At 59.1% G+C, this 41,882-nt stretch carries 32 protein-coding genes (1 of these 32 only partly in view); 13 read left to right on the forward strand and 19 right to left on the reverse strand.

Translation table 11 applies throughout. The annotated features are described in order from the left end of the window. Nucleotides 1-692 carry the 3' portion of a glycoside hydrolase family 88/105 protein gene (locus H3T93_RS08315; protein WP_144178592.1) on the forward strand. 400 nt of this gene lie to the left of the window's left edge, so the window shows 692 of its 1,092 coding nt (coding positions 401-1,092); its start codon lies off the left edge, out of view; it ends in the stop codon at nucleotides 690-692. Here H3T93_RS08315 and H3T93_RS08320 read toward each other — a convergent pair. Then, nucleotides 689-2,053, reverse strand: a complete 1,365-nt coding sequence (locus H3T93_RS08320) for a dicarboxylate/amino acid:cation symporter (RefSeq protein ID WP_144178593.1) — start codon at nucleotides 2,051-2,053, stop codon at nucleotides 689-691. The two genes, H3T93_RS08315 and H3T93_RS08320, sit on opposite strands and share 4 nt — an antisense overlap. Nucleotides 2,054-2,217: 164 nt before the next feature. Further along, entirely contained in the window at nucleotides 2,218-2,499 is a 282-nt protein-coding gene (locus tag H3T93_RS08325) for a metal-sensitive transcriptional regulator (RefSeq protein WP_024627554.1), read from the reverse strand. A 115-nt stretch (nucleotides 2,500-2,614) separates the two neighbouring features. Here H3T93_RS08325 and H3T93_RS08330 point away from each other — a divergent pair, with 115 nt between their 5' ends. After that, on the forward strand, nucleotides 2,615-5,473 hold the full coding sequence (locus H3T93_RS08330; protein ID WP_144178594.1) for a heavy metal translocating P-type ATPase: 2,859 nt from the start codon (nucleotides 2,615-2,617) through the stop codon (nucleotides 5,471-5,473). A 161-nt stretch (nucleotides 5,474-5,634) separates the two neighbouring features. Here H3T93_RS08330 and H3T93_RS08335 read toward each other — a convergent pair whose 3' ends face one another. The 12 genes from H3T93_RS08335 to H3T93_RS08390 all read right to left on the reverse strand — a co-directional run bounded on the left by H3T93_RS08335 (nucleotide 5,635) and on the right by H3T93_RS08390 (nucleotide 24,168). Further along, the gene (locus tag H3T93_RS08335; RefSeq protein ID WP_144178595.1) at nucleotides 5,635-7,380 is read right to left on the reverse strand and encodes a glycoside hydrolase family 32 protein; all 1,746 of its coding nucleotides are present in this window, start codon (nucleotides 7,378-7,380) and stop codon (nucleotides 5,635-5,637) included. A 48-nt stretch (nucleotides 7,381-7,428) separates the two neighbouring features. Then, complete coding sequence (locus H3T93_RS08340) at nucleotides 7,429-8,466, reverse strand: LacI family DNA-binding transcriptional regulator (RefSeq protein WP_121913210.1); 1,038 nt, start codon at nucleotides 8,464-8,466, stop codon at nucleotides 7,429-7,431. 45 nt (nucleotides 8,467-8,511) lie between these two features. After that, nucleotides 8,512-9,462 (reverse strand): carbohydrate ABC transporter permease, encoded by a 951-nt coding sequence (locus H3T93_RS08345; protein WP_144178662.1) that lies wholly within the window; start codon nucleotides 9,460-9,462, stop codon nucleotides 8,512-8,514. Nucleotides 9,463-9,507: 45 nt separating this feature from the next. Continuing rightward, entirely contained in the window at nucleotides 9,508-10,398 is an 891-nt protein-coding gene (locus tag H3T93_RS08350) for an ABC transporter permease (RefSeq protein WP_232348782.1), read from the reverse strand. A 185-nt stretch (nucleotides 10,399-10,583) separates the two neighbouring features. Beyond that, complete coding sequence (locus H3T93_RS08355; RefSeq protein ID WP_144178597.1) at nucleotides 10,584-12,200, reverse strand: extracellular solute-binding protein; 1,617 nt, start codon at nucleotides 12,198-12,200, stop codon at nucleotides 10,584-10,586. A gap of 285 nt (nucleotides 12,201-12,485) precedes the next feature. Next, the gene (locus tag H3T93_RS08360) at nucleotides 12,486-13,157 is read right to left on the reverse strand and encodes a YesL family protein (RefSeq protein ID WP_144178599.1); all 672 of its coding nucleotides are present in this window, start codon (nucleotides 13,155-13,157) and stop codon (nucleotides 12,486-12,488) included. A 32-nt stretch (nucleotides 13,158-13,189) separates the two neighbouring features. Beyond that, the gene (locus tag H3T93_RS08365) at nucleotides 13,190-14,317 is read right to left on the reverse strand and encodes an alpha/beta fold hydrolase (RefSeq protein WP_144178600.1); all 1,128 of its coding nucleotides are present in this window, start codon (nucleotides 14,315-14,317) and stop codon (nucleotides 13,190-13,192) included. Nucleotides 14,318-14,460: 143 nt separating this feature from the next. Next, the gene (locus H3T93_RS08370) at nucleotides 14,461-16,794 is read right to left on the reverse strand and encodes a YhgE/Pip domain-containing protein (protein ID WP_144178601.1); all 2,334 of its coding nucleotides are present in this window, start codon (nucleotides 16,792-16,794) and stop codon (nucleotides 14,461-14,463) included. Further along, on the reverse strand, nucleotides 16,791-19,388 hold the full coding sequence (locus H3T93_RS08375; protein WP_144178603.1) for a YhgE/Pip domain-containing protein: 2,598 nt from the start codon (nucleotides 19,386-19,388) through the stop codon (nucleotides 16,791-16,793). The genes H3T93_RS08370 and H3T93_RS08375 overlap by 4 nt, the downstream gene beginning before the upstream one ends. A 333-nt stretch (nucleotides 19,389-19,721) precedes the next feature. Next, nucleotides 19,722-21,128, reverse strand: a complete 1,407-nt coding sequence (locus H3T93_RS08380) for a chloride channel protein (RefSeq protein WP_144178605.1) — start codon at nucleotides 21,126-21,128, stop codon at nucleotides 19,722-19,724. Nucleotides 21,129-21,182: 54 nt separating this feature from the next. Then, nucleotides 21,183-21,488: a hypothetical protein gene (locus H3T93_RS09330; RefSeq protein WP_144178607.1), complete on the reverse strand. Its 306-nt coding sequence runs from the start codon at nucleotides 21,486-21,488 to the stop codon at nucleotides 21,183-21,185. A 265-nt stretch (nucleotides 21,489-21,753) separates the two neighbouring features. Continuing rightward, entirely contained in the window at nucleotides 21,754-24,168 is a 2,415-nt protein-coding gene (locus tag H3T93_RS08390) for a S9 family peptidase (RefSeq protein ID WP_144178610.1), read from the reverse strand. Nucleotides 24,169-24,398: 230 nt separating this feature from the next. Here H3T93_RS08390 and H3T93_RS08395 point away from each other — a divergent pair, with 230 nt between their 5' ends. From H3T93_RS08395 to pknB, 7 genes are read left to right on the forward strand one after another with little or no spacing between them, the layout of a single operon-like run. Beyond that, complete coding sequence (locus tag H3T93_RS08395; RefSeq protein WP_015021121.1) at nucleotides 24,399-25,103, forward strand: FhaA domain-containing protein; 705 nt, start codon at nucleotides 24,399-24,401, stop codon at nucleotides 25,101-25,103. Between the two features lie 36 nt (nucleotides 25,104-25,139). Then, nucleotides 25,140-25,655: an FHA domain-containing protein FhaB/FipA gene (locus tag H3T93_RS08400; RefSeq protein WP_390895326.1), complete on the forward strand. Its 516-nt coding sequence runs from the start codon at nucleotides 25,140-25,142 to the stop codon at nucleotides 25,653-25,655. A gap of 6 nt (nucleotides 25,656-25,661) precedes the next feature. Next, on the forward strand, nucleotides 25,662-27,236 hold the full coding sequence (locus H3T93_RS08405) for a BofC C-terminal domain-containing protein (protein ID WP_144178611.1): 1,575 nt from the start codon (nucleotides 25,662-25,664) through the stop codon (nucleotides 27,234-27,236). Continuing rightward, entirely contained in the window at nucleotides 27,233-28,774 is a 1,542-nt protein-coding gene (locus tag H3T93_RS08410; protein ID WP_046322154.1) for an FtsW/RodA/SpoVE family cell cycle protein, read from the forward strand. The genes H3T93_RS08405 and H3T93_RS08410 overlap by 4 nt, the downstream gene beginning before the upstream one ends. After that, nucleotides 28,771-30,234, forward strand: coding sequence for a peptidoglycan D,D-transpeptidase FtsI family protein (locus tag H3T93_RS08415; RefSeq protein ID WP_121913223.1), 1,464 nt, complete (start codon nucleotides 28,771-28,773; stop codon nucleotides 30,232-30,234). Before H3T93_RS08410 ends, H3T93_RS08415 begins: the two co-directional genes overlap by 4 nt. Further along, complete coding sequence (locus H3T93_RS08420; RefSeq protein ID WP_046322149.1) at nucleotides 30,231-31,223, forward strand: serine/threonine-protein kinase; 993 nt, start codon at nucleotides 30,231-30,233, stop codon at nucleotides 31,221-31,223. Before H3T93_RS08415 ends, H3T93_RS08420 begins: the two co-directional genes overlap by 4 nt. After that, nucleotides 31,220-33,379, forward strand: a complete 2,160-nt coding sequence (gene pknB / locus H3T93_RS08425) for a Stk1 family PASTA domain-containing Ser/Thr kinase (protein ID WP_121913224.1) — start codon at nucleotides 31,220-31,222, stop codon at nucleotides 33,377-33,379. The genes H3T93_RS08420 and pknB overlap by 4 nt, the downstream gene beginning before the upstream one ends. 466 nt (nucleotides 33,380-33,845) lie before the next feature. On the opposite strand, the gene H3T93_RS08430 is transcribed toward pknB, so the two are convergent. Next, nucleotides 33,846-34,961 carry a class E sortase gene (locus H3T93_RS08430; protein WP_144178613.1) on the reverse strand — a complete coding sequence of 372 codons (1,116 nt, stop codon included), beginning with the start codon at nucleotides 34,959-34,961 and terminating at the stop codon, nucleotides 33,846-33,848. Beyond that, a complete protein-coding gene (locus H3T93_RS08435; RefSeq protein WP_046322142.1) occupies nucleotides 34,962-35,717 on the reverse strand; it encodes a DUF881 domain-containing protein in 756 nt (251 codons plus the stop codon). A gap of 90 nt (nucleotides 35,718-35,807) precedes the next feature. On the opposite strand from H3T93_RS08435, the gene crgA reads away from it, so the two are divergent. Continuing rightward, complete coding sequence (gene crgA, locus H3T93_RS08440) at nucleotides 35,808-36,254, forward strand: cell division protein CrgA (protein WP_046322141.1); 447 nt, start codon at nucleotides 35,808-35,810, stop codon at nucleotides 36,252-36,254. Between the two features lie 360 nt (nucleotides 36,255-36,614). Here crgA and H3T93_RS08445 read toward each other — a convergent pair whose 3' ends face one another. Further along, on the reverse strand, nucleotides 36,615-37,376 hold the full coding sequence (locus H3T93_RS08445; RefSeq protein WP_186364000.1) for a rhomboid family intramembrane serine protease: 762 nt from the start codon (nucleotides 37,374-37,376) through the stop codon (nucleotides 36,615-36,617). Nucleotides 37,377-37,530: 154 nt separating this feature from the next. On the opposite strand from H3T93_RS08445, the gene H3T93_RS08450 reads away from it, so the two are divergent. Together H3T93_RS08450 and H3T93_RS08455 are read left to right on the forward strand one after the other, a co-directional pair. Next, entirely contained in the window at nucleotides 37,531-37,761 is a 231-nt protein-coding gene (locus H3T93_RS08450) for a hypothetical protein (protein ID WP_046322139.1), read from the forward strand. A gap of 133 nt (nucleotides 37,762-37,894) precedes the next feature. Further along, nucleotides 37,895-38,314, forward strand: coding sequence for a sterol carrier family protein (locus tag H3T93_RS08455; RefSeq protein WP_121913226.1), 420 nt, complete (start codon nucleotides 37,895-37,897; stop codon nucleotides 38,312-38,314). Nucleotides 38,315-38,341: 27 nt separating this feature from the next. Here H3T93_RS08455 and H3T93_RS08460 read toward each other — a convergent pair whose 3' ends face one another. Then, nucleotides 38,342-38,725, reverse strand: a complete 384-nt coding sequence (locus H3T93_RS08460; RefSeq protein ID WP_046322133.1) for a DUF3073 domain-containing protein — start codon at nucleotides 38,723-38,725, stop codon at nucleotides 38,342-38,344. A 153-nt stretch (nucleotides 38,726-38,878) separates the two neighbouring features. Between H3T93_RS08460 and trpS the strand changes: the two genes are divergently transcribed. Further along, nucleotides 38,879-39,964 carry a tryptophan--tRNA ligase gene (trpS, locus tag H3T93_RS08465; RefSeq protein ID WP_046322131.1) on the forward strand — a complete coding sequence of 362 codons (1,086 nt, stop codon included), beginning with the start codon at nucleotides 38,879-38,881 and terminating at the stop codon, nucleotides 39,962-39,964. On the opposite strand, the gene H3T93_RS09185 is transcribed toward trpS, so the two are convergent. Next, the coding region (locus H3T93_RS09185) for a threonine/serine ThrE exporter family protein (RefSeq protein WP_232348778.1) at nucleotides 39,961-41,882 on the reverse strand (1,922 nt) is incomplete at its 5' end. The two genes, trpS and H3T93_RS09185, sit on opposite strands and share 4 nt — an antisense overlap.

Consider the following 41,882-nt stretch of genomic DNA (forward strand, 5'->3'; position numbering starts at 1 on the left):
CGCGGCAGATGTGGCTGGATGGGCTCTATATGGGCGGCCCCATGATGGTGGAATACGGTACCCGCTTCGGACGCAGGAATCTGGTGGACGAGGCCGTCAGACAGGCCCTCCTGATGCAGAGGAAAACCCGCGTACCTGAAACCGGGCTCTGGCGGCACGCCTATGATCCCGATCGTAAGGAACCCTGGGCCGACCCTGTAACAGGTCTCTCGCCCGAATATTGGGGGCGGTCCATCGGCTGGGTGCCCATGGCAGTAGTCAATGAACTGGAACTGCTGCCGCAGAGCCACCCGGGGCGCGAGGATCTGCGAAACCTGGTCCGCGACCTGCTGACCGCAGTCTGCCGCTATCAGGGCCCCGACGGCCGATGGTGGCAGGTTCTCGACAAGGTCGGCCAGGCGGGCAACTGGCCCGAGAACTCTTGCACCTGTCTCTTCGTGGCCGCCATCTGCAAGGCCGTAGACCAAGGCATTCTGGACAAGGCCTATCTGGAAGCGGCCAACAAGGGATATGAGGGGGTCGTAAAAAGCCTTGAGTGGCAGGGAGATGACCTCCTCATCGGCGACATCTGCATAGGAACCGGCCCCGGCAGCTATGAGGAATACTGCCAGCGACCCACCAGCATCAACGACATGCACGGGGTGGGCGCCTTCCTGCTCATGTGCGCAGGAATGGAACGCGTACAGGCCTAGTCTGCTGACTGTTGTATCTCCTCGTCCGCTTCAATGTCCTGGTCGTCGAAGACCTTGCGGCCCTGGTAAAGGTCCAAATCCAGCTCGTTTTCGGTCCTGGCCACGATGACTGCCGTATTGGCGGCACCAGCCACGTTCACCAGCGTGCGGCCCATATCCACAATCTGGGAAATAGGCTGCATGATAGCGATGAAGGGTACCGGCAGACCAGCCGCCGTGAAGAGGGAAGTGGCAGTAATCGTGGCTGTACCGGGCACGCCCACCGTCCCCACGGAAACCACCAGAGCAAAGACGATCAGCAGGGCGAAGCGCAGGGGGGTGTAAGGAATCCCCTGAGCATTGATAGCGAAGACCGCCAGGAGAACTGGCCAGAGCCCGGCGCATCCGGGCATGCCCAGATTGGCTCCCAGACTGGCCACGAAGGAAGCCGTCTCTTCAGGAACACCGGCAGAACGCAGCTGACGGACCGTAACAGGAATGGTCCCGATGCTGCTCTCGGAGGTGAAGGCCACTACGCCCGCCGGCCAAAGGGAGCGGAAGAAGGGCAGAGGATTGACCCGGCCGACCAGGGCCAGGATCAGGGGTTGGACCAGGAAGAGCTGAATCGCCAGGCCCAGGTAGGCCACCAAGAGAACTGCCAGCAGGGGCAGAAGGCTCTTCAGGTTGCTGCGACCAATGGCGGCTGCGATTAGGGAGAGGACCGCATAGGGGGTGAAGCCGACCACGATTTGGGTGGCCTTGGACAAGACCACATTGCCGGCTTCCACGAAAGCCTTGAAGGGGGCCACGCTCTGCTCGCCGCGCGGGGTTGAGGCAGCCTTGTTCAGAGAGACGGCCAGGAGGATGGCGAAGATCACGACAGGGATGACCTGGTTCTGGGCCCAGTTTGCCGCCAGATTCGAGGGGAAGAGACCGACCAGGGTATCGAGCACCCCTGGCACCTCGTGAGGCTTGGCCTCCTTGGGCAGGGCCTGGTTGAACCCCTTGCCGACCTGGAAGAGCAGCCCCAAAACCAGGGCTATCACGGCGGCTGTGAAGGTGTTGACCAGCAGTAGAACGATGGTCTTCACACTGATGCTTTTCAGCCGACCAGACCCTCCGATACGGCTGATGCTGGCAATGATGCTGAAGAGCAGAAGGGGCACCACCAGGGCCGAAATGACCTCGGACCAGACGTTGCCGAATGCCCCCACATAGGTCGTGTGACCGGAGAAGCCCACACCCACCAGGATTCCCAACACCGTCGCTATAATGACCCGCCAACTGAAGTTGACCTTGGTCTTCCTGCTCAGCAGGGCCAGCCCCGCAAAGAGAATGACGACCACTATCAGGGCCGCCCAATCCCAACTTGTTTCCGACATCGCCTCTCCCCTTCAACCTCTTCTTCCCAGGACCGAACGGTCTGGGGTTGGGGTTCAATCTAACAGGAAAGAAGCGAAAGTTCAGCAATTCCCGGAAGAATGCCTATACCCGTTGCTTATGGACTGCTATTCAAGGGCGGATTGGACCTGTCTGACAAGGGTTGCTAGGAACGAACCAGGCGGGCGATGGCCTCGGAAGCCTCCTGCATCTTCTCGTCGGCCTCCTCGCCCCCCTTTTCGGCAGCCTCACGGACGCAGTGGTTCATGTGGTCGTCCAGCAGGGTCAGAGCCACCGACTTCAGTGCGCTGGTCGAGGCGGCAATCTGGGTGAGGATGTCGATGCAGTAGGTGTCTGACTCGACCATCTGCTCGATGGCTCTGACCTGGCCCTCGACACGCCGGAGTCTGGTGATGGTCCGCTTTTTATCGTTGGCATATCCGGGCAAGATTTACTCCATTCCTAGTCAATGGCCTTCATGGCGGAGCCGGGACTAACTCGAATTCATGAAACCCATCTCGAAATTCACTATCAGTATACCCCTGGGGGGTATAGTGGGCCACATGAGCAGCATACTGGTCCTTATCGCAGCCCTGGTCATCACGGCGGGCATCATCTGGTACTTCTTCGCGCCCAGAAAGGCCACCCAGGCCAAGGATGAGGGCGGCGTCCAGACCGTCCACATCACAGTCAAGGGCGGATACAGCCCTCAGCTGATCCAGGTTCAGGCCGGGCGGCCGGTCAAGCTGGTCTTCGACCGCCAGGAGAGCGGGGAATGCTCCTCACACGTGGTCTTCAATGACTTCAATATCGACAAGACCTTGCCCGCCTTCCAGACCTCGACCGTCCAGCTGACCCCGCCCAAGGCCGGCGACTATCCCTTCGCCTGCGGAATGAACATGCTCCACGGGATGCTCCGGGCCACCAATGGACCGGCGACAGGCGGTGCCGAGGCACAATCCGAACAAGCACAAAGCAGCCAGTCACAAAGCGAGCGCCCACAGACCGAACCCGCCGAGGCTGCCGAATCCGCCCAGCCCAATGACGGCAACGACCAGGACGAGGCCGACCAGGAGCGCACAGCAGAAATCCGTGACCTGACCAGGCGATTCATCGTAGCCCTGGTCTTCACGCTCCCGGTTTTCATACCAGCCATGTTCGGCATGTTCCTGCCCATGCCCCACATTCTGATGAACCCTTGGGTCCAGCTGGTCCTGATATTGCCGGTCATGTTCTACTCGGGCTGGCCCATCCATCGCACCGGGTGGCTGGCCCTGGCACACCGGGCCCCGGAGATGAACTCCCTGGTCGCCCTGGGCACTGCCACAGCCTTCCTGTATTCACTGGTGGTCACCGTGGCCCCGCAACTCCTGCCTGAGGGAAGCCGCGAACCATATTACGAGGCCGTGGGCACCATCATTACCCTGATGATCCTCGGCCAAATCCTGGAGGCACGAGCCCGGCGCGGCACCGGCGATGCCATCCGCGCCCTTATCGGACTAAGGCCCAAGACTGCCACCGTGGTGAGGACCGGCCAGGACGGCAGGGAGGCCACCCAGGAGATCGCCGTCGACGATGTGGCCGTCGGAGACGTGATTCAGGTCCATCCGGGCGAGAAGCTGCCTGTGGACGGCCAGGTCATCTCCGGATCATCCTCAGTGGACGAATCCATGGTGACCGGCGAGCCCATGCCCGTCCTCAAGCAGGAGGGTGATTCCCTGGTCGGAGCCACCGTCAACGGCACGGGCTCCCTGCGCTACAAGGCCACCCAGGTAGGGCAGGACACGGTCCTGGCACAAATCATCCGGCTGGTCAAGACGGCTCAAACCTCCAAAGCGCCCATTCAGAAACTGGCCGACCGAATATCGTCAATCTTCATCCCCGGAGTCATCCTGGTAGCGCTCTGGACCTTCGTGGCCTGGTGGGCGTTCGGCCCCATGCCCCGCGGAGTATACGGAATCGTGGCGGCGGTCTCCGTCCTGGTCATCGCCTGCCCCTGCGCCCTCGGCCTGGCCACTCCCCTATCCGTGACAATCGGCACCGGACGCGGTGCCCGTGCCGGTGTACTCTACCGGTCGGCAGACGCCCTGCAGGGAGCGCATGACATCGACACCATCGTCCTTGACAAGACCGGCACCATCACCCAGGGCCGGCCTGAACTGGCTGATGCCCTGAGCGTACAGGGGATGAATGATGACCTGCTGATCAGGGCGGCCGCGAGCGCCGAGAGCAATTCCGAGCACCCCCTGGCCCAGGCCATCGTCCAGGCTGCCAAGGACCGCAACCTGGAGCTGGTCCCGGCCAAGGACTTCGACTCGGTTACCGGCGCCGGCATCGATGCGACCTTCCCCTCCGGCTCCTTCGAGGCAGGCAAAGGAACCCCGCATGTTCTTGTCGGCAACCGCAGACTGCTCGAGAGCAAGGGAATCGAACTTGAGAACGAAATAGCGGACCAAGCTGGCGCGCAATCCCTCTTGGGTACTGCCCGCAGCTGGGAGGATCAGGGCCGCACGACCATCTTCGTGGCCATTGGCGGCAAGCTTGCCGGGGTCCTGGCAGTGACCGACCAGGTCAAGTCCGGCTCCAAGCAGGCCATCCACGACATGAACGAGCGTGGCATCCAGACCATCATGCTGACCGGCGACAACCAGGGCACCGCAGAGCAGGTCGGGGGCCAGGTGGGAGTCACCCGGGTGGTGGCGCAAATCCATCCCGAGGACAAGGCGAGCATCGTCAAGGCCCTTCAGGCCCAAGGACACAAGGTGGCCATGATCGGCGACGGCATCAATGACGCCCCGGCCCTGGCCCAGGCCGACCTGGGCATGGCCATCGGCACCGGAACGGACGTAGCCATCGAGTCCGCCGACGTGACCTTGGTCTCGGGCGACCTGAATGCGGCCGTCAAGGCCATCGACCTCTCTGCTGCGACCATGCGCAACATCCATCAGAACCTCTGGTTTGCCTTCGGATACAACGGCCTGGGCATCCCCATCGCCGCCGGCGTGCTCTACCCCTTCATCGGCCTCTTGCTCAACCCCATGATCGCCGGCGCGGCCATGGCCTTCTCTTCACTGTCGGTGGTGCTCAACGCCAACCGGCTGCGGCACACGCCCCTGAAGGCCAGGCCGGTCAAAGAGGCCAAGCCGATCGACATGGATGCCCTGACCAGGGACCTCAACATTTCCAACCACCAAGAACACAACCAAGAGAAAGGAAATGAGATGGGACTCTTCCATCATCATGACGACATGCAGCAGGATCAGGCGACGACGGACAAGGTCACCGACCCGGTCTGCGGCATGACCATCGACCCCAACACAGCCGCGGCCAAGCGCGACTACCAGGGCAAGACCTACTACTTCTGCTCGCAGAACTGCGTCAATACCTTCGATGCCGACCCGGAGAAGGTGCTCAACAAGTAAGCCGGTAGCGCTCCCCGGCCAGGACGGTACACCCACCTGACTCAGGTACCGCCCAGTATGCATATGTAGAAATTTTTGGCCCCCCGCCCACCGGGCTACCCTGGTGGGCGGGGGCCTATGCAGATACCCGTCACCGCAGGTCCTATGAACCCTGTCCGGCCTTACTCTTGGTCAGCATTACTCGCGACGTCAGCTAGAGTATAGGTAAGATCCATGGGCTCAGTAGCCTGGACAGCGATCTTGGTCGTCTTATCCGTGGAGAACTTCGTGAGGGAATAGACTCTCCCACTGCCCTCAAACCAGAATTCTACGCTACTCTGATCCTCCAGCACATGCAGTACAGGCTCCTGCCCTTTCTCAAGGCCGCTGGCGACCGGGGCATACTGCTTGCTGTAGTTAGCCTGGCCCTGAGCATCCAAAAATCGTTTAGTAGTCCGGCTGACCTTATATTGTCCGCTCTCCAGATCGTAATCCACGTTCAGGCTAGCATCAGATTGGGCCAGGGTAAGCTTGACGCTGCCAGCCGAACCGACAGCGGTCCCGTCCTTGGGCTTAAAGGCAAACCGCATTTTTTGATAGGAGGAACGCTCAAGTTCAAACTGCTGACCCCGGCGGGATTTTGGCCCTATCTGCACCTGACCTCGCAAGGCTTGCCCATAGAGAGACTCGGGCTCAACAATGGTATTCCGAACCCGATACTCACCTTCCTGCCCAGCCAAGGTGAGCCTATGCGCAAGACTCAACGAACCCAGATTATAGACTTCTCCCTCCCCATCCTCTAGGGCCTTGGAGGTATAATCCCAGTTCCCCATCCAGGCTAAAGAGAGAATGGTGCCCTCATTCTCCTGCATGAAGTTAGCCCCATAATAATCTGAGCCGTCATCCATGCGTTCGGGTTCCTGGTCGGGCACGAATACTTCCTCCTCGTTGAGATGACCCACCATATAGTAAGTGCCTGTAGGCTGGGAATGCTCGTACCCATTGGCTCCAAAAAACATGATGTGTTGGGTTTTCCCAGTCTTGGGGTCTATCAGGGTCTTCAGATTGGGGCACTCAATCAGGCCCAGCCCCATTCCGTCTTGCAGGCTGTCAGCGTTAATCATGGTCCCACCGACATAGCGAAAATCGACCCCATTGTCGCTCCTGTAGGTACCTATCTTGTCACCCTCTGCAAGATACATCATGAGCGAGTGCTTATCAGCGCTGTAAGTGACATACGGATCACGGAAGTTGGCCGTCACATCAGGAGCTTTCATGACGGCATGGTCCACATAGGGGGTGAAGGTCTTGCCCCCGTCCTTGGAGTAAGCGACAAACTGTTCCTGTCTGCCATCAACGTAGCTGGTGAAGTAGGCCACCAGATCCTCCCTGTCGAGTTGAGGGAAGAAACCAAAGCTGTTAGGCAGAATGGAACCGGTCGCCATATCCTGCCAGGATCCAGCGAACTTGGGGATGGAGACACCCACATTTTGATAATGGATAAAATCCTTGGTCGTTACCTGATACCACTCAGTCCCATCACCCTCATGCTTGTACTTGGCATTTTGCAGGTAGATCAAATGGTATAGGCCATTCTTGTCCTGCCAGATGGTCTGCACATCGTTCATGAATCCGGCTGGGTTGTAGTAATGATATCGTTGCTTAAATTTACTCTGAGTCAACCGGCTCTCCTTAGCACTCTGGGCCTCAGCCTCCTGGTTACCTTTGAAACTCAAGCCTGGCGCAAAGACCGGTATGAGGACTCCCAGGAGGCATATCACAACCAGCAAGGACCCAAAGACCAAGACCCAATGCCTCTTCCCCCACCTGTGGGTCTTTACCTGCCTGGTGTTTCCCGCCTCGGCCTCGACGGCTGTAGAGGGCTCATCCTTGCCAGGGAGCCTATCGTAATCCTGGTCTTCCATCATCTTCTCCTTCGAGGAATGCGAAATCCAACTAGTGGAGGGGCAGACTGATCATGAATGCCCCACCACTGATTCCTTCTCAATCAGCACACACTTGACCTGCGCGTGAATCCGATCAAGCGAGGGAATGGGAGCATTGGTGGGCAAGAGTTTGAGGTCATCTAGCCGGCGCCGCTCAATCAGTGAAATGAGTTTCAGGGTGGCCCAGTACCCCATCTCATAGTGCGGCAATTCGATAGTTGTGAGCGAGGGGGCCATCATTTCAGCTACAACCTGGTGATTATCCACCCCGACTACTGAAATATCTTGGCCCACATTGAGCCCGCGCCGCATGGCTGCGCTATAGACATACCAGGCTCGGGCATCGTTGAAACAGAAAAAGCCATCGGGCTGATATTGGTCTACCAGGCGGGCCACCTTTTCCATCCCATCCTGGCCCATTTCTACATTTACGATCAGATTATCGTCTACTGCTATGCCGTGCTCGGTGAGTTCCTTGCAGTAACCAGCCAGTCGACCGCGCTGAGCCTGCATGGGGCCGAATGAACCAATAAAGGCAATACGTTTGCACCCAACATCGATCAGGTGACGGGTGGCGGTCCTGCCTATATGTCGCTCATCAGGAATGATGGAGGGAACATGGCCGCTGGTATCAGTGGCGTCCACAATCACCACCCGCTCCCCGTTCAGACTCTGTGGCAAGTGGATCACCTGGTTATAGACACAGGCATAGAGGAAACCATCTACTCCATAGCTTTTCAGGGCTGAAATTTCAGAGGCCTGCAGCTGGTCATCCCCATCCGTATTGACCGCGACGATGATGTAACCCAGCTGTCGCGCAGCCTCCTGGGCACCAAAAATCAGCCTGCCCGCATAGGGGGAAGTGGCAATGTGATCACTGATAAATCCCAGAATCCGCGTTTTTTTCTCACTGGAATAACTGGTTTTCTTGGGGGAGTACCCCATGACCTGGGCAGTCTGCCGGATGGCCTGAGCCGTTTCCCGGCGGATTCGGCCCTGGTCCTTACCATTGAGCACTAACGATACAGCTGCTTTGGAAACACCGAGGCTGTCCCCGATTTCCTGCATCGTGACCACGATCTTCCCCCTTTCTTCGATTCTTATGGGTGGACTTTAGCCCTTGATGGCCCCTATCATGACTCCCTTATTGAAGTATTTCTGCAAGAAGGGATAGAGGACCAACAGAGGCAGTGTCGACACAATAATGATGCCATATTTGATTTGCTCGGCAGCCTCCTGTGCCTGTTGGGCGCCAACGGAGGCAATATTCGACTGGGTCTGATTGGCAAGCAGGATCTGTTGGAGTACATTTTGCAGGGGCCACTTCTTCATATCCGTAATGTAGATCAGACCAGTGAAGTAGTCATTCCAGTGCCCCACGAAGTAGTAGAGGGCGATGACTGCGATAATGGCCGAACTCAGCGGAACCACAATACGTATGAAGTATCCGATGTAGCTCATGCCGTCAATCTGTGCAGCATCATGCAGCTCCTCAGGGATGGAGGTATCGAAGAAGGATCGCGTGATGATGACATTGTAGACGCTGACAGCCCCCGGCAGGATAAAGACCCAGGCCGTGTTGAGGATGCCCAGCTGCTTATAGAGCAGGTAACTGGGGATCAGTCCCCCACCGAAGAACATGGTAAAGGTAAAGAGGAACATGATCAGGCGACGGGCCTTAAACTCCCTCCTAGAGAGAGCAAAGGCCACAGGGATGGTAACCACCATATTCAGCAGGGTGCCGCTCACCGAGTAGAGGATGGTATTGGCGTAGCCATGCCAGATGCGGGCATCATGAAAAATAGTTTCATAACCCTTCAAAGTCGGCCCCTTGGGGAGTAGGCTCAGCTGCCCGCTGGCCACCAGCTTGGGGTCAGACACTGAGGCGATGACAACAAACCAGAGGGGGTAGAGGACGGCCAAGACCACCAGGATCAGGACGACCCAGATAGCGATATCCACCATCCAATCTGAAAAACTCCTCTGCTGGTGGACCTTCTTATTGAAAGGAACCTGCTCCCCACTGTTGCGGGCAGCGAGCAAGCTAGCATCATGAGGGTTCATAGGGGCTTGCACTGGTGTTGATGCTTTTTGTACCATATGACTTCCTTAGAAGATGCTGGTGTCAGAGACCCTCTTCGAGATGTAATTCGCCAGGATCAGGAAGAAGAAGTTGACAAGGGTGTTAAAGAGTCCGATGGCCGTGGAGTAGGAAAATTGACTGCCCAAAATACCTATTTTGTAGGTGTAGGTTGAGATGACCTCTGAGGCCGAGGAATTGAGCGCGTTCTGCATGAGGAAGACCTTTTCGAAACCGACAGAGAGGACCGACCCCATGTTCATGATCAGCAGGACTCCGCAGGTGGGCAAAATGGTGGGAATATCAACGTAGCGAATCAACTGCATCCTACCGGCGCCGTCAATTTTAGCTGCCTCATAGAGGGCAACATCTACTGAGCTGAGCGCGGCCAGGTAAATAATACAATTCCAACCGCAGTGCTGCCAGACCTCACTAATCCAGTAGATGGGGGTGAACCATTGTGGCTCTCCCAAAAGGCTGGTATCCCCCAGAAACTTTCCCAGGAGACCAGTTTCAGGCGTCAGGAAAATATTGAGCATGGCCACAATGACCACGGTGGATATGAAATGGGGCATATAGGTGATGGTCTGCACAAGGCCCTTGATCTTGGTGCTGGCTATCTGATTGATCAGGAGGGCCAGGATAATAGGGGCCATAAAGCCCATAACCAGGGTCCACAGACTGATGCTTATGGTGTTCCTCATAATGTTGCCAAACATGGGGGAGGCAAAGAACTGCTTAAAGTAGGACAGCCCCATCCACTTGCCGCCCGTAATACCCTTACTGGGCTCAAACTTCCTAAAGGCCAGCTGGATTCCCCACATGGGAACGTAGGCAAACAGGACGACGAAGAAGATTGCGGGAAGGGCCAACAGCCACAATTGCCAATACCGTTTGAAGGACCACACGATCCCTCGCATCCCGTGTGGTGTATTCTCGTGAACCACCACCTGCTTCGCTTTCATGAGCACTCCATTCACTCAAGATGTATTCAATGGCGACGGGGAAGGATCCCAACTAGGCCAGATCTCAGACCCTCGAGGGCTGCCCTCCGTCCGGGGCCATAGGCAAACGCCTCGTGGCCCCAATCGATCAGTGAACTCTCCTAGTTGGCTTCACTGGTGTACTGGTCGTAATACTTCTGCCAAATTTGGATGTTCTGCTTCAGGCCCAGACTGGGGTCTTCAAGCTTTTTGACATAGGAGTCCCAGCCCTCATCGACCCCGCCCTTTTGGATCCACTTAGCGGTTTGTGCCAGTGCGTAGCTGAGAATAGCAGTGTTGTTGTTACCCAGGGCGGTTTGATCTTCCTCACTGTCAATACGGACATAAGCAGGCATGACATCCTTGACTGGGTCGACGTTGGCCAGGGTGTCCTTATAGGCCTTATCGGCCTCCTGGAGCGCCTCGGCAGTTTGGTCATTTTCGACGCTGATACTGTCGGGAATCCATCCTGCAAACCGGTCAGCTACGGCAGCACACTTTATCTTGCCGTCATAGCAGCCGTCCTTCATCCTGTAGACCTTGTCTCCCTTTTCCTCAACAAAGTCAGGAATGTCACCGTAGTACTGGGCGACTGAAATTTTAGGGCTATAGAGGGCGTTGATAGCCTTGTAGACAGCCTCCTTGTTCTTTGCATTCTTGGAAACGGCGATACCGTGATTGCTCAATTCGGTTAGATCCTGGGTGTAATCCCAGGTAACTTCAGAGTCAGGCCTATCGGCGCTATCCTTAGGCACCGGCATAGGGACATATTCATCCTTGAGCTTTTCAAAATCCGTCTTTGCCCAGCCGACAATCAGTCCGGAGCGGGCAGTCTTCCCATCTCCGGTTGTGGCCGCCGTGGTGGCTGCATCGTCTCGGGTCATGGCATCCTTGGGCACCAGACCCTGCTCCATCAGTGAGTGCAGATAGGTAATCACTTTCTTGTACTCAGGTTGCGTTAAGAAACTGTCGACCTTGCCATTCTTGACATAGTAGCCCTGTAGGGAAGGCGAGGTGCCGGCAAAGCTTGTAGTAATGCCCGTGGAGTTGAGCAGGACAAAGGGGTTCCAGAGCTTGAAACCATCGGTGTCCAGACGGCGCATATTGAAGGGTATTTCGTCAGGTTTTCCGTTCCCGTTGGGATCCTGGGTCTTAAAGGCGGTAAGTACCTGTGTCAGTTCATCCCAGGTCTTAGGCATCTGAAGTCCGAGTTTATCGAGCCACTTCTTGTTAATCATGAAATGGCTCGTTGAGACGCGGTAGCTCTTACCACGGTCTGTAGGGAGTACGTATACGTGCCCCTCCTTGTCTTTCACCATCTTTTCAGCGACGGTATTGTCCTTGAAGAACCGCTGTACATTGGGCATCTTGTCCATATTGGCGTTCAGATCATCAAAGTAGTCATACTTGACTGCATCGCCTGGGTCAAAGGCAAAAATCGAAGCATCCGCTATATCCCCAGAAGCTAATTTGGCGCTCTTCTGCTGACTCCAAGCAGAATCCGCGAGATCCTCCCACTGAATATGACAGTCACAGGCTGCCTCTACATCCTTAGCCCATTTCATTTTAGTCATAGGCGTATCGGTAGAATAGCGCGTGATCATCATTTTTATGACCGGTTTACCATCCGCTTCGGTACTGCTTTCAGCTTTGTCAGAACCACAGGCAGCCAGTGGAACCACCATGCCAAATAAGGCAGCGGCAGTCACAACCCTTTTCCACACACCTCTTTGTGCCATCACACTCTCCTTTACTGGTGACGCCAGGAGCGCGATGATCAGGCGACTGTGCAACCCATCCTTCTCCTGGCGAGGTCATAGTAAAAGAGTTAACTCGTTTATGTCAACTTTTATCAGTAACTGGTTAACTTGAGATATAGAACACTGCAATAATTGGAATTTATCAGGTGTTTTCAACAATAAAATAAGTTAACGCACAAGCAGTATCCCCTTCCTGGTCTCTATGATGGGCCAGAGCAGAAGATCATTACTCGCTACCACCAAGGTCACCAGACCAGGCAGGGGTTAACCCTGTTTGCGCCTCTTGGACTCCCTGGGCTCAAGGACGTGGACGTCCATACCGGGAATCCGGCCCCAGGAATAGACCGCCATCATATCGGCGAAGATGGGGACAGCCAGCCCGAAGGCAACCATGAGACCAGGCCAGGTGTAGTAGGCCCAGACGGTAATAAGCAGGAGGAGGACCAGCATGAGACTACAGAGGGGGCGTGCAATCACCATGGATAGGGAGGTCTTCACAATCCAGATAGGACCCTGGGCAAAATTGGAGCGGATGACCCAGCTTAAGCAAACGAAAAGACCATACACAATGTTGAGGACCAGGAGCAGGCCAGATACCACCAGGCCAGCCGTACCCATATCGTTGCGCATGGTCAGCCAGTACTCCCAGATCAGGAGAACCCATACCAGGAACTGTGGCCAGCCGAAGATGTTGGCCGGACCCAATTCCTCCTTCCAGGCCTGGTGGAAGGCCATCCAGGTCTGCTTGACCGTCCAAGAGCGGTCATGAAGGTCCAAGATCCAGGTTCTATAGACCGCGCAGGAGGCAGCAATGGAGGGGAAGAATCCTGCAAGGACCAGGCCCAGCAGCATATGGATCAGGAAAGCAAGATGAACCACCGCGACCATCATGATGATCCTGCATACAAACTCATAGCCCACTGCAAAACGATGCATTGTCACTCCCAGATTCTTGGTTTGTCCCCACTCTAGACGTGGGCTATGTCGTCCAGGTCCTCCCGGGAGGCCTCATCATTGAGGAGGACGTAGGGTTGTTCGAAGAAGCTAAAAATCCGGTCCAGGTAGGGACCCAGGACCGCGTTGGGCATCTCATATAACTCATGCATGCTGTGAGGCACCTTGACCAACTCGACCTCACAGCCACCGTCACGTACCTGGGCGGCAAACTTCTCCTGGGCCTTGGGTAGGACGAACCTGTCAGGCTCAGCCTGGAATAGGAGAATGGGAGCCTCCACCTGAGCACACTGGTCCGGTCGCATGAGCTCACGGCACATCTGTAGCGCTTCCTTGATCCACTGGTAGGTCACCTGGCTGGTCTGGTACCAGGTCTGCCCTACCCGCAACTGGTGGGCCCATTCAACCCTGGCCAGACTGCCATGCTTATATTTGGACATGTCCAAGTTGGCGTCAAAGGGGCGGAAGCCCGGAACTGGCTTCTCACCCATGCCTACTGCACAGGCTGCGTCCGCTGCTGCCAGTGCCGCCAGGGGCATATGCCCAGTCTTTGGCTCAATCATCGGTGAGGAGAGCACAGCCTTGCCAATGATGTCAGGGAAACGCTCCAGCATTCTCGCCCCGATGGCCGCCCCCATGGAGTGGGCATAAAGGTAGACCGGGTGCTCACCGGCATAGGTCTGGGCCACCTGGGTGCAAAAGCCAGCCAAGTCAGCCACGTAGCGCTCCCAGTTGTCCACCCAGACCAGGTTGGGGTCATCAACCCCGCGCCCTGACAGACCATGTCCCCAGTGGTCGAGGATGCAGACTGAGTACCCGGCCATAAGGAAGTACCAGGTGAGCTCCTCATACTTCCTGCCAAATTCGCTAAATCCGTGGGAGATGACGATGGCTCCCCGGTAGCGGGCCATCACATGGGTTGGGGTGGCATCCTGGAATTCTGAAGCAGAATAGCAGACGTAATGTAGCCGCTTGTGGGGATCACCCGTGTCCTCATTGGGTATGTCTGAACGAAAACTGTCCTTATCCCCGGGCTGGCAGGAGTCCATCCAACCCTCATGGCTGCACCTGGCCAGGCTGGGCAGGACCTTATTCTTCATGGTCTGCTCGTAGACGTGCTCATCAATTAAATCCACGCTCATAGTCCTAGCCTATAGGAGTCAGGCTTCCCCGATCAGCTTTACACGGCTTTTGCCTGACTTGTTACTTATCCGCAGAAGCCTTAAAACGGGGTTAGAGGACTCAAACCCTAGGGGACTTGGGGGTGTTTCCACTCACTCACAAGCTACATGAGCTTCGTGCTTTCCATATTCCTCATAAACCAACTGTTCAAGCGGATAACAGGGTTGCGCAGAACCAGACCCAGCAGGAGAGAGGGGACCAGGAAGAGGCAGAGGGCACCAATCTCGCGCCAGAATTCCATCCCGTAGACGCCGGCAATGGCCGACTGCATGGCGGCTATCGCGTGAACGAAAGGCAGGAAGGGGTAGACCGCCTGGAAGAAGTCTGGCAGGACCTCCCTGGGGACCGTACCACCTGAACCGGCCACCTGCATCACCAGCAGGATCACGGCCAGGGCCTTCCCCACGTCGCCGAAGGAGACCACCAGGGTGTAAATCAAGTTCATAAAGACAAAGGCAGCCAGGATACCGACCAGGAGGAAGAGGAGGGGGTGTTCACACTGGATCTTCAGATAGAAGAGGTCACCCAGGCAGACCATGCAGCCCTGAAGGATGGCCATGACGGCGAAGACCAGGAACCGTCCGAAATACTCTTGGTAGAGTTTCATTCCGAACCGTCGGGCATTACCAGGTGATTCAGGTCGAAAAGGTCCCCAGGGTTGTTTGCCTTCTTCATCCAGCGCGTCAGCCCGCAGCCAGGATGCCTTCAAAGAGTCCAGGCCCAGGACGCGGGCCTTCTTCCTGTCGGAGATACTCACCGTCATCATGGCAGCCAGGATGGTGGCCCCCACCCAGATGGAAAGGGTGGAATAGAAGGGGGCCATAGACGAGCCATAGTTGGCAATAGGAAAGACGGCCTTGCGCTGGACGGCCACCGGCGAGGTAAGTAGGGAGGCCAGGGTCTCCGCATCCCCGCTGAGCAGCTTGCGCGCATCCGTTGCCTCCTGGCCCTTATCGCTCTGCATCGTATCGGCCAGGTGACCACTCAGAGCCGTCAATTTACCTGAAGCCTGGCTGAGTTTGTCTGCGACATGATGCAGATGATCCTGAGCCCCTTTGAGGTCTGAAGAAACTGAACTGGACAGGGAGCTGATACCCTGGTTATTGTCATCTAAGTCGTCAAGCAGTCCGCCTGTTTGACTGACAACGGTATCCACTGAATCAGCTAAAGCCTGCAATTGAGGCCGCAGGGTATCCTGATAATCCTTGGACACCTTATCCACTGACTTCCTGGCCTGAACGATACTTTTCTGCAGGTCCTGGTGACTGGACTGGAGGGAACCACTATTATCCTTGACACTTTGGGAAGCGGCACCCAGTCTGTCAGACAGGTCCTTTTGCGCATCTTGCGCTGAACGCACGTTGGCGATGGCATTGTCCAACGAAGACAAGAGCTTCTGCTTAGCATCAGGAGTCAGAGTATTGTTGGCCTCCACAGATTCTCTGACAGCCTGTAGGTTCTGAATGACCTTGTCATAGCCGGCAGTAGTGTTCGAGACCTGGTCGCTCAAGGTTTGCAACTGATTAGCCACCGCATCTGATTGCAGGCCGACATTGCTAAAAGCATCGTCAACCTGTTTGGCGATAGCATCATAGGCTGAGCCAGTTTGGTCTAGAGCAGTATTCACTGAATCAGCAGCCCCTGACAGGGCCTTACCAACACTCTTCGTTCCCTTGACACCCTGCCCCAAGGCCTTGCGGGCCTGCGTGATGGATGATCCGGACTGACCAATAATCTTACCTGTCGAGTCCACTAACTGGGCTGAAGAGTCTAAAAGCCCACCGTAGGCGACTACTTGGGCTGAGGCCGTATCCAGGCGACTGGCCATCTCGTTGAGGTGACTTGTAGCTGTATCGAGATACTGCTGGGCCTGTGGACTCTGCGAGTATGCGAAAACCTGACTAGCCAGATCAATACCTACCTGACCGACAGTTTTTACAAAGGTGGTGTCAATAGTACTTGCCACCGTATCCGCCCCCTTCTCGGTTACGGTGGGGGCGATAGCATTCTTCTTTTGATTCAGGTAATACCCCAGCTGAGCATGCTTAATATCGGACGAAAAGAGGGTCATCATGTCTGCGCTGAAATCCTTGGGGATAACGATAGCGGCATAATACTGCCCTGACCGAACCCCATCGAGCGCTGACTCCCGATCCACAAAGTTCCAATCCAGCTGATCGTTGGCCTTGAGGGTATTGGCTACTGTTTCCCCCACATTGATCTTGACCGGGATCAGATCTGACTTGTATCCGGTGTCCATATTGACCACAGCCACCTTGATTGACTTGGCATTGCTGTAGGGATCCCAGCTGGCAGCGATGTTAAACCAGGCGTAAAGGGCTGGCACGATGATCAGGCCAATCAGCACGATGACAGCGATGACATTATTGGTGGCATCGAGCACGTCCCGGCGGAAGATCTTCCATATGTTTTTCATGAGTGATCAGCGCTATCAGCAGTCTCGAACTGAGCCCCACCAGGCCGCAGGAGGGAGCGTAGTCCCCCACCTGGTACCTGAGTCATTCCCAGTAAGCTTACGTACCTGTCACAGACGTATTCCACAATGATGAGGTATGCGTCAATCAGCACAATAGAGACGATGCAGAGGGTGAGCATAACAATTTTTGCCTCGACACTAAAGAGAAGGATGAGGAAGAGGAGGGGGAGCAGGGCCAGGGCCAACCCGGTGCGGATCAGACGGGGATAAATTGCCAGGAAACGATGTGCCCGCCGTCGAATAAGGAGCTTGTACTCATTCTCGAAGTCGCCTTCACCCCCTGTACCCAGGAAGGCCTTGACCAAGCTGCTTAGGCCGACCGGCCGACCGACCGACTGGTTCTTCTCCGTCAACATCAAATCGGTAGCACCCAGCCTCCGGTCGAAGAGGGCATTCAGACTGAGCATATATCTGCGAACAACTAAACCAATAAAGAGCGCTACAGGCAGGTACCAGAAGAGCGTGAGCATATCCAGCCAGTAGCGGGAACCATACATGCCTCCGATGGTCTCCCTCATGGCATCAATACTGTGTGTGAATGGGAGCCAGGGGCTCAAATTCCTGAAAAAGCTAGGCATCATTTCTATGGGATACATACCGGCTGAGCCTGGTATCTGCAAGATAACCATAACAACTGCCAGTGCCTTACCAATATGACGGAAGGTGGCAGCTAAGGCATAAATGATATTGATGTAGATAAAGGAAGCGAATACGCCGGTCAACATGAAGAGGGCAGGGTGTTCGCACTGAATGCCCAGTATCAAGTCACCGCCTGTGGCGATTACCGCCTGGAAGAAACCGATGAAGACCAGGAGTAGCCAGCGTCCTAGGTAGGCCTGGGTGGCGTTAAATTTACGCAGCCCCTCCTTGTCCACTTCGAGCTTGTAGATAGCGATGAGGATGAAACCCCCTACCCACAAAGCCAAATTGGTGTAGAAGGGGGAAAGGGAAGAGCCATAATTACGAATGGGATAGAGCGTGTGTGTGGTGAGCGCAACCGGCGATGCCATAGCCCTGCCAAACGAGTCGGAGTCCAGGTTCAGGGTCTCTTCCAACTTATGCCAGGAGGAGGAGCTACCCAAGGCAGCCACATCTGTACGCACTTTGTCCAAATCAGTGTGTACCTCATCCAGGGAGGTACTTGTGGTGGCAAGTGTAGAGTCAGCCCGGTCCAGGGTGCTGTCAAGTTGGTCGAGGAGGCTCTTGGACTGGGAGACTGTGGTCGTCAGACCATTGAGGGTCCCCTGCAAGGTACCTGTCATCGTGGAAAGACCATCTATGCCGGTGATCAGGTTGGGCATGAGTGTGCCAGTCAGAGCGCTACTGGTCTGGTTTAGCCTGCCTAGTCCAGCCTGGGCAGAACCGGTAATAGCACCACTGAGATCTTTCGTTGCCTGCTTGCCTGCTTGTAGGATTTGCGTCGAATTCTTAGTAAAACCGTCCAAGGCCTTTTTTTGGTTGTCATGCGCGGATTTCAGCTTATTGAGCTGTTCCTGAATACGGTCATACGAGGGGTCTCCCGGCTGAAGACCAGACTGATTTAAGCCGTTTTGCAGGCGGTCAATAGCCTTCCCGCTGTCGTCTACAATCTGGCCCAGGCTGGAGGTAACCTGATCTACCTTATCCTGGGTCGTATTAAAGTCATCCTGCAAGGTTCCAGCAGCCTGACTTACATCACTGGCTGTACCCGCCAACTTCATGGACCCATCTGACAGGGCCTGATTGAGGGCAGTAGAAAATTCTAGGGATCCTGTACGCACAGTGCCCAAATTGGCATCTGTCTCAGACAGGGCCTTCTGAACCGAACTGATCTGCTTATTGAGGGAGTCCAGGGTCTTTTGGGACTCAGCCACCGTTTGCTTAGCCTGGCCTACTGCGTTCTGAATTCGTCCCAGGGAATCTGATATCTCTTGGACATCATCCATGGTCTTACCCAGATCATCCACTACAGACTGCCGGGTTTGATCAGCTGAACCTTTGGCATCATGATATTTGGTCAGCACCTTATTTGCTAAGGTGTCACTGACCGTGGATATAAAGGTGGAATTGATCTGCTCATCAATCGTAGAAGCTCCAGTATCAGTGACCTTAGGTACCAGGGCATTTTTCTTCTCGTTGACGTAGTAATTCAGTTTTGGTTTGGTATGAGACCCGTTGATAACCCCGATTAAGTCCTGACTAAAGTGTTGGGGAATAATGATAGCTGCGTACGATTCACCTGCATGAACCTGATCAATGGCCACTTGCTGATCATCTATGAATTTCCAGCCTAAGCTGGTGTTCTTGCGCAACTCGTCAGTGACCTCCCTGCCAGCATTGATCCTACCGGTGAGATGAGAATCAGCCCCCCGGTCTAGGTTGACTATAGCCACGGGAATATTGCCTGTGTTGGCATAGGGGTCCCAGAGAGCAATGACATTGAACCAGGCATAGAGTGAGGGCAGAACAGCTACCCCAATAGTGACCACTAAGGCCACTGGGTTGCGCAGTAGGCGCAGGAGATCCCGTGAAAAGATCTGTAAGACAACTTTCACGACCTACTCCACCTCCTGGGTACCTGTATGACCCTGACAGATGAGGCCCTACCTTATTTGGCCCTACCAGTGACAGGACCTTTACTTCCTTACAGTATCGATTATCGTATGTCTACGACAGTGACTGAAGCTGGGACTGCCTAGAGACAGACCAAAAGTAGCTGCCCGCCAATGCCTCGCCTGAGTATAGCCATCTTCTCTTACCAGCGAATCCAGTCAGCTGGTCGTGAAGTTGCCCCCTCCCAGAGGGACCGACCCGCACCTGCATCATCGGGAGGGCTCCTCCCCCTAGCTTAGACAAGAACATCCCCTACTCCTGGTACCTATGGCCTGTCAGCCTGTTCCCCCGACCGTATGGTTGCATGGTGCGGCCGCTAGCTCATGTCCGGCTTTCTGGCTCAGGCTCAACAGCACCTGTGAAACCAAAATGGAGAGAGCTACAGCAAAGCCCAGGGGCATGATGGCGGTAATGGGAAGGTGACTGACCTCCATCAGCATGGCCAAGGCCATCAGGGGGGCCTGCTGAGAGGCTGCCAGGAGGGCAGTAGCCCCGATCAGGGCACACTGCCAGACCGGCAGTGCCGGTAGAAACCAGGCACCCACCAGGCCCACCCCGGCTCCGAGACTGGCCCCGATGGCTATCGAGGGAGTCAGGGTGCCGCCAGAGGCACCAGAACGGATAGTGGCCACGGTGAATACGGCCTTGACCAAGGCGAAGAGGCAGAGGGTCCCCAGGGCCATGACCAAGGCATGAGCGTCCGTTATGCCCTGCAAAGTCTGGTTCATGGCGGTTTGGGCCATGGAACGACCATTGCCCATGACCTGTGGCATCCAGATGGCGACCAGGCCGGTGAGGATACAGACGACGGGCAGCTGGAAGAGAATAGGATTACCCGTGCTCTGGTGCTGTTCGGCCCAGCTGGTCAGCCTGCGGAAGCCGGTTCCCACTAGCCCCATCAGGGGACCTATGAGCAGGCAGAGGCCCATCATCCAGGGAGAAAAAGCCTGGTTAGGGAGGGCATAATAGGGGCCGAAGCCCTTAATGACCCCTCCTACTAGGGTAGCCAGGGCGGACATACCCAGGTTGACCATGACCACCGTGATGCTGACCCGGCCTAGGAGGACCTCGATACCGAAGAAGGCGCCGGTCAGGGGGGCAATGTAGATACCGGCAAACCCGGCGCCGGCGGCAGCTGCAACCAGCATGGTCCGGTCTGCCTTCCGCAGGCCTAGGCGGCCCAGAAGGCGTGTCCAGTAAGTGGCTAGCATGGCCCCGGCCTCCCGGGGGGCCACCTCACGACCGATAGAGCCGCCCGAAGCTACGAGAAAAATCTGTAAGAGCACATGGGTCGCAGTCTGCCAGGCAGGCATATCGGCTCCCCTCACAGCCTTTTTGACAGAGGGAACCGGACGGGTACGGTTGCGCAGCAGCCACCAGAGGATGGCGGTGACCAGACCGGCCAGACTGACCGATATGAACCGGCGCAAGGCAGGGGTCTGGAAGGCCCCGGCCTGATGGGGGCCTTCCACAAAACCCAACATGAGCTTTTCTGATCCCGCAAAAAAGAGGGAGAGCAGGCCTGAGGACAACCCTACTCCCAGGCCCAGCACCAGAACTGAGATGGCCAGACCCAGCAGTCGTCTGACTGATCCTGTCAGCCGTACTGGAACCGCACCCGGGCTGCCGACCTGCCCCAGGCCTTGTCGGTCTGCATGCTCCTCTGTATCCTGCTCACTCATCACAGTGCTTAATCTAGCGGATACCCGGACCCAGGGGCTGTAGGGCCGCTAGAGTTATGGAACCCATGGGCGATAAGCCAGGAGTGGAGAGGCTTTCGGCCAAGGTTTGGTACCTAGGCTCTGATGGACTTTTAGATCCGCCTCCTGCTGGCTGGCAACGCCACGCTCATAGCAGTAGGCATGACAGAAGACGGAGTCCACATTTTCATAGGCCTTGGTCAGAACCGTACTCTCCCACTTACCAAAGGTAGGCACGCAGGCACTGGATGAGCCTCGGATCACGAGTTCGAGACCAGGTTCGGCCAGTTTCATAGTTTGGGCTGTCCAGTCCGCTGCTGACGCATATTCTTCTGGACTCATACGGCACACCTGCCAAGGGCCATCCATCTCATAGCTGATACACCATATGGATACGCCCATAGGCTCTGCAATCCCATTGTCTACCTAGCGATAAACCAGGGCTGTACCTACTTACCCGTTGACATATTCCAGCTTCTCCAGGGCCTCCTTCATTCCCCTGGTCCTTATGCCGACACCCAGCATGATCTTCGCACTAGCCTTACGCGACTAGCAGCAGAAGTCATCAATATCCATCTAGTTGGTTTCCGTTGAATGTCAGCCCGGATCAAGCCTGGACTGGTTGCACCCCTAGGGCCCGGTAAAGGAAGTCCCGCTGGAGGGTCAACAGGTTGCTGGAGACTGTGGGGTCGTTGGTCATGTGGGTGATGCCGGTCAACGGCAGAACCGTATGGGGGCGTCCAGCCGCCATCAGAGCGTTGGAGAGCCTCAGGGTATTGGCCACGGAGACATTGTCGTCCGCGAACCCGTGGATCAGCATCAGCGGGCGGCGCAGCGAGGGGGCGTCATCAATGATCCCGTTGCGGCGGTAGACGGCCGGGTCCAGACCTAGATAGCGCTCGGTGTAATGGGTGTCGTAAAGAGTCCAGTCCGTGGGCGGGGCACCCGCGCAGGCCGCATGGATCCGGTCGGGAGCCCGCAGAACCGATAGAGCCGACAGGAAGCCGCCATAGGACCAGCCGATCATGGCCACATGCCCCAGGTCGGCCTCGGGGGCGAAGTCCGGCAGGGCCTCCAAAGCCTCAAGCTGGTCATCCAGAGTCACCTGGGCCATGTCCTCGAAGATGGCCCGATCCCAGGCAGGACCACGACCAGGCGTGCCTCGGCCATCGGCGGTCAGTACCAGGAAGCCCTGATCGGCCCACCACTGGGACTCCCAGTAGTAGGACTGGTTAAAGACCACCTGCTGGGCACCTGGCCCGCCGTAGGGCTTGAGCAGGACGGGCAGGCTGTCGGCGCTGGCGTAGGGGCTAGATTCAGAGGGCCTGACGATGGCTGCGAACAGCTCGTGCTGCCCCATGCGCACGAAGTCCACGTTGGGGGTGAACCCGGGATCGCTGCTGGTGTCGGCCAGGACAGCGCTCATAGCCCCCTGGCTATTGATATGACCTGTATCCACGGCCCGACGATCAGGACGATCCTGATGCTCCGGCCGTACAGGTTCGCCAGTCTGCCTGGCACTACTGTCGGGGCGAGCTTCGCCCACCAGGCCCAGCCCTTCAGCACCCAGACGGTCCAGATCCCCATCAGCCCCCAGATAGCAGTGCCGCACCTGTCCCTGCGCCGAAGCCATGGTCCGGCCGCTGACCACGATGCCATGGCCGGCTCGTGAGGCGGACCACACTCCAGGCAGACGGTTAAGCACATGGATGGAGCCGTCATAACTCAGGCGCATCAAATCGAAACTGCGGGGATCAGTGGAGACCACCGCCAGCACATCATGGTCCTCCACAGACAGCACCTGCCGAATCTGGCAACCCGCTGGGGAGAAGACCTTTCCGTCAAGGCGCAGCCGCGTGGTGTCGGCTTCTGTGTCGATGAAGGCATCCACCAGCCCGCCCTGGGGCCGGTAGGCCGGCAGCCCGGGCACCAGGTCGATCCACTGATCGTTGCTATGCTCCTGCAGCACTATGGTGGACACCTTGGGTGCCGCCTCGGGATCAAGCAGGGTCATATTCCGCCCCGGCTCCAAATCCTGACGGGCATCCGGCACCTTCACATCCAGGATCCTGTCCTCGGTCTGTCGGCGGTTCTGAACCAGCAGCAGGGGCCGATGCCCCTCCTGCCAGCGGACCACGGCCATGTACTCGAAGGCCTGATGGTCCCAGTCCACCTCGCCCACCCAGGGGTCGGCGTCATCCTGGCCCAGGAGGACCAGGCTCAGCCCAACGCGTGCGTTGGCAGTCAGAGCCTGGGGATACCGCCTGGCGCGCGGCCCGACCTGGGGATTGGCCGGATCGCTGATGTACCAGATCGGCTCATCGGAGGAATCAGTGTGCTCGACCAGCAGAGCCCGGGAATCCGGCGACCACCAGAACCCCTGGTAGCGATCCATCTCCTCGCCGGCCACGAACTCGGCCAGCCCCAGCTGCATCCGATCATCAGTGCCGGGGCGCAGTGCCAGGACAGCCCGTTCATGATCCTGCTCGGCACCTTGCCCGATGGTGACCACCATTAGCCGGTCGCCAGTCGTATAGGCCACCATGGTGCCGTCCGGGCTGATGGCGGGATTAAGCACAGCCGAATCACTGTCTTCCAAGCTCAGAGCCCGTGTGGAGGCGGTGAGACCATCAGAGGCTATCAGCGAAAACCAGAGCCGACCACCCAGGGCAAAGACCACCCGATCCCCGGCAGCATCCACGCTGTAATCGACAATCCCCTCGCCGCCTTCTCGCGAGCGCTCCCTGCGGGCCAGCTCGGCGGCCGGCACCTCTTCCTGGTCTGCATCCTCCAGCAGGGCCCTGGGGTCAGCCAAGAGCACCTCATGGTGGCGGCTTTCCTGGTCAAAGACGGACAGCCAGAGCCCGGTCACCAGGTCCTCAGGCCCGTCGGAGCGCAGGAAGACGGCCCTTGAACCGTCCCCCACCGCCAGGGCTGACCGCGGCGCACCCAACGTAAACCGCAGGGTCCGGGCCTTGGCCCGCGGATATGCCTCCATCGCCCGATCCACCTCTTCGGCCATGCTCGCTCCTCGAATATCTCTGACATGATCCCCATGACCATGCGTCTGCCACGATGATAAGCGCCCAAGCGCCAAAGGGGAATTCGATCAGCCTCAACCCCGATTTGTCATCCTGACGGTCGCGGGTCGTTCGAACCCGTTCATTGGAGAAATTGCAAGCATCCGACCACTCATTACCCCCTTCCGGCAGGGTCACGTACTATGAAAGGGTTATATGGAAAGGGATGACTATGAGCGTTCTCGATCGTTTCGAGAAGAGCGTGGAAGGCGCCGTTAACGGTGTCTTCTCGAAGTTCGGCTCCAAGGACCTGCAGCCCGTCGACCTGTCGAGCGCCCTCGAGCGTGAGATAGACTCACAGGCCATGCCCGTTGGTCGCGACCGCACCGTGGCGCCCAACGAGTATCGATTCAGACTATCCACACCAGACTTCGACCGCATCGAGCAGTGGGGTTCGGAGGCTCTGGCCAACGAGCTGGCAGACAATCTGACCAAGTACGCCGAAAGCCAGCACTATGCCTTCGTCGGTCCGGTCGTGGTCATATTCGAAGAGGACCTCAACCTGAACAAGGGTGACTTCCACCTGTCTGCCGAGTCGGTTCAGGGCAACGCGGCGCCCGTTACCACTCCCGAAGAGTCCAAGGACTGCCCGGTGCTGGAGATCAACGGCCGCCAGTACCTGCTGACCGCCCCCATCACCACCATCGGCCGTGGATCCTCCTGCGACATCGTCATCGACGACGCAGGCATCTCCCGCCGACATCTCCAGATCGAGATCACCGACAAGGGCGTGGTAGCCCGCGATCTGGGGTCCACCAACGGCACCTATGTAGAGGGACATCAGGTTCCCGCAGCCACCCTGCTGGACGGCAATACCATCACCATCGGCCGTACCCGCATCCTCTACTGGGCATCGTCGCAGGAACAGGATTCGTAAGTCGCCCAGACCTTGAAGTAAGGTCGAATCATTATGCTGACTGAACTGACATTCGCCATCCTCAAATACGGATTCCTGGCTCTGCTATGGGTGTTCGTCTGGCTGGCCGTCCGTTCACTCCGCAAAGACATCGAGACCTTCAGCCCCAAGACTTCCCATACCCGTCGACGCAGTGAACGCGCAGCCCAGCGCAAGCTGCCGGCGGCCGCCAGATCCGTGCCTATCGCCCCAGTCAGCAAGACAGAGCACGCGAACAACGAACCCTCCCTGCTGGTGGTCATCGACGGACCTCTGGCCGGCTCCTCCACGCCGCTGTCCGGGCGTCCCATCACCCTGGGCCGCTCCTCCTCGAACACCTTGGTGCTGGACGACGAGTTCGTCTCCGGCCATCATGCGCGGGTCTACCAGGATCCTGCATCGGGCCGATGGGCCATCGAGGATCTTGGGTCCACCAATGGCACCGTCGTCTCGGGGCAGAGAATCACAGCTCCGACAATCCTACCGGCGGAGGTTCCTGTACGCATCGGAGCCACCACCTTCGAGTTGAGGTAGCCGCCCATGACCAGGAACGATGCGAGCCAAAAGCTGTTCCTCTACTCCACGGCGGTTTCAGACGTGGGGTACGTGCGCAGCAACAACCAGGATTCGGCCTTCGCCGGCGAGCGCCTGGTGGCCATGTGCGACGGCATGGGCGGCCACGCAGGCGGGGATACGGCCTCGACCATAGCCATCCGATCCCTGGCCCACATCGAACGCGACGACCGGGAACAGGACGTGCAGTCCCTGGCTCGGATGATGGAGACCTCGGTCATCGCGGCCCATGACGCCATCGTGGGCAAGGCCAAGCGCGAACACCGGCTGTCAGGCATGGGCACCACGGTCACGGCCTTGGCTCTGGCCAACGACTCCTGGGTGCTGGCCCATATTGGGGACTCCCGGGGTTACCTCCTGCGGGAGGGCAAGTTGATCCGGATGACCCAGGACCACTCCTACGTGCAGCACCTGATCGACACTGGCCGCATCTCCCCGGCCGAGGCCCGCAACCATCCTCAGCGCAACGTGGTCATGCGGGTCCTGGGGGATTTCGACATCGACCCCCGCCCGGACATCTCCATTTCCAAGGCCCTTCCAGCAGACCGCTGGATGATCTGCTCGGATGGTCTCTGCGGCGTTCTGGAGGACTCAACCATCGCCGAAGTGCTGTCCTCGGTCTCGGACCAGGCGGAGTGCGCCCAGCAGCTGGTCACCTTCGCCCTGAAGGCCGGAAGCACCGACAACGTGACCGTGGTCATCGCCGATGCCACGCTGGCCCTGGACGCCGACGCCTTCGACCTGCCCCATCAGACTCCTCTGGTCGGTGGCGCGGCCAGCTCCAACCTGGAGGCCCTGGCCGACATCCTGGATGAGCCCGTAGCGGCCGCACCACGCCTGCGTGACGAGTCCCGGGAGTCCCCCGCCAAGCGGGCCGCCGACCTGGCCCAGGACCGGGACGCCGACAAGCAGGAGGACGAGGATGGCGACGGCCGCACCGCCCAGCCCTCGGCTGCCCGCGAGGAGAGCGGCGAACGGCATGTGCCCGACACCAGCGAGATCCCCATCGTCCACAAGAAGGACGGCTCAGACTCTGCCGATCCCTACGATCCAGATGTGGCCGATGCCATCCACAAGGAGCACCTGGAGCAGCGCAAACGCCAGCGCGCCCGGCATCGGCGGATTCGGCTGATCCTGGCCGGCATCATCACCCTGGTGATCCTTGCCCTGGCCGGAGGCACGGCGGCTGCCTATCGCTGGAGCCAGGAACAGTACTACCTGGGCACGGACCAGGGCCGTGTGGTCATCTACCAGGGCGTGCCCACCAAGGCCTTTGCCCTCTCGCTTTCCCACCCAGTGCAGACCACGGACATCACCGTCAAGGGGCTTCCCCAGTCCTGGCGTGACCAACTGGAAGAGGGCATCACCGTCTCCAGCATGGACGATGCCAAGGAGCACGCCCGTCTGATCCGGAAAGAGGCCGGCGACCTCAAACGCGAGCAGGCCAAGGAAGCCAAGGACGAGTCCGGCCAGGCGACGACTTCCCCCTCAGCCTCGCCCTCACCGTCGAAAACCGACCAGAGCGGGCGGCAGCAATCATGATCATCACCCGTCTGCGCCGCATAGGCCTTCTGCTCTTCTCCCTGCTGGTGGGGTTCATCGGATTCTTCCAGATGTTCGCCCGTGCGGCGGGCCGCTTCCCCGGTGACTACGCAGCCCTGCTGGTAGTCACCGCCGCCCTCTTCATCGCCCTCTGGGTCCTGCTGGAGATTTTTCAGCCTTACGGTAGCCAGGCCATCCTGCCCAGCATCGTCATCCTGAGCTCCCTGGGCATAACCCTGATTACCCGCATAGATCTGCGCAACGCCCGGATTGGCCAGCCTACACGAGTGGGCTTCACCCAGCTGATCTGGCTGTGTCTGGCCCTGGTCCTGTGCGGGCTGCTGGTGGTGCTGCTCAGGGACTATAGGCTGCTGCGCCGCTTCTCCTATGTGAGTATGGTAGTGGGCCTGGTCCTGCTCCTATCGCCCATGCTTCCCGGCATCGGCCGCGAGATCGGCGGTGCCCGCATCTGGATAGGCATAGGGTCTCACACCCTGCAGCCCGGCGAATTCGCCAAGCTCTTCCTGGCCTTCTTCTTCGCCGCCTACCTGTTCGACCACCGAGACCAGCTAGCCGTGGGCGGCAAGAAGTTCCTGGGCATGCGGCTGCCCCGAATCAAGGACTTTGGCCCCATTATCATCGTCTGGCTTATTTCGCTGGCCGTCCTGGTCATCCAGCATGATCTGGGCACCTCGCTGATGTACTTCGCCATGTTCGTCTCCATGCTCTATGTGGCTACCGGCCGCACTAGCTGGATCGCCATAGGCGCGGTCTTCTTCGTCATCGGGGCTGTGGCCGCCTCCATGATCTTCGCCCATGTGGGTGCCCGTGTGGACGCCTGGCTGCACCCCTTCAGCGATGCTGAGTTCAGCAAGGCCTTCGGCGGGTCCGGCCAGCTGGTGCGCGGCATCTTCGGCCTGGCCGCCGGCGGGCTGACAGGCACCGGCCTGGGCCAGGGACGTCCCTGGATCACCCCCCTGGCCAACTCTGACTTCATCTACACATCGGTGGGCGAGGAGCTGGGGCTGAGCGGCCTGCTGGTGGTCCTGGCCCTCTACCTGGTCATCGTGGCCTCGGGCATGATCACGGCCATGAAGATCAAGGATGGCTTCGGCAAGCTCCTGGCCTCCGGTCTGGTCTTCACCATGGCCTTCCAGGTCTTCACCGTGGTGGGCGGTATCACCCTGGTCATCCCCCTGACCGGACTGACCATGCCCTACATGGCGGCGGGCGGCTCCAGTCTGGTGGCCAACTGCATCCTGGCCGTCCTGTTGATCATCATCTCCAACGCGGCCAACAAGCCTGCGCCGGAGGTCAGCTCGGACACCTTCAAGTACGAGGCTCTGGCCGTCCTGCGCCAGCAGGAGACCAGCAAGCGCAACAGCCAGGACGACTCGGACCCCGACTCAGACTCTGACGACCAAGAGTCCCATGATCGTCATGCCGGGCCGATCGAGCAGACCGACCAGGACGAGGAGACCGACCTGCCAGCCACCGGCCGCATCCCCGTCCGTCAGGTCCGAGGAGGTGGACAGTGAACAAGGCCTTGCGTCAACTCTTCAACGCCGTCATCGTCCTCTTCGTCATCCTGGGGCTTTCCAGCTCCATCATCATGGTGATCCGGGCGGAGAGCCTTAACTCGGACCCCCGCAATCTGCGTGCCCTGTACCACGAGTATGCGGCACCCAGGGGGGCCATCCTGACCTCGGACGGCGCCGTCATGGCCCAGTCCGACCCCATCAACGACTCCTTCCAGTACCAGCGGCACTACCACAAGGGGCCCGTCTACTCGCCCATCACCGGCTACTACTCCATCACCAGCCCGGCAGACCGAGGAATCGAGGCCTCGCGCGACCGTCTGCTGAGCGGGCAGTCGGACAGCCTGTGGATGGACCGGGTCAAGTCCCTCTTCACCGGCACCCAGAACAAGGGCGCCTCCATCGAGACCTCCATCAATCCCAAGATGCAGGAGGCCGCCTACGCCATGCTGGGCAACTTGTCCGGTTCGGTGGTGGCCATCGAGCCCTCCACAGGCCGCATCCTGACCATGGTCAGCACACCGAGCTACAACCCCGAAGACCTGACCGCCCACGACAGCGGCGATGCCTCCCAGGCCTACCAGAAGCTGGCCTCCCGTTCCGACAACCCCATGCTCAACCGGGCCACCTCGCAGCTGTATCCGCCCGGGTCCACCTTCAAGGTGGTTGTGGCCGCCGCCGCCCTGGAGTCCGGCCAGTATCACCCCGATAGCCAACTGCCGGCCGGGGCCTCATACACATTGCCCGGCACCAACTACAATCTGACCAACACCACTACAGCGGCCGGCGGGGTCAACGGGAAGATCAGCCTGGAGAATGCCCTGGCCTACTCATCCAACACGGCCTTCTCCCAGCTAGGGGTCGCCCTGGGCGGCAAGACGCTGGCAGCACAGGCCCGCAAGTTCGGCTACGGCTCCACCATCACCCTGGACGGGACCACCTCTACAGGACGGCCCATGAAGGCCGTGGCCTCCAAATTCCCCGAGGACCAGTCCCAGGACCGGATCGCCCTGGCTTCCATCGGCCAGGGAGACACCCTATCCACCCCACTCCAGGCTGCCATGACGGTCGCCGCCGTGGCCAACGGCGGCAAGCTCATGCAACCGACCCTGGTGGACCGGGTGCGCTCCAGCGACCTCAGCGTCATCAGTGAGACAACGCCCTCGGTCTACTCACAGGCCTTCTCATCGGACACCGCCAAGGCCCTGACCACCATGATGGAGGCAGTAACCACCAAGAGCTATCCGGAGCTTGAGATTCCAGGCGTACAGGTGGCCTCCAAGTCCGGCACAGCCCAGATCGGCACGGGCAATACGGCAAATGACGGGTGGATGGTAGGATTCGCTCCGGCCGACAAACCCAAGGTAGCCGTAGCCGTCGTGGTGCATGGAATCTCCTCCTATGGCATAGACATTGCCGGACCGATTATGAAACGCATCATGCAGGAGGCTGCCAAGTGAAACTGGTACAAGGACAGCTCATCCATAGACGGTACCGTCTGGACCGTCGCCTGGCCCAAGGGGGCATGGGCGAAGTCTGGAAGGGCTATGACATCGAACTGGGACGAGTTGTGGCCATCAAGGCCCTGCGCGAGGATCTGACCAACGAGGAGTCCAAGCTGCTGCGGCTGCGGGCCGAGGCGCACAATTCCGCCAACCTGGCCCACCCCAATATCGCCGCCCTCTTCGAGTACTACGAGCACGACGGCATCGGATTCCTGATCATGGAATACGTGCCCAGCCAATCCCTGGCAGACATCTATCGGGACCGGGGCGCCCTGGACCCCATCGAGCTGCTGCCCATCCTGATACAGACGGCCCGAGGGCTCTACGTGGCCCACTCCCACGGGGTCATCCACCGGGACGTCAAGCCGGCCAACATCATGGTCTCCGACACCGGCGAGGTCAAGATCACCGACTTCGGGGTCTCCTACTCCACCAACCAGGGGCAGATCACCCAGGACGGCATGGTGGTGGGCACAGCCCAGTACATCTCGCCCGAGCAGGCCCAGGGCCTCCAGGCCACCCCCCAGTCCGACATCTACTCCCTGGGTGTGGTGGCCTACGAGGGGCTCTGCGGACACCGGCCCTTCACCGGCGCCACCCCGGTGGACATCGCCGCAGCACACGTCAACGACCCTGTGCCGCCACTGCCCGACTCAGTGGACAACCAACTCATGAACTTCGTCATGTCCATGCTGGCCAAGGACCCGCGAGACCGCCCGGCGAATGCCCTGGTGGTCTCGCACACGCTGGCCAGGATCGAGCAGCGGCTGCTGGACCAGCAGCTGGGTGAGACGGAGGTCATCGACCCGCGCGCACCCATGCCTCGACGCATTGTGAGCAGGCCACACGCGGCAAAAGACATCTTCAGGCCCTTCTGGGGGCACTATGGAGAAGGAAGCGCACAGCGCGGCCTTGAAGCGACGAACGGAGGGGATACCCTATGAGCATCACACTGCCGCCGTCCCTAGCGGACGGACGTTACCGTCTGGGACAGCTGATCGGACGCGGTGGCATGGCCGAGGTCCACAAGGCTGTGGACACGCGTCTGGGAAGGACGGTCGCGGTCAAGATCATGCGGTCCGATCTGGCCAACGACGAGGTCTTCCTATCGCGGTTCCGGCGGGAAGCTCACTCGGTCGCCCTGCTCAACAACCCCAACATCGTCTCCATCTATGACTCGGGCGAGGAGATACTGACCGACGACCAGGGCAACCATGAGCGGGTGCCCTACCTGGTCATGGAGTACGTCAAGGGGCAGACCCTGAGGTCCATCCTCAAGGAGAACGGGGCCCTGAGCCAGCGCGACAGCGAGCAGGTCATGCTGGGCATGCTAAGCGCCCTGGACTACTCCCACCACATGGGGGTCATCCACCGGGACATCAAGCCCGGCAACATCATGATCTCGGAGCAGGGCATCGTCAAGGTCATGGACTTCGGCATCGCCCGGGCCATGGACGATTCGGCCGCCACGATGACCCAGTCCCAGGGCGTGGTGGGCACGGCCCAGTACCTGAGCCCCGAACAGGCCCGCGGCGAGAGCGTGGACATGCGTTCCGACCTCTACTCGGCCGGCTGCGTCCTCTACGAGATGCTGACCGGACGGCCGCCCTTCAACGGGGATTCGGCCGTGGCCATCGCCTACCAGCATGTCACCGAGGTGGCCACCCCGCCAAGCACCATCGTGCCTGGCCTGCCGAAGATGTGGGATTCCATCTGCGCCAAGGCCATGGCCAAGGATCGTCAGAACCGGTACGCCACGGCCGCTGCCTTCAAGAGTGACATCCTGGCCTTCATGAATGGCGGGACCCCGGTGGCTGCCGCCTTCAACCCGCTGACCGACCTGGCCAACGTCAAGGCCCGCAAGGATGCCGAGCAGGGCACCGAAACGGCCACCATGCCGCTGACCGAAGAGGAGACGGCCGCCACCCAGGCCTTCAACCCTGTTCAGGACCCGCTCAATCCGGCCGCTGCCACCGATCTCGCCACAGCTGAGCGCACGGCCACCAAGGCGGCCCAGCAGAAGTCCAAACGGCGCAAGAAGATCATCATCGCCGCTATCGTGGCAGCCTTGCTTCTGGTGGCCGCCGGACTCGGCGTGACCTATATGAGCCGAAACCGCCATCAGATGGCCGAGGTACCCACCATCAATGCTCAGATGTCGCGAATTCTCGCCCGTGAGAAGGTCACCGCCGCAGGCTTCAATTACCAGGAGAAGGAGGACCATGACTCGGCCGAGCCCAAGGGGACCTTCACCAAGCAGAGCCCCAAGGGAGGAAGCATGGCCCCCAAAGGCTCCACAGTAACCGTCTGGTTCTCCTCCGGGCCCAAGGACACGGCCATTCCCGATGTCAAGGGCATGAACCAGCAGGAGGCTCGCAGAACCCTGGAGAAGGCCGGATTCAAGGCCTCTCCCGCTGCCTCGGTAGAAGACAGCCAAGACGTGCCCAAGGACCATGTGACCCGCACGGATCCCGCCGCCGGCCAGAGCGTGGCCAAAGGAACCAGCATCCTGCTCTACATCTCCTCGGGCATGACCAAGGTGCCTGACCTGTCTGGCAAGAGCAAGGACGACGCGACCAAGACCCTGCAGAGTCTACACTTCAACATCACCATCCACGAGCAGGCCTCCAACACCGTGGCCAAGGACGTGGTCATCAGCACCGACCCGGCTGCCGGATCCTCCATCCAGCAGGGAGCCATGATTACAGTCACCGTCAGCAGCGGCATGAAGCTGGGTTACTACATCGACATGACCCTGGGCGAAGCCAAGCGCAACCTGGGCCAGGGGGTCAACATCAAGGTCAACGGCCCCAACAACGACAACGCCGTGGTCACCGGCCAGGATCCCACCTCAGGCGCCTCCTTCGACAAGTCCAAGGACACCATCACCCTGACCACGGCCATCAGCGTCCCAGTCATCGCCCCGGGCGAGACCTTGGGCAGCTACCGGCAGAAGCTGACCAACAGTGGTGTCAGCGCCGACAGAATCACTTCTGTCGGCAAGGACACGGACAAGGTGACCGCTGTAAGTCCCGGAGCCGGCAGCAAGGTGGACGACAACACCCCCATAACTGTGACCACCGTCAGCTCCACCAACTGATCGTATGACCCGGCGGCCACAGCCTTGCCGCCGGGTCATATAGTTGGGTCATAAAGAGCCAGGCAGAGTGAATACGGGATGAATTAGAGCGATGGCTATTAGTCCGCGTCATTAGGCTGAGAACCGAGACTTTCGGTCACAAACATCAGTCATGACTTCTGCTGACAGACCAGAGCTCCAAGCGTTAACCGCCAGGACCCATCAGCCAATCCATAACGGTTGACCCATAACTGCCGGACTGGCCGCTTGCCAAGTCGCGTCGCCAGATTGCGACAAACCCGCATTGACTTGCAGCACTGCGTCATCAGGACCATGGCCGCTGGAGAGACGTAGACAAGACCTTTGCCTCTGCCTTTGCCTTTGGCAATTACTTCTGACAGTCGGCAAGACATGACTATCAATAAGCGGCGGGGTCGCAGAATCACACTGGATCCTGCGGCCCCGCCGCTTTTCCACGCCGCCTAGATCAGAAAGCGGAGTAGTTGGATATCTGTCTGAGCCAGGGCACGTTGCTGGCCAGCCATGGGAAGCCCCATTCCATCAAGGCACAGGTCAGAGCCAGCAGGAGCAGAATCAGCAGAAGCCAGCGAATCGGAGCTATGCCAGACTGGTGCCGCAGCAGCCAGCCGTAGAGGCTGATCATGGGCTGTGGCTTCTCGCCCTTGCGAATCTGCCGCAGCAAGGGGTAACGCCATGCAACCAGGGCCGCCAGGTAGATGATCAGATAGGCTGCTACCAAAACCAGGAAGACCGGCTGCAGGGAACCCACCCTGGCTATGACCGAGCCCTTGTCGTCTGCAAAGGCCACCTTGCTGCCTCGATCACCAAGCAGTTCCTTGGGCACCCCGTCGGACACCTTGGCCCAGTAGCCGAATTCGCCCCAGCTGATCCAGCGGTGGGTGGCCGTGGTGTACTTGGGCTCACAGGTGGTCAGTGTAATCATGCGCCGATCTGGAGCCTCGTTGGGCGAATAAGGGTTGGGGGCGATGACGCTGACCTCGTTGGCAGCCACGATCTTGTAGCGGGTGTAGTGGTAGACGTACCAGTAATCCTTGGTGCGCAGGACGATGGCATCCCCCACACGCAGCTGGTCCACATGGCCCAGCGGCTCACCATAGCCGGCGCGGTGTCCGGCAATAGCCATGTTGCCCAGCTCGCCCGGCATCTGCGTGTTGGAGTAGTGCCCCAGTCCCGCGTAGGCCAGATCCCTGGGCGACGTGCCCTGAACCACGTTGCGCTCCCAGCGCTGTCCAAAACGAGGAATGTAGATCTGGGCCATCAGATCGCCCTCGGAGGCGTGTTCGGGCTGTACCGGCGGCATTCCGCTCTGAGGCTTGGCCACCTTTCGGGTATCTCCCGATCCCGGGTCGCTCCAAGCGGTCGAGGCACGGGTCTCCAACTGCTGATGCTCGGACTGCACACCGGTCCACCAAAGCTGCCAAACCACGTAGAGGGCACAGATGACGGCCAGCGTCATCAGCAGCTCCCCCACGATTTCTGCTATCCCAACCGGCCACTTTCGTCGCTTATCGGCAGGTTTATCAACCGACATCCAGTCATTCTCCGAGTCTTCTGTCGTCATTTACCGTGCCTTCTCATCTAGAGATGCATACTGGAGTGGCTGCAGGACAGCCGTCGTCTCAGGGAATCTCAGATTGCCCGAAGACTCGACATTCCATCCCAGACCTACCGTATTCACGTACTCCTTGTATATCTGGATGGATGGCGAAGCATTCAGGGACTTGGTCATCCGATCGACTGGTCCTATGGCCGAAATTTTATATGGCGGCGAGTACTTTCGACCGTGCAACAGCAGCACATTGCCCACGCATCGCACGGCCGTGGTGGGCAGGACACGCTGGTCCTGGATCCTCATGGACTCGGCTCCCCCGGCCCAGAGCGCGTTGACCACACTCTCCACATCCTGCTGGTGGATGACGTAATCATTGATGTTGGCCGTCGATCCGTCGGACCCCACCTTCTGCTTCCAGAGCGGGGAATCATCGAGGGTTACCGTCAGTCCCGGCCCTTGGACGGCCTTGAGCACCGTGCCCGAACCGGGGTCCTCACGGGCCTGGTCCGAGTTGCCCTTGTCGTCGTCGGTGATGGTCTTCAGAGCGTTGATCTGCGAGCTCATGTCATTGATGTCCTTGCGCAGCTCCGCAGCCTTGTTCTCGCGCTCTTCCACCAGCCCGGCCGTATCCGAGGTGACCGTGACCGTCCTGTTGACACGGATGTTGGTGGTCAGCATGTACCCGACCAGGGCCAGCACCACAGCCACGGACAATGTGCCGACCAGGGACCTGCGCGCTCCGTGCCGTCCCGTCCGTCTGGTCATAGGCATACCCTCATCCTCGTCTGCGATAGTATTACGTTCGAGTCTAACCGCTACTATGGCTTAGTAGATCTAATGAAGGAGAATAACCTCATGGCAGAGCATCAACTCCATGATGACGAGGACGAGGCGGTGGACGAGGCCAAGAAGACCCAGGCCGAGGCCGAGAACAAGACCGCTGGCGCTGGCGAGGATGCAGAGGACGAGGAGTATGGCCTGTCCATGGACAAGGTGGAGGCCGTGCTCAACGAGAGCGTTGACAAAAAGCACATGACTCCGCAGATGCGCCGCATCGTGCAGCGTCAGGAAGAGAACACCCGCCGCGTGGAAGACACCATCAAAAGCACCAAGGCCAATCCGCGCTGGTTTGTGCCTCTCTTCGTCACGCTGATGGTAGTGGGACTGATCTGGATCGTGGTCTACTACATCGCTTCCACCAGGGGCAATGTCTTCCCAATCCCCGGCATCGGCAACTGGAACCTGGCCGTAGGCTTCGGCATCCTGCTGGTCGGCTTCCTCATGACCATGTGGTGGCACTGACCCAGCTGCTTTACTCTTCAGGAACCCTGCAACCGCCCAGGCGCGGATGTGGGGTTCTTGCATATCATCTACCCCTGAGCGTCAGGCATGTGTGGATTCAATTTCCCGGCTCCACCTATTTCATCCACTGTTTCGAGACTCAAACCAAAGTTATCCACAATCGCCCGGCTTTATCGTGGACAGCCTAAGACACCTGTCCACAACCCTACTGCTGATTGGGTTCTGTGTTTACTTATCCACTTTTTGCCGATATATATGCACCAGTTCTGGTTACTTATTCCCAGGTTATCCACACGATTATCAACAAATGTGGATAGGTGACATTCATGTCATTTAACCAAAGCAGGCAGCTGCTGATTGTCAGCGCATGGGGTTGAACATGTTGCAACCCAGAGCCAGCAGGACCAGGACCACCAGGAAGATCAGCATGGGCAGCAGCCAGGAGAGCAGGCCATGCACCCGCGAGCCGGGCCGGCCCATGTGCAGCAGGGCCAGCATGAAGAGGCCGCCTACTATGAAACCGCCCACATGGTCCTGCCAGGCGATGCCGGGCACGAACAGGGGCATACAGAAGTTGATGGCCATCCAGACCACCATGGAAACGATGTTAATCCCCAAACGACGATAGACCACCAGAATGGCGGCAAAAAGTCCGAAGAGCGCGCCCGAGGCCCCGATGGCCGACGTGCCCCAGCCATTGGGCGACAGGACTGCATAGACCATCAGCCCCAGGTCTCCGCCCAGCCCGCTGATCATATAGAGCGCCAGGAAACGCCCATGCCCTATCAGATTTTCCAGCACCGGCCCCACAACCCAGAGGGTGATCATGTTGAAGAGGATATGCGAGACATTGGTGGCGTGCAGAAATATGTTGGTCACAAACATCCAGGGCTCATGAATGGCGGTAATCGGCACGAAGGCCCAGTAGCCCAGCAAAAGCCGCTGGTAGCGAAGCGGAGCCAGCAGATACAGGACCATCTGGATGACCCAGGCCACTATGCAGATCAGGGTGATGGCCACGGTCACCACCGGAGCCTGGTCGCCCCAGTGCCGCCGGATCCATCCCAGCGGCCCCCGACCATTCCCTCCGCCTGCGAAACTGGTGCCAGTGCCATTGACCATGAACCATACCTTACCTGACCGTCCGGCCCGGGGTGTGCGGTTTCCGTGCCGCAATGGCACCGATGTGCCCCAGAGTTCACCGCTTTCTACTAGGATGTTGACTAGGTCGGTCGAAGTGGGCAGGACCGACGAAAGTCGTCGAAAGGAGCCAAACATGGAGAATTCATCTTCAAACGGCTGGAAGTTCTTTGCACTGCTCTTCGGCACGCTGCTGGCCGGCGTTGTCGCTCTGTTCGTATACAAGCAGCAGAACCCGGATTATGATCCCTGGGAGGAGCCCTGGGAGAACAGCTCATCGCCAGTCGACCTGGGCCTGGCCAAGGATGAGGAGGACAAGGGGTCTGAGGATCCCGAAGCCCCTCTGCAAGCGGGCGCACAGGCCTGACCGTTCCGGTCGGGAAGGAATCCGACCCAGCGTCAAGAACGTGAGGGCAACGGGTTCCTTTTTTCATGCCTGATTTTGGCTTGATCGCAGCCTGCCGGACACACCTGTTGGGGCGGCGCGTCACAATGGAGCTATGAGTGCCATACGGGAAGCAGACATGGAGGAAGGCCGCCGGGATTTTCTGGCCTGGCGCGATGCGGCCAAGGAGGCTGCAGGCAATTTAGGCCCGGAGGGCAACCGCCTGACAGTGGCCCCCCAAACCGATAGGCGCAGCAAGGCCATGGCCGTCCGCTATTCCCTGCACATGCTGGAGATCAAGGCCCCCGGTCCCGGCGTAGAGGTCAGGGTAGCCCCCTGGGGAGCCATCAAGATTTTGGACGGGCCTGCGTCCGACCCGCATAACCTGACTCCGCCTGACGTAATCGAACTGGACCCGGATGTCTGGTTGCGGCTGGCCGCTGGCATCACCAGCTGGAGTGAAGAAGCCGCCGCCGGGCATATCAGCGCCGTGGGCGAGCGCGACGATCTGCACGAGCTACTGCCACTGGTATGACCAATAGTCGGCCACCTCTGCGGCCGGCTACTTGCTCGACGACCCCTTTGCTGCGGTCTTCTGATCTTTATGGTGTTTGAGCGCGCTGGGCACGGGGATGGGTATGCGCTTGTGCGGCTTGGGCGTAGCCGGCATCTCCCCAGAGGTGGCCTTGGCAGCAGCCTCGGCGGCCCACCGGGCGTAATCGCTCAGATCATCATCCGGGGAATCCTCGGGGTCCTGGCCCCCCGATTTGCGCGAATCCGGTTTGGAGTACTCCTCTTCAACCATTTTGAAGGGATCTTTGCCCCTGGTTCCGGGTTCCTTGCTGCTGAGCTCTTTGGCCAGCTCGTCGTAATCCGTGTCCGTTGTCAGATATTTGAGCTTCCGGGCTATTTTCGTCTGCTTAGCCTTCTGACGTCCGCGGCCCATCCGACCCCCTTCGCCAGGTAACGTGCACTTAGGCAACTTGAATGTGAATTTGCATCATTTATGAGAGTACCACCTACGCATCTTGTCGGCTCGGACTTTTACCATAAAAGCAATTCCCAGAAGGACATTCGGCACGACGACGAGGGTGGGACCATGCAGGAAGAAGTCACAGCGGCAGGCAACGAGATCAGCGACAGCTTCAGAGCCGCCAAGCATCGATCCGACCAGGTGCTGGCCGAACTGGACAAGAATCCTAGCCGCTATACCATGCTGACCGGCGACCGCCCGACCGGCAGGCTTCACCTGGGCCATTATTTCGGCTCCATCCGCGAACGCGTCCAGATGCAGAATCGCGGCGTACACACCAACATCGTCATCGCCGACTACCAGGTCATCACCGACCGGGACACCACCGAGCACATCCGCGACAACGTGCTCAACCTGGTGCTTGACTATCTGGCTGCGGGCATCGACCCCAAGAAGACCATGATCTTCACCCATTCGTCCACCCCTGCAGAGAACCAGCTGCTGCTGCCCTTCCTCTCGCTGGTGACCGAGGCCGAGCTCCACCGCAACCCCACCGTCAAGGCCGAGATGGAGGCCAGCGGCCATGCCCTGACCGGTCTGCTGCTGACCTATCCGGTCCACCAGGCCTGCGACATACTCTTCTGCAAGGCCAACGTGGTCCCCATCGGCAAGGACAACCTGCCGCATGTTGAGCTGACCCGGACCATCGCCCGCCGCTTCGACGAGCGCTACCCCGGCCAAGCTCCGGTCTTCCCAGAACCTGATGCCATCCTGTCTGACACCCCGGAAATTCCTGGTCTGGACGGCCGCAAGATGAGCAAGTCCTATGGCAACTCCATCATGCTGGGCGCCACCGCCGAGGAGACAGCCAAGCTGATCCGCAAGTCGCCCACCGACTCCGAACGCAGGATCACCTTCGACCCTGTGAACCGCCCGCAGGTCTCGGCCCTGCTGACCACGGCCGGCCTGGTGACCGACCGCAAGCCCGAGGATATCGCCGAAGAGATCGGCAATGCCGGCTCGGGCGCCCTCAAGGCCTACGTGACCAAGTCCGTCAACGAGTTCCTGGCACCCCACCGCGAGCGCCGTGCCGAGCTGGCCAAGGACATGGACACCGTGCGCGACATCCTGGTCGAGGGCAACAAGCGGGCCAACCAGATAGCCGAGGAGACCCTTGATCAGGTCCGCTCGGCTATGGGCATGCGCTACTAGACGTCGTACCGCCAGGAGCGATCGGTCAGCACCCGAGCCGTGACCAGGCCGATGGGCAGGCAGATGATGACCATGAAGGCCCGGAAGGCCCAGTCCAAGGCGTTGAGCGTATTGAACTGCCCCAGGTAGAACATGGCCCGGTACATATACAGGCCTGGCACCATGATGACGATGGATGGCACGGTCAGGCTGATTCTTGGATAGCCCAGGTGAGGCGGCAGCAGGCCGTGACGGACCGAGGAGCGCCAGACCGTAGCCAGCATGCCGGCCAGGAAGGCACCCAGAAAAGCAGCCATCTCCGGAGGGACATGAAGCAGGTCCTGCATCTCCAGGCGCATGGTGTCGGTCAGAGCGCCGATGACGGCGGCCACCAGGGCCATGCGCTGGGGTGAGTTGAAGAGGACCGAGAAGCCCCAGACCCCGCAGAATGCTGCAATCATGCGCAGTCCGGCCATCAGCAGGGGACTCAGGTTCATCGGTTCAAAGCCCTGGGGGTTGAGCATGACCATCCGCGCCACAGCCCAGCCTCCCAGTGTGGCCACCAGGATGATCGAGAAGGCGTAGGTGATGCGCTGCACCCCCGAAGGGAAGTCCAGCTTGGCGATGTCCAGGCCGCCGGTGACCAGGGGAAAGCCGGGAATGACGAAGAGGATGGCGCCGATATAAGCCGTGTCGTGCTTGAGAGCCACCGGGTCGAAGATACCCACCAGCCTCAGCGTGCCGACGCAGGCCAGGGCGGCAATGATTACCGCCACCCCGGTAGCGAAGAACTGGTTGATCCGCCTGCCCAGCATCTGTCGACGCACCCACTGGCCTATGCCAGCGCCGACAAAAGCCCCGGCCATGTCGTAGGGACCGCCGCCCAGCAGGAAGACGAAGGCTGCGCAGGCCACAGCCGAGGCGAAGCCCGAAAAGAGGGGCGAATAGAGGGGTTTGCGTCGTTCGATCAGGTCCAGACGCTCATGCGCCTGCCGGACCGTGATGCCACCCCTTGCCTGCGGCTTTGGGGACGCGGATTTGTCAGAGGAGGCAGGCTCATCGGAAAATGCAGCCTTTGCGGAGTCTGTTGCCTCTCTGACCAATGCGGACCCGTCGGAAGACACCGGCTGTTCGGAGGGTGCCGCACCCTCGGAAGACTTGGCCTTTTCATGTGCTTGGCCTTGGGCTGACGCAGGCCGTCCAGACCCAAGCTGCTCAGACGCGGAGTCGCGCCCTTGGCTGGTTGCAGATGATCCAATGGCTGCACAACCAGCGGCACTCGAATCTGAATTCTCAATCGCGTAGGCAGCAGAAACAGAAGCAGCTTTGGAATCTTCGGAATCCTCCAAGGCTGCGGCGGTCGGCGTGGCCTCCGGCCGAGGCGTGGAGCCTACGGTTCCCAGACCGGCGGCCGTCCTGGTGTCTATGGCCGCCGCATCAATCCGGTTCTGGCTGATCTCGTCCTCGTTGTGCACGGCGGTGGCCACCGCATCCTTGAACACCTTGGCCGCATCCTGGTCCTGGGCCAGCACCTCCTTGACCGCCTTGCGGGCCGCTGCATAGACGTTCGGCTCGTCCAGGTTGTCCACCAGCTCCCGGGAAACCACCGTCATGGCGTGGTAGGTTCCCGCCTGCCCGCACTTGACGCTGAGCCAGTCGGCGAAGTGCTCCAGGAGCCAGATCCGCTCGGTGTTGACCCCGGTGGTGGGCAGGTCCACCACCTCGGTGATCCGAGACACGCCATCCGTGCAGGTGGCCTCGATGTCGGTCAGGTTCACGTCGGCTCGCACATGCACGCCCATAGGGTAGGCAATCCTATGCATCATCTCGCGTACGCGGAAGCTTCCCGTTCCAGCCCCCAGCTCCAGCATGCCCACCCGCACAATCAGGCTGGTCTTGGCCGCGATGCAGGCCTCGACGATGGGCTTGTCGTAATCGC

The sequence above is a fragment of the Bifidobacterium sp. M0404 genome, assembly GCF_016101415.1.
GTDB classification, from domain to species: domain Bacteria; phylum Actinomycetota; class Actinomycetes; order Actinomycetales; family Bifidobacteriaceae; genus Bombiscardovia; species Bombiscardovia polysaccharolytica.

Excerpts from the sequence above, each read along its gene's own strand:
- H3T93_RS08320 (WP_144178593.1), bottom strand. The coding sequence starts at position 2,053 with ATGTCGGAAACAAGTTGGGATTGGGCGGCCCTGATAGTGGTCGTCATT.
- H3T93_RS08330 (WP_144178594.1), top strand. The coding sequence starts at position 2,615 with ATGAGCAGCATACTGGTCCTTATCGCAGCCCTGGTCATCACGGCGGGC.
- H3T93_RS08335 (WP_144178595.1), bottom strand. The coding sequence starts at position 7,380 with ATGATGGAAGACCAGGATTACGATAGGCTCCCTGGCAAGGATGAGCCC.
- H3T93_RS08340 (WP_121913210.1), bottom strand. The coding sequence starts at position 8,466 with ATGCAGGAAATCGGGGACAGCCTCGGTGTTTCCAAAGCAGCTGTATCG.
- H3T93_RS08345 (WP_144178662.1), bottom strand. The coding sequence starts at position 9,462 with ATGAACCCTCATGATGCTAGCTTGCTCGCTGCCCGCAACAGTGGGGAG.
- H3T93_RS08350 (WP_232348782.1), bottom strand. The coding sequence starts at position 10,398 with ATGCGAGGGATCGTGTGGTCCTTCAAACGGTATTGGCAATTGTGGCTG.
- H3T93_RS08355 (WP_144178597.1), bottom strand. The coding sequence starts at position 12,200 with ATGGCACAAAGAGGTGTGTGGAAAAGGGTTGTGACTGCCGCTGCCTTA.
- H3T93_RS08360 (WP_144178599.1), bottom strand. The coding sequence starts at position 13,157 with ATGCATCGTTTTGCAGTGGGCTATGAGTTTGTATGCAGGATCATCATG.
- H3T93_RS08365 (WP_144178600.1), bottom strand. The coding sequence starts at position 14,317 with ATGAGCGTGGATTTAATTGATGAGCACGTCTACGAGCAGACCATGAAG.
- H3T93_RS08370 (WP_144178601.1), bottom strand. The coding sequence starts at position 16,794 with ATGAAAAACATATGGAAGATCTTCCGCCGGGACGTGCTCGATGCCACC.
- H3T93_RS08380 (WP_144178605.1), bottom strand. The coding sequence starts at position 21,128 with ATGAGTGAGCAGGATACAGAGGAGCATGCAGACCGACAAGGCCTGGGG.
- H3T93_RS09330 (WP_144178607.1), bottom strand. The coding sequence starts at position 21,488 with ATGAGTCCAGAAGAATATGCGTCAGCAGCGGACTGGACAGCCCAAACT.
- H3T93_RS08390 (WP_144178610.1), bottom strand. The coding sequence starts at position 24,168 with ATGGCCGAAGAGGTGGATCGGGCGATGGAGGCATATCCGCGGGCCAAG.
- H3T93_RS08395 (WP_015021121.1), top strand. The coding sequence starts at position 24,399 with ATGAGCGTTCTCGATCGTTTCGAGAAGAGCGTGGAAGGCGCCGTTAAC.
- H3T93_RS08405 (WP_144178611.1), top strand. The coding sequence starts at position 25,662 with ATGACCAGGAACGATGCGAGCCAAAAGCTGTTCCTCTACTCCACGGCG.
- H3T93_RS08410 (WP_046322154.1), top strand. The coding sequence starts at position 27,233 with ATGATCATCACCCGTCTGCGCCGCATAGGCCTTCTGCTCTTCTCCCTG.
- pknB (WP_121913224.1), top strand. The coding sequence starts at position 31,220 with ATGAGCATCACACTGCCGCCGTCCCTAGCGGACGGACGTTACCGTCTG.
- H3T93_RS08430 (WP_144178613.1), bottom strand. The coding sequence starts at position 34,961 with ATGACGACAGAAGACTCGGAGAATGACTGGATGTCGGTTGATAAACCT.
- H3T93_RS08435 (WP_046322142.1), bottom strand. The coding sequence starts at position 35,717 with ATGACCAGACGGACGGGACGGCACGGAGCGCGCAGGTCCCTGGTCGGC.
- crgA (WP_046322141.1), top strand. The coding sequence starts at position 35,808 with ATGGCAGAGCATCAACTCCATGATGACGAGGACGAGGCGGTGGACGAG.
- H3T93_RS08445 (WP_186364000.1), bottom strand. The coding sequence starts at position 37,376 with ATGGTCAATGGCACTGGCACCAGTTTCGCAGGCGGAGGGAATGGTCGG.
- H3T93_RS08450 (WP_046322139.1), top strand. The coding sequence starts at position 37,531 with ATGGAGAATTCATCTTCAAACGGCTGGAAGTTCTTTGCACTGCTCTTC.
- H3T93_RS08455 (WP_121913226.1), top strand. The coding sequence starts at position 37,895 with ATGAGTGCCATACGGGAAGCAGACATGGAGGAAGGCCGCCGGGATTTT.
- H3T93_RS08460 (WP_046322133.1), bottom strand. The coding sequence starts at position 38,725 with ATGGGCCGCGGACGTCAGAAGGCTAAGCAGACGAAAATAGCCCGGAAG.
- trpS (WP_046322131.1), top strand. The coding sequence starts at position 38,879 with ATGCAGGAAGAAGTCACAGCGGCAGGCAACGAGATCAGCGACAGCTTC.